Origin of the sequence: Lactobacillus xylocopicola (assembly GCF_033096005.1) — a bacterium.
GTDB lineage: Bacteria > Bacillota > Bacilli > Lactobacillales > Lactobacillaceae > Lactobacillus > Lactobacillus xylocopicola.
Map to the genome: position 1 here is coordinate 982842 of NZ_AP026803.1, position 57671 is coordinate 1040512.

Genomic DNA, 57671 nt, shown 5'->3' on the forward strand with positions numbered 1-57671 from the left:
AACCTCGCCGTCGATGTCCACCCAAAGAGCGAAATAATCCAAACTAAAGTTAATGGACTGAACTTAGGAACAACAGTTACTAAGACAATTTCAATTGGTAGTGCAGGTAGAACTTGAACGAAGTCAACAATTCGCATAATAACTGCATCTACATAACCGCCGTAGTATCCGGAAACTAATCCGATAAGGACACCAACAGTCTCACAGATTAAGGTTACACACAGTCCAATTAAGATTGAGTTACGTCCACCCATCATTAAGAGCTTGACAATATCACGACCACCATCGTCAGTACCTAGGAGGTGCCCATTCATGCCCCAACCAAAGTAAGCATCGACAATGTTAGTTTCAGTAACTTGTTCCTTATTAAGGAACAGTGAGCCACCAAAGGTGAAGAGTATAACTAATATAATGACAATAAAAGCGGTTAAGGCAATTTTGTCCTTGACAATTTCTCGTACAATTACCTTAAAGCTTGAGGCAGGAGAAGAAACTTTTGCTTTTTTAACTTCTGTTTTTGCAGTGTTTTCTTTCTTTTCAGACATTTCTTTCTCCCCCCTTATTTAATCCGAATCCGTGGATCGACAATACTCATGATAATGTCAGATAACAAGTTACCCAGCAAGGTCAAAATACCAAAGATCAAAATCAACGCGGTTAAGGTCGTATAGTCACGTTGGCCGATTGAGTCTAGGAATAGTTTACCCATTCCAGGGTAACTAAAGACTGTTTCAACAATCATTGACCCACTCAACAAGCCGGTAATTACCGTACCAAGCGACGAGGCGATTGGCAGCAAAGAATTCCGCAGAATATGTTTGCGAAAGACCACGTTGTCTGGAACGCCCTTACTATGGGCTGTCCGTACATAATCTTCAACCTTATTGTCAACAATTCCAGTTCGCAGATATTGAACGATACTTGTAGTCGTAATCAAAGCCACGAGGATTGCTGGCAAGATAATGTGATAGAGCTGACTGCCAATCGTCCCCCAGAAACCTGAGGCACTTGGCGAGACCGATCCAGAGATGGGGAACCAACCCAGCGTAAAGCCGAACAGCCAAATCCCTAAGATATAGAAGACAAATGGTGGCACTGCAAAGGTAATATAGTTGAAAATCTGCACGGCTTGATCCTGCCACTCATCCTGGTGACGACCAGCAATAACGCCGAGCGGAACTGAGATTGAGTAGCTGATAACAGTTGTCAAAATTGATAACCAGAAGGTATTAACTGCGCGATCGGCAATCAGTGAGGTTACCGGAACATGTTGAATGTAACTTGTTCCTAGGTCACCCTTGAGGAGGTTACCAACCCAGCGTGCGTATTGCACCGGTGCTGGGTCATACAGACCCGCTGCCCGCTTTAAAGCTTCTAATTGTTTGGGATCCGTATTCGGATTAATCTGACCACTAAACGGGTCACCGGGCATCATTTTAGCCAAAAAGAAGACCAAGATACTCAGAATGATCAATTGCGGGATCATAATTAATATACGTCTTAAGACTGTTTTCCACATTATTAATCGCTCCCCTTTTCATTTAATTCTGCGCGCTTAACTTCATCTTCAGGAAGTGCGACCAAGTGCTTACCAGATACCTCTTGCAATGGAAAGACGCGTCCGTCTTTGTCATACCACTTGCTCTGATCATTCTGAAATTCTTGCTCAACCTTCTCGCGGTTCTGCTTATGCTCTTCCCGGTGTTCCACGTCGACCAGCGGAATGGCTGATAGCAAGCGCTTGGTATAGATGTGCATGGGGTGCTTATAGATATCTTCCCGGCTGCCAATTTCAACCAAACGGCCACGGTGCATGATTGCGAGATTCTCGGACATGTGCTTAACCACACCCAAATCATGGGAGATGAACAAGTAGGCAATGTTGTACTGTTGCTGAATGTGTTTCATGAAGTTGAGTACCTGCGCCTGCACAGAAAGGTCAAGCGCACTGGTCGGTTCATCGGCCACAATTAGCCTTGGATTAGTCGCAACTGCACGAGCAACCCCAATTCGCTGTCGTTGACCACCCGAAAACTCATGCGGATACTTATAGATAGAATCGCTCGGCATGCCAACAATATCAAGTAGCTCTTGTACGCGATCGCGCTCTTGATCAGTTGTTAACTTCTCAAAGTTGCGGATCGGCTCAGCAATAATATCTTCAATTCGCTTCCTGGGGTTCAAACTTGACAGGGAATCCTGGAAGATCATCTGGACATCCTTATTGTAGTCAAGCTTACGCCGATTCGAAGACTTGGTAATATCAACATCTTGATAGATGATCTGGCCACTAGTTACTGGCTCCACGCCAACAATCGCCTTACCTGTGGTTGACTTACCTGACCCGGACTCACCGATTAAGCCATAAGTCTCACCCTCATTAATAGTGATACTAACATCGTCAACGGCCCGAACATAGTCCGTAATTCGATTCCAAAAGCCTGATCTGATTGGGTAGTGAACCTTTAAATTTTTTACTTGAATAATTTCTTTAGCCATAAAACTACTCCCCACTCGCTTCATCTTGGAAGTGGAACGTCTTCCAGCAGGTACATCTTACCCAGTGACCGGGATCAACTTCGTGCATGGTTGGTTCCGCTTCGTGCGCACTGGCAGGAATCCACGGAATTCTCGCTGCAAAGCGGTCACCTTCACGTGGCATGTTCTGCAAAGACGGAACTGTTCCCTGGATAACGTGCAAGTCATCTTCTTCATCCTCAGTCTGAGGCATCGAATTGAGCAGTGATCTGGTGTAGGGGTGTAGCGGATGTTCAAAGATGGTCTTCACGTCCGCCTTCTCCACTATCTGCCCCGCATACATAACTGCTACTTGGTCAGCTGTCTCAGCCACCACGCCCAAGTCATGGGTAATCAAGATAATACCAGAATGTGATTGCCGCTGAATGTCTTCTAGCAAGTCCAAAATTTGGGCTTGAATGGTCACATCGAGTGCAGTAGTTGGCTCGTCAGCAATAATTACTTCTGGCTTGCAGGCAATTGCCATCGCAATCACAATCCGTTGCCGCAATCCACCCGAAAGTTCGAACGGATACATTGCGTATGTCTCTTCCGGCTTTGGCATGCCAACCTGATTGAATAACTCGATAACCCGTGCATGACGCTGCTTTTCGTTCATATCAGTGTGATAATAAAGCGTTTCTGCTACTTGGTCACCAACCCGCATTAACGGATTCAGACTGGCTAACGGATCTTGGAAAATCATCCCAATCTTATTTCCCCGAATCTTATCAAATAGCGACTCATTAAGCCCTACCAAATTCAATTCATTGTACAAAATATCGCCAGTTACCTTAGTATTTTTGTGGTCGTATAAGCCAATAATACTTGAAGCAATTGTACTCTTGCCACAGCCAGACTCACCTACGACCGATAGAATTTCATCACGTTTCAGCGTTATGTTGATATCATCAGCAGCATCATAAAACTTGCCTTGTAATCGGTAAGCCGTATGCAGGTGCTGGATATCTAACAAGAGATCACTTGGTCTTTCCAAAGGACATTCCCCTCTCAAATCTTTTAGCTGATTTATTAAAGATACTTAATAAATTTATTTAATTTCTAATTATAACCATCAAACCGGCTATATGCAATGCCAAGTTGATAAACTAGAAATTAATTTCTGTGAGCGGCTATATAAGTAACCGCATCACCAACTGTCTTAATCTTTTCTGCGTCTTCATCAGAAATCTCGGCGCCAAATTCATCTTCTAGTTGCAAAATAAACTCAACCAAATCAATGGAATCAGCGTCCAAATCACTAGTGAAATTGGTTTCTTTGGTGATCTTCTCCTTATCAACTTCAAGATTGTCAGCGAGAATGTCGCGAATCTTAGTAAAAATTTCTTCTTCAGTCATCATTTCTCTCCCTTGTCATAGATATAATTATTTAGCTTGGCCAAATTCCGCCTTAAACTCTTCAATAATCTCTTCACGTAAAATCTTGTCGACTTGTTTAATCGTGTAGTAGACGGCCCGCTGATCAGAGCGACCATGGGTCTTAACCACTGGCGCATTAACACCAAGCAAGACGGCACCGCCATATTTGTCAATATCGAATTTCGCCGCAAGATTTTTCAGAGCTTTTTTGCTTAATAAAGCACCAATTTTAACCCAAAAACCGTTATTTAACAATCCGGCTTTTAGCAAATGAATCAAAACGCTGGCCGTGCCTTCGAGATTTTTGAGCACAGCATTACCGGTAAAGCCATCAGTGACCACAACGTCTGCCTTACCATCAAGCAATTCGTTACCTTCAATATTGCCGATAAAGTTAAGTCTACTGCTTTTTAGCAGTTCATAGGCCTGCTGGTGTACATCATCTCCCTTATCGCTTTCGGCGCCATTGTTGAGCAGTGCTACTCGCGGTTGACTAACGCCGCGCACTTTTTCTGCGTAATATGCAGCCATTTTGGCCCAATTAAGGAGGTATTCCGGCTTACTTTTAGCATTTGCGCCGACATCAATCATCTCAAAGCCATCATCAGAATTCTTCACGGGCAAGGTTGGCATCAATCCGGGCCGTTCAATGCCCTTAATGCGACCAATAATAAATATCCCGCTGGCTAAAATGGCACCAGTGTTTCCCAGCGACAGGAGGGCATCGGCCTTACCCTGCTTAACAAATTGGGCGGCCACCACTAAAGAAGAATCTTTTTTAGTGCGAATTGCCTTAACTGGTTCATCCTCATCGTTGATTACTTCAGAGGTAGCCACAATTTCAACCCGTTCCTCGTTTTGGCCAAGCAACTCCTTCAACTTGGTCTGCTCACCAAAGAGCATAAATTTAGTCTCCGGTAATTCTGCTTTGGCTTTTAATACGGCCTGGACGATTGCTTCGGGAGCATGCTCACCGCCCATTGCATCTACTGCAATTGTTCTCATTTTCATCACAATCTCTCTAAGTTCGTTCTTGCTGTAGTTGTTTATATTCTAACACTTGTTTCAAAGTTTCATGCGTCTGGAGCTGTAATTCAGGGTCATTTTTGACCAACTTCTTAGCTTCTTGCTGGGCCACAACCAAAGTTTCATAATTATTGACCACATTGCCAACTTGAAATTCAGGCAGACCAGACTGGGCTTTTCCGAAAAGATCACCCTCCCCGCGCATCTTTAGATCTTCTTCTGCTAGTTTGAAACCATCAGTAGTCGCGGCAACAGCCTGCATCCGGGCCTTACCAGTGGCAGTTTTGGGATCAGCCAGAAAGACACAGTAACTTTGTGTTTGGCCCCGACCAATTCGGCCACGTAACTGGTGCAATTGACTCATACCAAAGCGATCAGCGTTATAAATGACCATCATATTGGCATTAGCGACATCAACACCAACTTCGATTACACTGGTTGCGACCAGAATGTCAATCTCACCCGCGGCAAAGGCTGTCATAATTTCATCTTTTTGCGGGCTCGTCATCTGACCGTGGAGTAAAGCCACTTCTTGCGTCGGAAAATCATGATTCAACTTAGCATAGAGTTCCTCAGCGTTTTTTAAGTCTAGTGCTTCAGACTCGGTTATTAGTGGCGTAACCGCATAGATCTGAAAGCCCGCAGCGAGTTGCTCCTGCATTAAGCGATAGACCTCAGCCATCTGGCTACTGGTCTTCCAGGAAGAGATAATCTGCTTACGCCCAGCCGGGAGGTGGCGAATTTCAGAAAGCGTCATATCGCCATAAACAGTTAAAGCCAACGTCCGCGGAATTGGTGTAGCAGTCATTGCTAACACATCTGGAACATTCCCCTTGTTAATCAGCGACCGCCGCTGAGTCACTCCGAAGCGGTGCTGCTCATCAATAATGACCAGACCCAGACTCTTGAAAATCACACTGGGCTGAATCAACGCATGAGTACCAATGACCACATTAATAGTGCCATCAGTTAACTCCTGGTAGATTTCCCGGCGCTCTAATGTTTTGGTCGCTCCCGTCAAAAGTGCAGTACGCACACCCAAAGGACGCAGCAGTTCATCGATTTTTTTGAAGTGCTGGCTGGCCAAAATTTCAGTCGGTACCATCAACGCCGCTTGAAAACCACCCGTAATAGCAGCATAGATGGCATAAATGGCTACAATCGTCTTACCTGATCCGACATCTCCTTGGAGCAAACGTTCCATCTGCCTGCTCGAGTGGATATCAGCAAAAATCTCATTGATGACATGCTTTTGATCAGCCGACAAGTCAAAAGGTAGCATTGCGGTTAAGCGAGCTATTTCTTTCAGATCATAGTGCTTGGCGATGCCCCGGTTATGCTCATTATGGGCAGTCAACCTGGTCAATTCCATTTCAAAGATAAAGAATTCACGAAAGATGGCGCTACGCCGAGCTCTTTCTGCCTCATGACCATTTTTGGGGTGATGCATTTGTTGGACTAGATCTTGTTCAGACAACAAACGATATTTTTGCTGCAAGTCAGCTGGCACTACATCATCAACTTCTGGTAAAAAATCCGTCAGGGCCAGATTAATCAATTCAAGTAACTTTTTTTGCCGTAGGTGCCGGTTAACTGAATAGATCGGAGCCATTCCGCTATCGTTTTCTTTGGTAGCAACAAACTTAAAGCCTGAAAGGCTCTGCTTGGCCAGATTATACTTGCCGTAGATGGCAACTTCCTGGCCAACCTCCACTTTATCCTTGAGCCAAGGTTGATTAAAAAAATTGACCATGACAACATCATGGTCAATTCTGATTTTAAAGCTAAGTCGGCTCTTCTTATAACCGAAACGGCTAACAAATGCAGCTGTCGCTACTATTCCTTTTAACATTACCTTTTGACCATCCATGATCTGGTCAAGCGGGATTGTCTGAAGCTCATCATAGCGAAAGGGAAAGTAAAACAACAAATCATAAATACTATAAATGCCTAGGCTTCCCAGTGCTGCTGCAGTCTTTGTTCCCACCCCTTTAAGGTTTGTTACGGGAGCAAATACTTTTTTTGCATCCATTGTTATTCTACAGAAACCAGGAAGTTGTATACTGGCTGACCGCCGTCATGAATTTCAAACTCAAGTTCATCATGCTTTTCTTCAAGAGCACTAACAATTTTTTGGGCTTCGCGTTCATTCGAATCACGACCAAACATGATGGTAATAATTTCTGAATCTTCATCTAGCATTTTTTCAACCATGTCGAAAGCAGCCGTCACCACATCAGTCTCAGCAATCTTAATATCACCATCAATAATGCCAAGATAGTCGTTCTGGTGGATTTCTACGTCATTGATAGTCGTATCACGGTTGGCCTGGGTAACTTCGCCAGAAACAACATCAGCAAGAGCTTGAGTCATATTGTCAACATTCTCCTCAACCGACAAGTCTGGGTCGAAGGACAACATTGCCGTTAATCCTTGCGAAATAGTCTTGGATGGAACAATACCAACAGGCAAGTCGCTAACTTCAGCAGCTTGTTTAGCCGCCATGACAATATTGCCATTATTAGGCAACACGATTGCCTTCTTAGCGCCAGACTTCTTAATTGCATCAATAATATCCTGAGTTGACGGATTCATCGTTTGACCACCTGAAATAATCCGGTTCACGCCTTCGCTTTCAAACAAAGTACGAATACCATTACCAGAAGCCACAGCGATAACCGCAAATTCAACACTCTGCTGGTCCTCATCACTGTTGTTAACGATTGTCTCATGCTGGATACGCATATTATCAATTTTAATCTTACCTAGTTGACCAAATTGACTACCATAAGTGAAGACGGCACCTGGATGTTCAGTATGAACATGCACCTTGGCAACTTCATCATCAGAAACGGCCAACAGGGAATCACCAAGACCAGAAAGATGTTCTCTGAATTCTTCCAGCTTAAACGGTTTTTTGTGGGGAACATCTGCGGTTAAATCAACCATGATCTCCGTACAGTAGCCGTTCTCAATGTCCTGCGTGGCCAGTTGCGATTGGACGGACTGGTGGTGCATCGCATTGATCATTTCATCCATTTCACCTTCATCCGGCTGATAGCGGTCAGTAAATTTCTCACCGAGTAAACCTTCTAAAAAGCCTTCATAGATAAACAATAAGCCTTGACCACCAGAATCAACTACACCAACCTGCTTCAGCACGGGCAGTAAGTCAGGCGTGGTCTTTAGAGCAGCCTTAGCTCCTTCAACGATGGCGGTCAGTACCTCTTCAACGTCGTCGGTTTCATTAGCCTTGTTAGCACCTTCTTGAGCCGCAACACGAGCAACTGTCAAGATTGTCCCTTCAACCGGCTTCATGACGGCCTTATATGCCGTTGCAACACCATTTGAGAAGGCATTGGCCAGTTCTTGGGCATTCATTGTCTTCAGGCCCACCGTAGCCTTGTAGAAGCCCCTAAAAAGTTGCGAAGAAATAACCCCACTATTACCGCGGGCACCCATCAGCATACCCTTAGCTAAACTTTCCGTCAGTTCGCCAACCATTGAACTAGTATTTTCAGCTACAGCCTTGGCGCCACTTTCAATGGTCAAATTCATATTAGTCCCAGTATCACCGTCAGGAACTGGGAAGACGTTCAAAGAGTCGATAAATTCGGCATTACGTCCCAGTCGGTGGGTAGCCACACGAACCATATCTCTAAATTTTTTACTATCTATTTCCTTTAAAACCAAAATCCATAACCTCCGCTTGAGTTATTCGTCAAGCACTTTTACACTTTGAACGATGACATTAACAGCTTTTGTATCAATCCCAAGTTGATTCTTCAAGTTGAACTTAACACTGCCCTGCACATTACGGCTTACTTCCGAAATTTTTAGACCGTAGCCAACAATGATGTAAACATCCACTGTAATCCGATTATCTTCAGACTTAACAACGACGCCCCGCTTATAATTGGCCCGGTTAAGAATGCCGTCGAAACCATCGCGAAAAGCGTTCTTCGAGGCCATTCCTACGACACCGTAATTCGATGTAGCTGCACAACCAACGACAATTGCAACTACTCCGTTTGAAATATCAATCAAACCATTATTCGTTTTGATTTTAACAGCCATGTTTATCCTCCGTATCATTGTTCTCAATATTATGTATCTATTTTATCATAGTCGGCAAGTAGAAATACAACATTCCTTCTTTAAAAAATCTTGTGGTTGCAATGATTAAAAAGATATGCTATCTTAATTGAGTATGAAAACATAGATAAAAGGAGGTTTAGCAAATGGCAAAAGATTATATCACTGGTAAAAAGACCACTTTTGGTAACACACGTTCGCACTCACTGAATTCATCACGGCGGACCTGGAAGCCAAACCTTCAAAAAGTTCGTATTCTTGTTGATGGTAAACCAAAGCGCGTATGGGTTTCAACCAAGACCTTGAAGTCTGGTAAAGTAACTCGCGTTTAATTACGATGAAACTAGTAGAAGTATACTTCTACTAGTTTTTTATTCAGTTCAAACAAAAGCCATTTTCACAGTATGAAAATGGTTTTTTTGTTTCTTGCTTTTTAGTTTCTTATTGATTAGAGCGATGCTTGCGACTGACCCAGGCGCCGCAAAGGGCAATAATTACCAGCACTCCACCTAGAGTTAATGTAGCTATACTCAGTTTTTGGTTATTACCCGTTTTAGGCAAGGTTTTGCTGCTTTGATCGCTTTTAGCACTAACTTTATTTGTCATTGGGTCATTCGCTTTTAAAAAAATATTTCTAGGATCTTTGGCTGATTTAGTTGTACTGCCATGTTTACCAGTACTTGGTTCTTTACCTGGATCATCCTGACTGCTATTACTCGGTAATGCTGGCACACTTGGATTCACGGCGCTTACTATATCATTCGGCGATACAGGATTTCCTGGTCCACTGGGAGTTACAGGGTTAACTGGAAATGTTGGGCTAATCGGAGAATTAAGCTGATCCTTTCTATACACCCAGCTGACTGTTTGCGGGTTAGCGGCAAAGTAACCTTTGGCATCCCCGCGCACCTCCTTAAAGGTGTAGCCCGGAATCACTTTCTGCGTACTCTGATATGCAGCACCAATTGGGCCATTCAAGACTTCATCTGGTGCAACTGTCTGTCCGCCCTCATCTTGATAATGAACGGTAACCGTAGCGGTTGGGGTTGGCATTAGTAGCTTGGTATAGACAAACGTAATTTCCTTGTCATTACCCTCTTCAAACTTTCGGGCTGGATCTCCCTGCACTTCCTTGAGTGTGTAGCCCGGAATCGTTGCCTGATAGTCCGCCGTGTCATAATTTTTATCAATTAAGCCGCGGATTGTGCGCGTGGGTACCAGCGTCTGCCCACTTTCATCCTGGTAGTGGGCTATCAGCTGACCAGAACGGATATAGGTGTCCGCGTCTGTGCCTAGGCGATACTCATTCACTAATTCCTCTGGGGTCCAGACATTGGGTCCCTTGGCATCAGTCAACTTACCTCCAGCCAGACCAACCCACTTACTATTAGGATTGAGCATAACAGGTGCATCCTCTAGATAGTACCAACTATAAAGTTCTGCATTTTTAACATCACATTTGGGACTTAACTTCAAGATTTTTAGCTTGGGCATAGCAGAAAGCATCCCAACTGTTGTCTGGTCTTTGTAACCCATAGCCGGTTTGCCATAACTGCTAATACTTGTCATGTCGAACTTGCTCAGATCAAGTTCCTCCAAGCTGGCACAGCCACTAAACATAGCGCCGACGTTAGTCACTTTAGACGTGTCAAAGCCGGTCACATCCAGTTCAGTTAGATCATGACAATCCCCAAACATGTCATGCATGTTAGTCACTTTAGACGTGTCAAAATGGCTAACATCCAGCTTCTTAAGCTCCGTACAACCAGCAAACATCTGGCTCATGTCTGTAACCTGAGAAGTATCAAAGTGACTGACATCTAATTCCGTCAGTTTCGTGCGGTGAATAGTGCCATCACTGATATAATTGAGATCAAACATGAAACTCATGTTAGTCACTTTAGACGTGTCCCAATGACTAACATCTGCCTTCTTTAGGTTGTGACAGGCAAAAAACATTTGTCCCATATTAGTAACTTTACTGGTATCAAAATGACTGACATCAATATCTTCTAAACTGTTGCAGTTAGCAAACATATTAAACATATCAGTAACATCAGAAGTATCAACGTTAGCTAACCCAGTAATACTGGTTGCGCTATTTAAGGCAGCAAACAAACGATCCACTGAACCAATCAGCTTAAACTGTCCTATTAACTTAACTTGCTTAATATCTGGTGTATAGATACCCGGAACATAGCCACCCATCGGATCTGGATTAGTAAGCACAACTGGGTTACTAGCAGTGCCGCCCGGAATTGTTAATATACCACTAACATCATCGTAGGCAACTTGGAGTCCGTTCCAACTGGTATTCACTACTGACCTGGTCAGTTTATTACTTTTAGCTGGCGCCACGGCAGCCGCACTGTCCGTCGCTGTGCTCTTAGCTGCGCCAGTATTAGTAGCGGTATCATTAGAAGCTTCATTTGTGCTTGCATTTAGCTCTGGTGCAGTGCTTGTTCCTCCTTTATTGGGAGATTTCTGCGCCATTTCTTCTAAAACTACATCGTCTGCCTTCACGATCTTAGCATTAAGCATAAACAATCCTATGGCAGTGACGCCCCCAAATAAGAGCTTTTCGCCTTGGTGCTGGATACTAGATTTTTTCATATTAAGTGTTCCCTTCAATAACCATAATAATGTTTTTGTTATTATCTGATTAACTAGTGTTTGCTTTCCCATATTATCCACTTTGCTAATAATATCATTGCTATTATCTATACTCAAGGTAATTTTCATATATAAAAACAAAAACCCATGATTAATGAGTTTTTGTTACATAAGTATTTAAGTGTTGAGTGATTTTTTATAAAACCCAGTATGTGCTTTAGACAGAGTATTTTTTAAACAGCTCAATTTGTTAGAGCGATTATTTTAATATAATAATTTAGTTATATTTAACTACTTTTATTTAAAGATAGCAAGGTATCAATCGACTTATATGCGCGAGCTCAATTGGAGGCCAGTTACCCGAATCTCAGCATCAAATACTCTGGTACCGGTCAATATCCTTAGTTTGAATGACTGCCACAATGCCTTTAGCAAAAGACAAGTCAAATGCATCCTGGCCCGGTAGAAACTCGTTTGAGGCAAAAGAAAGTGGAACTGCACTAGTATAGTTATTCAGCTCGTACTTAGCACCGGTAATGCTCAGGCCAGTAACTGCTGTTAAGGGGGCAACACCAAAATAGGTATACCCTGGCAGGCGGTTAACCAGGTGCTGACCCGGCCAGTAAAAACGTAGCTCATTTTGCTGGTCGACCAACTCGATATTCTCGGCATATTGACTAAAATCTGACTTAACTACCATCAGAAGATTAGTTAAAAAATGATCGAGCCGGCCTCCCGTTGCCCCATATAAGGTTAAGGCATCAACCTGATAGTCGACAAAAGCATATTTAGTTGCTAGCTCGGCATCGGTAAAATCTTTTTCTGGAATCGAGTAGCGTAGATCGGGAACATTCTCTTCTATTTGGGCTAATTCGGTCTTCTTAAGTGAGTCAAAGTCTCCAACTGCCAAGTCGGGAACCAGATTCAATTCTTCCAGCAAAAGACTGCCGCGATCAACACCAATGAGTAAGTCTCCAGCTGCTTGCCTTGCGGCTAAAAATGCTTGGAGGTCGGTAGGCCATTGCGTCTTGGGGCCCCCTAAAAGTGCACAGGCCCTCATTGTAATGCCTCAGTTAATTCAGCAAGTTGTGCCTCAATCGTGTTTTGGCAGAACAAGTATGAACCTGCCACAAAAATATTGGCCCCAGCTTCCTTTGCCAGTTTGGCCGTTTGGGCGTTAATTCCGCCATCAACTTCAAGCGGAACTTTTGTTCCTAATACTTGCTTAGCCTGCTGAATTCGATCAGCCGACTCAGGAAGATATTTTTGCCCGCCAAAACCTGGATAAACGGTCATTATCAACACCTGATCAAGTTTAGCAGCAAACTGGGACAAAACGGCAACCGGCGTGTCCGGGTTCAACACCAGTCCCGCCTGCACCTGGTGTTCATGCAAGTAATCTAGCCATCCATTGACTTCCGCTTCGTTCATGGCCTCATAATGCAGCAGCACTAGGTCGGCCCCAGCCTTCACAAAGGCTGGCACTAAAACTCCGGGATTATTGCTCATCAAGTGAATCTCGGCCTCAAGGTTGGGAAAGGCATGTTTAAAATCACTGACTAGTTGGGGACCAAAGGACAGGTTCGGCACAAAGTGACCGTCCATGATATCAATATGGAAACGGGTGATGCCAGCTTTAGCCGCTTTTTTAAGATCTGCTTCTAAGTTCAAATTATTAATGTTTAGAATTGAAGGTGCAATCAAGCTTTTTCTCCTTATTTTAAATACTCCGGCAACTGGCCATTAGCAATTGCCGTCCGCATTAGCAAGTAGTCATCGTATCGACTCCGCTTAATCAGGCCCAGTTCAACCAGTCGCTTGACCTCACACTTGGGTTCCTTGAGGTGCTGGCAGGTGCGAAACTTGCACTGGCTACTAGCTCGTTTGAACTCGACAAAGTAATTACCAAGTTCATTGACCTTAATGGGAGTTAGGTCAATTGCAGAGAAGCCTGGGGTGTCAGCCAGAAAACCCTTGCCCAGGTTGAACAATTGTACGGTCCGCGTCGTGTGCTTACCCCGGTTGAGACTAGTCGATATTGCCGCGGTTTCCTGGCTTAGGTCCTTTTTAAGGTGGTTAATCAGTGTCGACTTACCTGCCCCAGATTGACCCGCTAGTGTCCAAATTTGCTCTGGGCCAATTGCTTCCGGTAGCTTGACTGCTAGACCCGACCAGTCATCAAAAACGGGATAACCAATTGCTTGGTAGTAATCAAGGTCGCTTTTAAGGTGCGTCAGCGCTTTTTCACCGGTCAGGTCTCCCTTAGATAGGTAAATACTAACTGCAACCTGCTGCCAAGCAAAAAAGGTTAAAAATCGATCAAGCAATTGCAGCGAAAAATCCGGTTCAACGGCTGACATTACTAGCAAAACGTGATCGACGTTAGCCAATGCTGGTCGACCAATCAAGTTGCTACGGGGGAAAACTTCAAGCAAGTAATTTGTTCCCTGATCGTCAATTTGAATTTTGACCCGATCACCAACTGTAGGTTTCAATTTATTTTTGCGAAAAACGCCCCGCGCCCTAGTTCGAACTACCTGCTGGCTTGTCAAAACATCGTAAAAGCCAGCTATTAAGCCGACTACAATACCTTCTGCTGTCATCGTTATTTGCTTACCTTCTGGTTCAAAATCGTTTGACCATCACGGACAACCCGCAAGGAGCCCGCACCTTCCTTTAGGTGGAACGGAATAGAAAAGTTCATGTCTCGCTTAATATAAAGGTCACGGTAAACATTGCTGGCCGAGTGGTTGTCGTCGGCAATATAGATTTGCACATGATTGCCTTGGTGGTCTTCATCATTATTTTCATCTTTTTCGTAAGTGACTGAGAACGTCCTAATCGTCGTATCATCACTCTTTTTCTTTGCACCTTCAGAGACACTAATGGTAATGGTGCTGCCACGTGGTACCCTGGTACCTGGGTTAGGACTCATCTCCACGATCATCCCCTTCTTGACCTTATCAGAATAAGTCTGACTGACTTGCAAGGTTAGGCCATGCTGACGTGCATATTCTTTAGCCTCTTTAAGTGAGCGATTTTTTAGATTAGGCAGTTTAATGGTGTCTCTCAGGTGGTCATTTTGTCCTTTGGACACACTCAGCGTAATTGTGGTCTGGTTCGGTTTAACCTCAACCCCAGCAGCGATACTCTGGCTAATGACATGATTGGCGGGAACGCTAGCAGAAAAGCGACTCTCCTTAATAACTTCAAAGCCCATCTTTTCCAGCTTATCGACCGCTTCTTGGTAATCATCACCGGTAACGTCGGGTACACGGGCCATGCCGGCACCAGCGGAAATATAAAGGTCAATTATCCGGCCGCGCTTAATTTGTTCACCTGCAGTTGGCCTAGTCTCAATTACTCGGCCTTGATCAATACTGTTAGACTCACGATGCTTGATACGGCCAACCTTTAACCCCACGCTTTCTAGTTTAGCCCGCGCACTTCTTTCAGTTAAGTTGGTCACATCAGGAATGCGTACCTCACCGCCATTACGGTTAGACAGCACAAATACCATCAACCCAACAACCAGTATTGCAGCCAAACCGATAAACAGCCACCACCACTTATGGTTACGTAAATTTTGAAATTTACCGGCCTGGAGCGCCTGCTTGGTAGTTTCCTGGTCTTTTTCTTGGTCTGCCTGCTTGGCCTCGTCTCGGTCTGGACCAGCATCATTATTAAGCTTGAAATTAGGCAAAATAATCGTTTCGTCATTATTCAGCCCATCATTAGCAGAAAAGATTGGTTCATTAGCCCGTGCCGGATCAAGACTTGTGTCTAAATCTGCCTTCATTTCACTGGCTGAATAATAACGGTCACGGGGATTTTTGGCTGTTGCTTTAAGCACAACATTTTCAAGAGCCTGGGGAACCTTAGTGTCCTTTTGCTTAATTGCTGGAATTGGTTCCTGGGCGTGCTTTAGTGCCACTGAGACTGCAGAGTCACCACTAAAGGGTACTGAACCCGTAATTAACTCATACAGGATTATGCCCAAGGAATAGATATCAGATTGCTTAGTTACCATGCCTCCGCGAGTCTGTTCGGGTGACATATAGTGAACCGAACCTACTACAGAATTTGTTTGCGTGACAGAATTTTGGTTCAATGCTACGGCAATACCAAAGTCGGCAATTTTGATATTGCCGCGCTTATCCATCAGAATATTTTGCGGCTTAAGGTCACGATGAATTACGTTATGCTTGTGGGCTAAGGTCATTGCGCTCAATATTTGATTCATAATGCGGATAACATTATGCAAATCCAGTGGCGAATTTTGCCTGATATACTCTTTAAGGTCTGGACCATCAACATATTCCATGACCATATATGGAATACCGTGATCGGTCGACACATCTAAGACCATCACAATATTAGGATGACTTAATTCACTAGTCGCCAAAGCCTCCCGCTGAAAACGGGCCAGGGTCTGGGGTTCCTTTTGTAAATCCAAACGCAAGATTTTGACGGCAACTTTACGTTCTAAAATAATGTCTTCAGCCAAATAGACATTGGCCATGCCGCCCTCACCCAGTGTATCAACGATACGATAGCGGTCTCCTAGTAAGTAACCCTTGGTGATCATTGCTGCTCACCGCCTTCATGCAGCACTAGACAGACAGTGATATTATCTCCACCACCTAAGCGGTTAGCCTCGTTAATTAGCTTATGACAACGGTCTTTGAGCGATAACTCCTTGGTCGCCAAAATCTGCTGAATTTGAGGATCACTAAGCGAATTATTGAGTCCATCCGTGCATAATAAGATTAAATCATGATCGTTCAGCTCGATCTGCCGATATTCCGGATTGATTGTACTAGAAACACCAAGTGACTGGGTAATGATATTTTTTTGCGGATGATTGCGCGCCTGTTGCTTGGTAATCTGCCCCATCTTCACTAATTCATTAACTAGCGAATGGTCTTCAACCAACTGCATAAACTCACCATTGGTGTAGCCATAGGCCCGCGAATCACCTAAATGAGCAATCAATGCTTCGCCTTTAAAAGCGATGGCCAACACAATCGTCGTTCCCATCCCATTAAGGTCAGGAAAGCGGTCAGCAGTCTTCAAGATAGTTTCATTTTCAGCACTCAGCTGGACATCTAACCATTGGCGCGCACTTTGACAATCAAAAAAGTCAGTCGTACTAAAGCTATGCCCTAGGTGGCGGACCGCCATCGTTGAAGCAACATCACCACCCTGGTGACCGCCCATTCCATCACAGACCACCGCCATGGTGGCTCCCTTTTTATTCTTAAAAACCTGGACAAAGTCCTGATTGCTCTTCCGTATCCGTCCGATACTTGAAGCAAATGCTGTTTCGATCAAAACTTAACCTCGCACTACAAATTTAGCAATGAAAAAACCGTCGCTGCCATATTCATCCGGCAGGATTTTAACCATACCGTTAGGAGCAGCAATTTTCCCGGTCTCAAACGGTTGCAACTTAAATTGGGGATTATCGCTTAAAAAGGCTTGGACCACATACTCATCCTCTTCAACCGTAAAAGTGCAAGTAGAATAAACTAACTCGCCTTTATCATTCAAAAGTGAACTTACCTGATTTAGAATTGCCAGCTGCACTTTTTGCAACTTAGTCAAATCAGCAAGACTCTTGTTATACCTGATTTCCGGTTTGCGCCGCAACAGACCTAATCCTGAACATGGCGCATCAACCAATATTTTGTCAAATTGCCCCGGTTGAAAGACCTCTTTTGCGAATCTGGCATCCATTTTCTGAGTTTTTACTTTACTTGCAACATTCATTCTCTGACTGCTTTTTTGCACTAAACGCAGTTTGTTTTGGTGAATATCTAGGGCAGTAACTCGCCCTGCGGACAATTGTTCAGCCAGCTGAATGGTTTTGCCGCCCGGAGCGCTACATGCGTCAAGTACCTCTTCATCCCCAGTGAAATTGAATGCACTCACTGCTAAACTAGCAGCTTCGTCTTGAATTGTCAATTTTCCTTCTTTGAACAGCTCTGAATCACTGATTCCGCCATGGTCTAAAACAACTTCTTGGGCGGTCATTTGCGATTCACAGGGAGCAAAACCCAAGTCGTTCAGTGCGGTTACGACCTCTGTAGCCGAAACTAATTGGGAAATCCGTACGGTGTTTTTGGCTGGTTCATTGACACTGGCCAGAATGCTGGCCGCCCGCTCCGCGCCCCAATGGTCCACCAAATACTGGACTAGCCAAACGGGCATGCTCTCCTTAACCACCAAGTAGTCAGGTGCCGTCACCTGCGGCAGCACCCTGCCCCGTCTGAGCAAGGCACGTAGAATACCGTTGACAATCTTAAAACCAGTAGAGTGTGGTTTGCCAAATTGCTTGGCCAGTATGTTGGCCTCATTTAAGACTGCCCGGTTGGGTACCTTGTCCATAAAAAGCAACTGGTAAGCCGACATTAACAATAATGGCCACAGGTAATCTTCCTTGAGCTTGGTTTTAACCAAATCTTGCAGCTGGAACTCTAAATAGATTTTTTCTTGGATTGTACCGTAAACCAGGCGAGTCGTGAAATTACGATCTGTCTGCGACAAGTCAGAGGAGCGAAAACTATTATTTAAACTAATATTTGAATATGAGCCGTCACGCCAGACACGGATTAAAGTTGCTAAGGCGACAGCACGAGCACTTTTAGTCGTCGACAATTTTTTCTCCTACTGTAAACTTGCTACCCTGGCCGTTCAAAAAGTTTTTCACTGGCATTTGCTTTTTTCCTGCAGGCTGCACTTCAACCAGATCTAAAACTGTACCTTGGGCAAAACTGAGGGCGAAACGGCCGTCTTTTGCAACTAAACTACCAGCCGGCAGGTTAGTTTTTTGCGAATTAACCTTGGCCCGCCAAACTTTGAGCCGTTTGCCATCAATCACCAAATACGCTCCCGGGCTGGGATTCAGCGCTCTAATGAGGTTATTAGCTGCTAGAGCGGTCATCGTCACCTTGATTTGTTCTTGGTCCTTGCTAATGTTTGGCGAAAAGGTTACCTGATCCTGATTTTGCGGAGTTTTGTCCGTCGGATCTGCAATAATTCGCGGCAGGGTCTCAAGTAGCAAGTCGCGACCAAGCAGCGATAACTTATCAAAGAGCGTGCCAGTCGTGTCAGCTGCCTTAATTTTAAGCACTTTTTGCGCGTAAATAGCACCAGCATCCATTTCCTTGACCATCTCCATAATAGTTACACCGGTTTCCGCTTCACCCTTGAGCAAGGCATACTGAATTGGTGCCCCTCCGCGATACTTGGGGAGCAGCGACCCGTGAACGTTCACTGCAGCAATCTTGACCGATTTCAAAAACTTGGTAGGCAAAAACTGACCGTAAGCAGCAGTTACAATTAAGTCAGCATGCAGGTCAATAAGTTCCGCCAGCTCTGGTGAACGGGGTAATCTATCTGGTTGAAAAACGGGTAATTTCAACTCTTCCGCCGCCTGCTTAACGGGTGTTTGGGCCACTATTTGCTTACGACCCACTTTTTTGTCAGGCTGGGTAACAACGCCCTTAATTTCATAGTTATGTTCAACAAGTCCCTTTAAAATTGGTACCGCAAAGTTTGGCGTTCCCATAAAAATCACTGATGTCATTGAGCATCTCCTTTTTACATAATTCCTTCAGGCTCGTTATCAATGTAGATACTTAAGCCGTACTTCTTCACCTTCTGAGCGGAAGCCTGAATTTGATGCAATAAACTATTTAAATTATCTTCTTTTTTATATTTTACCAGTATTTGATAATAATATTGATTTTTTAAGCGTGAAATTGTACTCGGCGCCGGTCCCAAGATAATGGTTGAGCGCTGCAGGTTCTGCTGAAGTTGAGTCTTGATCTTGAAAGCTTCTTTGGCTGCATTTTCAGCCTTCTTCGCGGCCACAGAAACAAGTACGGTATAAAAGTATGGCGGATAATTCCCGGCGTGGCGCACTTTCATTTCATACGCATAAAAGCGCTCATAATCCTGCGTTTGCGCCAGTTTAATTGCATAGTGGTCGGGGTTAAAGGTCTGGATAAGCACCTCACCCGTTTTGGCTGAGCGACCAGCCCGACCAGCAACTTGAGTCAAAAGCTCAAAAGTACGCTCGGAGGCATTGTAGTCAGGAAGCCACAAACCCGTATCGGCATTAACCACTCCGACCAGTGTGACATTGGGAAAGTCTAGCCCCTTAGCAATCATCTGGGTACCTAGTAAAATATCAGCCTCGTGGTCACCAAAGGCATCAAGCATCTTTTTAAAACTGCCTTTCCGCCTGGTCGTATCAACATCCATCCGTAAAATCCGCGCCTCCGGCACCAGCTCTTGCAACTCTTCTTCTACCTTTTGCGTACCTGTTCCCAAAAAACGAATTTGAGGGCTCTGGCAATTAGGACACGTTTGCGGAATAGGAATCGTATAACCGCAATAGTGGCACTGCATTTGCCCCGTATCTTTATGCATGGTCAGTGACAGGTCACAATTGGGACATTGCATTACATAACCACATTCCCGGCACAGCATAAAGTTGGCAAAGCCTCGCCGGTTAAGCATTAAGATAATCTGTTCTTGCCGTTTTAGGCGAACTTTAATTGCGTCAACCAGTTGATTCGACAGATCAAATTGTGTTCCACTAAAATTTGTCTTTTTTAAGTCAATTACCTGAACCTCTGGCAACGCTTGTTGGTTAGCACGCTTAGGCAGTTGCAAGAGTTGATAAACGCCTTTTTGTGCCCGGGCGCGACTGCCTAATGAAGGTGTTGCACTGCCCAGCACTAACGGACAAGAATTATACTTACTCCGCCAAATAGCCACATCTCGAGCATGGTAACGCGGGTTATCCTCCTGCTTATAGGTCGCTTCATGCTCTTCATCAATGACAATCAGACCAATATTAGTTAGCGGAGCAAAAACGGCACTGCGGGCACCAACCACGACCCGCACTTCGCCGCGCCGAATGCGCCGCCATTCATCGTAGAGTTCGCCTTCAGACAAGCCACTGTGTAAAACAGCAACCTCGCTGCCGAAGCGGCTCCGAACCTGGTCAACCATCTGCGGGGTCAGCGAGATTTCTGGTACAAGCATCAGAGCATTTTGACCGGCAGACAGGGCATGACTGATTGCGTGCAGGTAAACTTCGGTTTTGCCACTACCAGTTACACCTTCAAGCAAAAAAGTTTGGGCTTGTTGGTTTTCGATTGCCGGCTTGATCTGCTGCAAAGCGGCTTCCTGTTCCTGGTTTAAGCGCAGCTTGACTGGCGACGATGTTTGCTCATTGAATTCTGCCAGTGGATCTCGATAGACTTCAGTTGCTGCTTTTTTCAGCCAACCCTTTTTAACGGCAGCAGTTAGCGTCCCAGTTTGAACGCCAGCAGCACGTTCCAGGTCATGCTGCAGCATGGGAAAATCATCACTGTGCTCAATTAGGTACATTAACAATTGTTGCTGCTTTAAGGCATTGGCGCGTAGACCTTCATAAATTTTACGGTATTGGGCTACCGCCAAAGGTGCAGCGTAGCAGCTTTGGGTCTTGACCCGTGCCCGATTTTCAACGATATATTCAACTTCTGCGTCTCCGCTGCGCAAGAGCTTGCGAATATAGGCGATTTCTTTATTATCAGTAATCTTGTTCAGATCTACTGGATCACCGCTAAAAAAAGGTAGCCGCTTAGCTGCTGCTGACACCGGTGTCAAGATTTTGCGGTAATTTGCGCGCATTACCCGTGGCAGCATTGCCTTCAAAAGCGCAATGCGATAAGCAAAAATCTCATCAGCTAGCGCTTTTGATAGGTCAACTAGCTCAGGCGTCAGCGGTGGCAGCTCATCGACCACCACCAGTAAATCCTTTAGCTTACCCTGAAAGTGACTTTCTTTGGTTAAGCCAACCACAAAGCCCTGCAATTTACGTGGACCAAAAGGTACAAAAACACGCGAACCCACTTCAAGCTCGGTTAGTTCGTCTGGCACATGATATTCAAAAATGCGGTCTGTCTGTTTAGCTGCAATGTCAACAATAATTTGCGCAATCATGCAATCACCTTCAAAAAATGACCTCCATCTTTTGGATGGGGGTCATAAATTTAACCAACTGTTGATTAACCAATCTGATTAGAATCAACAGTAACCTTGCCAGCTTCTATTTCTTCTAAGGCTTTACCAACCGGCTTTAGTGATTGGTATTCTTTTAAGGCCTCCGGAACACCGTCTTCTAACTCATGTGCCCGTTTTGCCGCTAGCACAGATAATGAATAGCGTGAATCCACGCGGTCTAATAATTTGTCAATTGATGGATATGTAACTCTCATCTTAATTCTCCCTAACCATTTTTCGATAAGTATCAATAACGCGTTTAACACTAACATGTTCCGCATCTACGATTGCCTTAATATGGTCAACCGCATTGGCCACTGTATCATTAACCACAGCATAGTCATAGTCTTGCATGACCAAAATTTCGGTACGGGCCTGGTTAATTCGACCCATAATCACGTCTTCTGGTTCCGTACCCCGGTTTTCTAGGCGCAGGTGCAAAGTGTGCAGGTCCGGTGGAGTCAAAAAGATAAAGACCCCATCTGGCATCTTTTCCCGTACCTTACGGGCACCATTCACGTCAATTTCCAGTAAGACATCTTTACCCTCAGCCAGCATCTTTTTCACTGGTACAAGTGGGGTACCATAATAATGGTTGACGTATTGGTTGTATTCTAGCAACTGCCCCTGGTCAATAGCCGCTTTAAATTGGGCTTCACTGACAAAGAAATAATCCTGACCGTCCACCTCACCTGGTCTGGGCTTTCTAGTTGTCATTGAAACCGAATATTCAAATGGAAAAACTTTATTATCAACAATCGCACTTTTAACGGTTCCTTTGCCAACTCCAGAAGGTCCCGAAAGGACAAGTAACAAACCTTTTTCTGCCATGCCATACTCCCCTATCCAAAGCAATTACCTCTAGTTTGCACTAAAAGGGAAAGTTTTTCAAGTTCTGACCATTCAGACAATCGCTGATTAGCAAGAAAAAAATCAAAATTTCTCGATCAACTAAAATAAACTTTCGTAAAAAGCTTGTTTTTTAAAACAAATGTTCTTATAATGTAATCAATCAAACAAGAGTTCGGAAATTTTGCAGGGTGAACAGATGAAAAATACACTTAAAAAAATCTATCATTACTTATTTGCCTATGATGACGAAAAATTGAGTATCTACAGCCAATATCAACATGAAATTCTCACAATGCTCGACCGGGCAATGCTCTACCGGGTAGATGTCTTGCTAAGTTATCGCGATGGCCGCTGTGAAATTGGTCAAATTACCAAACGTCTTTCAGTTGGCCGCTTCGTCTTGCGTTCAGCTAATCAAAAACTACTGCATGTGGTTGATCTCGATGATATTTTCCGCATTGATCTGGCCTAAAAACACGTTTCTATAACTTGAACAGAAGTTTGACTAATTACTAGCAAATCTTACTTAAGACCGGAACTTTTACCTGCCTTCTGCTCCAAGTAATCCGTCTCGCCATTGATCTTAAAGCCAGCATTCTGGTACGCATGAATTGCTGCAGTATTATCTGTCTCAACGTCCAAGACAAATTCCTTTGAGCCCTTTTGCTGGAGAAGCTGCGTCATTTTTTTGACAAAAAAGGTGGCAAAGCCGCGATTACGAACCGCCGAGGCAATAAACAAACCAAAGAAATAATCATAACTGCCCAACTCAACGGCGCAATAGCCCACAATTTTGTTTTGGTAGAGCAACACAAAGCTGCTCGTTTCTTCATTTTGCAAACCTTCTTCGATATACTTGGTCGATGAAGTTAGGTTATCGCCAAAGGCTTTACTGTGGAACTTAGCAACTTCAGCTACATCAGCTTGTTTTAACTCATTTACTGCTAACGTCTGGTCCAACTGATCAGTTGGACCAACCCGCAGCGGACTTTTGGTGCGCATGTTATATGTGCGGTCCTTAATTACTAAGCCCGTCTTTAGCAAGAAGTCTGAGTTCTGCTCCAAGAAGTTTTTTTCAGAAACGTAATTATAGTTGTGATAACCATAGCCACCTAAAATTTTCTCTGCCCGCACTAGCATTTCCTTAGCAATTCCGCGCCGCCGGAAATCAGGAGCCACTTCAAGATGCACATCAACCACTTCGTCTGGTTCATCATCGGCATAGAGCATAGTCAGACCTACCAACTTGCTGGCCTCATAAGCCAGCACAAAGGTTGGCATTTCAGCGAAATAATTATAGCGATTACTCAAATAGATATCTTCATAGGTGCCATCAGCTGCATGGACCTTTTGGGTTAATTCTTTAGCCTGCGCTACTTCGGTAGGATTAAGGCTAACTTTTTCAACATAATTCATTTTTTCTTTTTCCTGTTAAAATTCTTCATTAAGTCCTTGGCATTTTGCTTGGCCGCCTTAGTAACATTACTGCCGGCCATCATTTCTGCAATTGCCGTAACGGTTTCTGCTTGCGTCAAGGGGCCAATTTGGGTATAGGTAGCGCCTTCCTTAACTTCCTTGGCTACCAGGTATTTCTGATCACCAGCGGCGGCCACCTGTGGCGAGTGGGTAATTGCAATCACCTGCTTATGCTCACCGATCGAGTGCAACTTTTGCCCGATTGCAGCTGAAACACGGCCGGAGACACCAGTATCAATTTCATCAAAAATCATGGTGGCAACTGGCTCTACCCTGCTAAAAATTGCCTTGAGGGCCAAAATGAGCCGCGATTGCTCACCTCCGGAAACAATCTTAACCAGTGGCAGTAACTCTTCACCGGGGTTAGGAGCAATCAAAAAAACCAGTTCATCCGTACCTTTATTGGTAAACGATTTAGCAGCAGAAAAAGCGATGGCAAAGCGGGATTTGGCCATATACAAATCAGCTAGTTCCTGCTTAATTTGCTCCTCCAACTGATCAGCAACTTTTTTCCTGGTTTCATGTAAAGCTGCAGCTTCCGCGGTCAGTTTGTCCTCGAGTTTGGTAAGCTGCTTTTGCAACTTTTCCTCGTCCAAACCCCCCGTTTCATAGTGGCTCAGTTCATCCTGCACTTTTTCGTAGAAGGTAAAGACATCTTGCAGAGTCGGACCATACTTTTTTTTGAGTGAATTAAGCAAGTCGAGGCGGTTAGAGACATACTGGAAGCGTTCACCATCGAAGTCCATTCCATCGAGAACATTAGTTAACGCGCTACGTGCATCACTCAGCGCAAAGACACCGTCATCAATTGTCTTAGCGATGTCCTTAAACTTGTCTCCGTATTCTGCCAATTCATTAGCAGCACTTTGAGCGTTGCCCAGTAGCGCTTCAAGACCGTGTTCATCGTCGTCATATAACTGCATTAAATAATTAGCTGTCTCAACAATCTTTTGGTAATTGTTGAGCTCAGTATATTCTTGTTCAAGTTGCTCATCTTCTTCAGGATCATTCAAGTCAGCAGCAGTTAGTTCATCATTTTGAAAGGTTAAAATATCCTGTTTTTGAGCAAGTGCTTGGGCATCCTGATGTAGGTGTTCTAGCCGCGTTGACAAGTTTTGCCATTTTTTAAAGTCTACCTGGTATTGCGCCAACCGGTCTTTGAATTCTGATGGAGCATAGTTATCCACCAAGTCGATTTGCCGGTCTTGATCCATTAGGATCTGCTGGTCATTCTGGCCATGGATATCAACTAAGTAATTGCCTAGTTCGCGCAGCACGTTGGTCGTCGTTAACTGACCGTTAATGCGCACAACGCTGCGTCCCTTGGTTAATTCCCGGCTGATGACGAGTTGGCCATCGGAAGCTGGCAAGCCATATTGAGCGCAAAGCTTGGTAATCTGTTCCGCTCCCTGATTAACATCAAATAGACCCGTCACAACCGCCTTTTTTTCGCCACTACGAATCATTTCTTTTTGCCCGCGACCACCCATTAAGAGTGACACCGCATCAATAATAATTGACTTACCAGCACCGGTTTCTCCAATTAGGGCCGTCATATTTTCTTGAAAGCGAACCTTCAGTGCCTTAATAATCGCGAAGTTCTTAATATCCAGTTCAACTAGCATCTTCTTCTCCTAAAGCTCAGCTACCGCTCGTTCAACAACTTCTTCCGGTGTTCCGGTCCACCAAAGTTGACCACCCTGCTCACTACTTTTTTGCAGGTGAATTAAAAACTCAATATTACCCTTACCACCCTTAATGGGAGAATAGTCTACCCCCAACACATTGAAACCACAGGCCAGTGCCTGCTCAATCGTATGCTGAATGACGGCGCGGTGGATCGCATGATCATGAACAATACCATGTTTACCTACGTTTTCTGGTCCTGCTTCAAACTGCGGCTTAATCAAGCACACTGCATCACGGCCATCCTGTAAGATTGCAAACATTGGCGGCATAATTAAATCAAGCGAAATAAAGGAGACATCAGTCATTGCAAAGTCTGGCACGCCCTTAGTAAAGTCCGCTGGTTTACTATAACGGAAATTCTGCTTTTCCATTACTACTACGCGCGGATCATCGCGCAATTCCCAGGCCAACTGGTTGTAGCCGACATCAAGGGCATAAACCAGCTTGGCCCGATTCTGCAAGGCAACATCGGTAAAACCACCGGTTGAAGAACCGATATCCAAACAAGTACGGCCGGTCAAGTCAATATCAAAGGCCGCTAAGGCTTTTTCCAGCTTAAAACCACCACGCGAAACGTACTTTTTGTGCGAAGCTTTGATAAAGAAGTGTTCATCTGCGGGAAAACTACTGCCACTTTTATCAATGCGCTGGTGGTTATGATCGGAAACAAGTCCCGCCATAATTGCCCGCTGGGCCTGGGTCCGGGAATGGAATAGCCCTTGTTTGGCCAGTATTACATCTGCTCGTTCTTTAGCCATTTTAGAGCACCTTCTGATATAGGTCGAGAAAGCCAGCTAAAATACCGCTGTCCAAGCCAGTTAAGCTAGTCTGTGCGGCTTTGATTAGTGTTCGTAATTCTGCACGACTGCGCTCTGCCCCCAGCATGGTTAAAGTGTTGTGCTTGCCATTTTCCTGGTCCTTATGGGTGGCCTTACCAGCTGCTGTACTTGTTTCAACAATATCAACCAAATCATCATAAATTTGATAGGATCGACCAAAGGACCGACCAAAAGCAAGCAGTTTGGCTTTATTGGCTGCACTTGCGCAACCAGCGACTGCCGCCATTTCTACACTAGCAACAATTAAGCATCCTGTCTTAAGCCACTCCATCCGGTTAATTAGGTTAGCATCGGTAGCAACAGTGGCATTATTAGTCGCAGCTATGTCTAAATACTGACCGCCTACCATTCCGTTAGCACCAATTGCACGGGTCATAATCTTGACCAAGTCAGCTGATTCACTACCTTCTGCAATCCACTGCAGGCCAAGTGGCAATAGTGCATCCCCAGCCAAAATCGCCTCGGCCTCGCCCCACTTCTTGTGGCTGGTCAGCTTACCGCGACGGTAGTCATCATTATCCATTGCTGGCAAATCATCATGAATTAGGGAATACGTGTGAATCAATTCAATTCCACCCGCAATTTGGATGTCCTGGGCCGTGATGTGGTGATTTATGGCATCAAGTGTAGCCAAAAAGAGCAGCGGGCGTAATCTCTTACCCCCAGCCATGACTGAGTAGGTCATAATTTTGCTAAGCTTGACCTCATCAATCTCACTAGCCAGGTGCGCTGCCAAGTAGTCATCAACTACCGGTGTCCATTTTGCTCTAAATTCGTTAAAAGTCATCTTATTCTTCCGGTGCTGCTGCATTATTGGGGTCAATTTGGTGCTCGGTTCCGTCACTATCGATTAGTTTAGCGACAGTTTCCTCGGCGGCAGTCAATTTTTGGTTTAACTCGCGGCTAAGTTTCACTCCGGTCTGGAATTCACTTAAGGCATCTTCCAAGGGTACATTACCACTTTCAAGGTTGCTGACAATCTGCTGTAACTGATTTAATTCTGCTTCAAAACTATTTTTCTTTGTTGGCATTTTTATTTCTCCTAACTGCTGTAACTCTTGCTACTACTTGCCCATCTTTAAAATGAAGACTGAGCTCATCCGCTTGCTTGACTTGTTTAACTGAACTAACCGTCTCACGGTCTTTGGTGGCATACAAGTAACCTCGGTCAAGCGTTTTCAAGGGACTGTAGTCATCTAATTGCTGAGCTGATTGGGCTAGTCTGTGCCTGTTTTCTCGTAAAAGTTGGCGCATATTGCTTATTAATTTTTGCTGATAAAAGCCTTCCTCTTGCAAAATTTGCGCGATTCTTTTGCCGGGATTAACTGCGGTCAGTTTTTGCTGGGTCAACTGGTAAGCCTGCCGCTCACGTTCCAGTTGGTGCAGCATGGTGTTATGCAGGCGGTCACGCAACAGGTCCAAAGTCTGTGCCTGTTCGTCATAAAGTCGTGCTGGTTCACGCATAATTACTGCACTATTGATGCGCTTGAGCGCTTCCCGCCGTACCCGGATAATGTTTTGGACACTTACCAGCAGTCTACTTTGCAGCTGGTGAATACCAGCTAATTCATCCGGTAAATTGGGGGTTGCATATTCAGCTGCTGCAGTAGGAGTAGCTGCCCGAACATCCGCAACCAAGTCACACAAGGTGGTGTCCGTTTCATGGCCAACGGAAGAAATAACCGGCATCGCCATTGCATAGACTTGCCGCACCACCACTTCCTCATTAAATGGCCACAAATCCTCGAGCGAACCCCCGCCGCGGCCAATAATCATCACATCATACTTGTCACCAGCATCAGCAATCTGCTTCATTGCCCCTACCAACGAGTCGGCCGCGCGATCGCCTTGCACCTGAGCTGGGAACAGGTCAACCTGGGCATGGGGAAAGCGGCGGTTAACAGTAACCAAAATATCATGGATAACTGCTCCGGAAGCACTAGTAACCACGGCAATGTGGTCGGGAAAGTGCGGTAATTGCCGCTTATGACCCTGGTCAAACAAACCTGCCTGGGCCAACTTTTTCTGCAGTTGTTGTAACTGTTCATACAGTGCGCCTAGACCAGCAGGCTCCATCGATTCCGCATAAAACTGGTAAGAACCTTGCGGGCCGTATACATTAACATAACCGGTAATGTATACTTTCATACCCTCTTCCGGTTTAAACTTAACTTGGTCAAAGTGGGACCGAAACATCACCACATTAATCTTAGACTTTTCATCTTTGAGCGAAAAGTATTGGTGAGAGTTACGGCGAAAACGAAAGTTAGATAATTCACCTTGCAAAAAAACCTTGTGCAGGTAGGGATCATTTTTAAATTTTTGCGTAATATAATAATTTAAATCTGAAACGGTGAGATATTTGTTATCTTCCATTTTGCCTCCTTGTTAGCCCAACCACTTGTTCCATCAATGCTTCCACCGTCAACGGCCCAACTCCTCCAGGAACCGGAGTAATATAGCTAGCCCGCTGGGCCACGTCAGCAAAATCAACGTCGCCAACTGTTTGGCCGTGGACCCGGTTAATCCCCACATCGACGACCACTGCCCCTTGCTTAACCATTCCAGCCTTAACCAGGCCTGGTTGACCGGCTGCTGAAACTAAAATATCAGCATTTTTGGTATATTCACCTAAGTTCCTAGTCTTAGAATGCAAAATTGAAACAGTTGCATCACGCTCTAACAAGAGCGCAGCCAAGGGTTTACCCACAATACTACTACGCCCAATAATCACCACGTTTTTACCATGAAGATCAAGGTCATAATGGTCCAGCAGGGCCAGAATACCGTGTGCAGTAGCAGGTTCGACAAAATGGTCGCCGCGCCATAAGCGGCCAACGTTACTGGGGGACAAACAATCCACGTCTTTTTCAGGGATAATCCGCCCCAGAGCTTCATTCAAGTTAAGCTGATGCGGAACTGGTAACTGAATCATTAGCGCATTAATACTTTTATCCGCGTTAAGCTGGTCGATTAACTTTACCACATTAGCCTGATCCACTTCCGCGGGCAGCTGGTAAAGCTTCTGCGTAATCCCTAGTTCAGCTGCTCGCCTTTTTTTAGTTTTCAAGTAAATCTTACTGCCTGGATCATTGCCAATGTTAATTACACAAAGCGTGGGCTTAATCCCCTGCTGTTTTAACTTATTAACTTCTTCTTTAAGTTTAGCAGCTCGTTGACTAGCTAGCAACTTACCATTCAAGAGTTGGGCCATTGCTCTTCATCCCTTTTCTATAAAAATAGTCGGCCTAAAGCCGACTACTTGTTATTTTGCGATAAAATTCGCTAAGATTCCATTAATAAAGGGTTTGTTCTTGGGGTCGGAAAATTCATCACACAGGTTCAAAGCCTCATTTATTGCTGCTCTAGGTTCAATTTCCTTGCTGTACTCAATCTCGTACAAGGCAACTTCCAAAATAGCGAGTGAAATCTGATTAATGCGGTTGATCCGCCAATCTTTTTTTAAGTAACTGGCAAGCTGGCCCTTCAACTCATCTCGTTTTTCCACGACACCTTCAATGACTGTCTTTGAATAAGCCGAGAGTTCTCTTAAGTTGAGGACGGCGACAATTTTCGTTTCAACTTCGGCAGGAGTCAGTTTAGGATTCTGATTAGCCAAAAAAGCCCCCTGCATTGCCACTCTACGACTTTCGTGTTGATTCATTGCTACTCTTTTCATCAATGTCCGAAAATAGTTTTGAAGTACCACTGCCATCTTCTTCATCTTCAGTAAATTCAAGCCCCACGACATGAACATTAATTTCCTTAAGAGTCAGGTCAGTCATCTGCAAAACCTGCTGTTTCAAAGACTTTTGCAAGTTCATGGCAATCTTAGGTACATAACCACCTGCAACTACACTGACATAGACATCTGCAATCAAGTTGCGGTCGTCATCAAGCTTGACCGTGACCCCGCGGCCCCGATCTTCACGCCCCAAGACGCGGTTAAGCCCTGATCTAACATCACCATGTAAGGCTGCAACGCCGTCTACTTTTTCGGCAGCAATGCCCATAATAACTTCCAGAACACTTGAATCGATTTCGATCTCATCACCGTTATTTTGTCCATTTAAGACAATTTTTGAACTATCTGCCATTTTATTTAACCTCGTAAAAACTACTTATTTGCACGGGATACGTATGAACCATCGACCGTATTAACAATTAACACGTCACCTTCATTAATGAAGAAGGGTACGTTGACTACCAAGCCAGTTTCCATTGTTGCAGGCTTACCACCGCCTGAAGACGTATCGCCCTTAATATTGGGCTCTGTTTTTGTAACTGATAACTCAACCGTGTTGGGTAATTGCACACCCAAGGTTTTGCCCTCATGCATGATGACACTGACATCCATATTTTCCTTCAAGAACTTAGCTTCATCCTTTATCTGGTCATTTGGAATAGCCAATTGGTCATAAGTTGCAGTATCCATGAAAACATAGCTAGCGCCATCGTTATATAAGTACTGCATCCCCTTTGTTTCAATTTCCGCAGTCTCGACCTTGGCAGTTGACCTAAAGGTATATTCTTGAACTGCCCCGGAGTTCAAACTCTTGAGCTTAGAACGAACAAAAGCACTCCCCTTACCAGGCTTAACGTGTTGAAATTCAACTATTCGCCACAAGTCATTGTTATGCTTGATGGTTAGACCATTCTTAAATTCATTAACTGAAATCATTGTCATCTTAAGTACCTCATCTCCATAGTAATATCTTACCAATTCATACGTGATTTTACTATCAATAATATTTAACTTTTATAAAGAAATTAACTCGTCCTTGGGCAAACTTGAAAGTGTTTCGGGAGTTTGATCGTGAACCAAGATATCATCTTCAATTCTGACCCCGCCCTGGCCCGGCAAGTAAATTCCGGGCTCAACGGTATGAACCATATTGTTCACCAGTTCTTGCTTACCAAAAGGCAGTGCTGGTTGACACAATTCGTGAATCTCTAAGCCGATACCATGACCAATACCATGACCGAAGTATTGGCCGTAGCCTTGTTCGGTGATGTAATCCCGCGCGGCCTGGTCGACATCGCGACCACAGTTACCCACTACTGCAGCGGCAATTCCCCGTCGCTGCGCCTCATGCACAATATCATAAATTTGCTGCATTTTACGGTCTACTTTTCCGACCGCCACTGTCCGCGTGATGTCAGCTGCATAGCCGTGATAGAAGGCCCCAAAGTCGACAACTACCAGATCGCCGTCTGCAATCATTTTGTCACTGGCAACCCCATGGGCCCAAGCCGAGCGGACCCCAGAGGCAATAATCGTGTCAAAGCTGGGGCCATCGCCACCATTGATCTTAAACAAGTAATCCAGTTTGGCACCAATATTGCGTTCTACTGCACCCGGCTTAATTAGGGGCAAGATTTCATTGAAACTATCCATTGAAATGTCGATTGCCCGCCGTAACGTTGCTAGTTCCAGGTCATCCTTGACGTTGCGCACCTGCTCAACCAGTTCTTCAGATAATTCAAATTCAATCTGCGGATTCAGTTTTTGTAAATGCGTGAATTCCACTGCAGAGACAAATTCGCCTTCAACTAGAACCTTCTTCAAACCAGCCGCTTGTAACTGCCTGGTGATTTCGGCATCTTGATCTGATTGCTTCATAATCACGCTCAGTTCACCAGGTGCTTCAGCCTTAATCTGACCAGCAAAGCGCGAATCAGACAGTAATATCCGATCACCCCTGACCGTCAAAATCAACTGCGCTTCTTCACCAGTAAAATTAGTCAAGTACCGGTAATTCGCCTGGTTAAAAATAAGCAGGCCGTCTGCACCGCGTTCTTTGATCAATCCACTTACTTTATTAATCCGTCTATTTAAAAGTGTTAATAGCTCGTCTTGCTCTTCCATAGCGAACCCTCCTTTTATTGGGCATACATGTCTTTATTTTACCGCTAAAGCTCTTCACTCGCTTGTTTATTTAACAATTACTGGCCAAAAGTAAAAAACAAAAAAGACGAGAAGCGTATGCTTTTCGTCTTCTTAGCAGAACTAACTTACTTAGCTTCTTCGACTGGGATAACAGAAACTTGCTTTCTGTACTTGTCCTTGCGTTCAAATTTGACAACGCCGTTCACTAATGCAAACAAAGTGTCGTCACCGCCCCGGCCAACATTCTTGCCCGGGTGAATTTTAGTACCGCGTTGACGGTAGATAATCGTGCCGGCATGAATTGTTTGACCATCAGCAGCCTTGGCGCCCAGACGGCGACCAGCTGAATCACGACCATTGGCAGTAGAACCGCCCCCCTTATGGTGGGCAAATAATTTAAGATTTAAAATATTCATCATCATTTCACCTCTAGCTTAATTCAATCTTTTCAACAGCAACCTTGGTATAAGGTTGACGGTGACCATATTTTGAATGTGAGTGCTTCTTGGGCTTGTACTTGAAAGTAACAACTTTCTTTTCCTTGCCTTGTTTTTCAACCTTGGCAACAACCTTAGCACCCTTAACTAATGGTGTACCAACTTTAACGTCCTTACCATCAGAAGCCAGGATTACCTCGTCAAAGGTGACTTCCTGGCCTTCTTCAACGTCAAGCTTTTCAACAAAAACACTATCGCCTTCAGCAACCTTGTATTGCTTACCACCGGTTTTAATGATTGCGTACATTTACTACCCTCCAAAAAATACTTAGACTCGCCAAGTGGGGTGCTTTTTAGTAAAAAGACTTCTTACCCCAAACTGTGCGGTTGCAGATGTGGAGGTCTCCACAAATACAACTACTTCATAATACTACTGCTCAACCAATTTAGCAATAAAAAAAGTACCATTACAGTACTTGCGCTTTTTTTAGATTTGCCACTTACCGCCGTGAACCTTGGCGATGTTTTCGGTAACAATAAAGGCCTCTGCGTCAATTGCCCGAGCTTTGGCAACCAGCTGACCGTATTCATTAGTGTCAACTACAATAACCAATTGCTGCATGTCCTTGTCGCTATATCCACCAACCACATTATAAACAGTCAATCCATCGTAATCATTTTGGAGCATGTCCCGAATTTCATCAAGCTTGCGATTACTCATAATCCGCACCTGGTACTTCTTGTCAAAGCCGGTTTCCGTGTAGCGCATCGTAATTGTGGTAATTACTTGGGAAAAGGCTGCTAACAGAAAAGCTTCAGTACCATCTACAAAAAGGTTCAAAACAATAATTGAAAGGTCAATCACCATTAGGGACAAGGCTGGTTCGACATAAAAATATTTTTTGATAATTAGCGGCGGAATTGTGGTACCGCCGGCTGAGGCGTTAATGCGGTATAGCATAGAGACTCCGACCCCCATCAAAACACCGCCGTAAATCACGGCCAGGACGTTGTTGGAAGTCAATTTAAAGCTGGGCGTAATGGCCATTAGCGCCGGCAAAAGCATGCTGCCTAAAGCCACCTTTTTGAGTGTTTCTTTACCCAAAAATATTACGGCCAGTGCCAGAATCAGGGCATTAACCACAAAGACGGTCAAAGAGCGATTAATACCCCAAACGGCATCAACTAGAATGGAAATTCCCGTCGAACCTCCTGCCGCAATGTTGATTGGCGCGTAAAAAAAGTTGATTGCAATGGCAATTATTTCCAGGCCTGCCAGAAAAAATAGCCAATATTGCCAAGTGTGTTTTTGTGTCTTCATCTCATCTTCCTTTCATTAAAATGTTATCTTTATTGTACTAAAAAATAACAAATTTACTCAAGGAATATGCAAGGGTATAACCTTTTCTTAAGGGTTACGGCTGACCCCAATTTAATAATTAGTAACCCTTACCGCCTCCGTTTAGCATTAGTGCGCAAGCCTGCGGTAATCAATAGTCTGATTGCCCTCGTAGGCAGGCAGGCCCTTTTCAGCACGGTATAAGGCCCGTTCAAAGGCTTGATAACCTTTGCTAGAACTGACGGCAAACTTAATATTGTATTTGCTAGCATATTCGCTAATATTCCACGTACTATCGTGTGCGGCAAAGGCTGTTACCAAAATGACGATATCCAAATCCTTAAGCTGTTGTTCAATTACCTTCCGCTTGCCTTGGAAGGCATCAATTGCAAACGGAAGACCATGATACCGCCTAACCACACCCTCTAGTATCGCTTCATTTTGATTGTTGCCAACGGCAATCCCTACCCGCTGATAATGCAAATCCAGATCTAAGCGCGGCAGTTCTTCAAGTTGCCGATCCTGCTTAGCTTTTTTCTTGAGGGGGCGAGCTGCTCGCTCAGCCTGCTCAACCTGGTAAACCCAGCGTATCCGAACAGCCGCTGCGGGATTCTTTTTGATCCGAACATCACCATCGTACCAGGCCAAGTCAACAATTGAACCATCGCTAAGACCCGGTCCACCTTCTTGATACCAGCTCGCATCAACTGGTAAAAGCACTGACTTACCGCGAATTCTTAGCTTTTCGCCCTTGACATTGCGACTAATTGCCAAGTGTCCTGCGCGCCCCTGAACCACGGCATACTTAAACGTAGAAATTTGATCGACTTCCATGCTAGCAAGCTGGCGATGTCCGACCACCCGCAAAATTTCTGCTTCATAGCCGGGACTGCTGGCCGGGACTGCTTCCACAATATCGCCACTGCTTAAATTTAGGGCATGAATTTGACTCTCTGCCAAAGTATATACCCGCCGGTTGCCAGTATTAATTAGGTCACAACCAGACAAAAGCCGAATAACCGTGTACCGTTTGCCCTTGCGATAGTCACGGCGAGGCGGCTTAGTTACCTGCAAGGCCTGTTCAAAGATTTTTCGGTTAGTTGTTTCCTGGCTAGTCTTAGCCGCACGTAGTGCTTCTTCCAGTTTGGTCAGATTTTGCCGCCAAGTTGACTCGCTCTCAGGTGCCTGCATTAGTTGATGAAGTGCCCTAATAGCAACATTTTGAGCTGACGCATCAGCTGGATTTTGGACTAGCTTGGTAAGACTAGTTAATAAATGATTGAGTTGCGCCTGGTCTACCCTGATTTCTGGTGACCGGTTAGCCGCCGTTGCACCACTTTCATCGTCGGCTAGCCCTAATAACAGTTTAATAGCCGCCAGGCCGTTACGCAGACTGCGATCATCTCCTGTCGTTCGCTCTAGAATTTGCTTTAAGTGATTACGATAATCAAACATCTTGTCTCCTAGCCCCTCAACCGTTTTACTTAGTATAGCAATAAAAAAGCCTGGCACAAAGCCAGACCGTACTTTTCACTTATTTAGGTTAAAAGGCGCCTCCGCCAGAGCCACCTCCAAAACCACCGGATGAACCACCCGAAAAACCGCCAGATGATCCCCCAGCAGCAGAAGACCCGGTTGCCACCCCTGATAAAAAGCTAGTATTAAAGCTCTCCGCAAAACTCTCCTGACCAGTATTGTAATATAGCCAGCGATCATTGTAGAAAGTGCTTTGTGCTAATTCTTGATCCGTAAACTCAACCTTCATTTCCTTGATTACCTTAGTTGCTAGGCCAAAGGTCACAGCGTAGGGCATAATGTCTTCCCAGAGCATGAGGTCACCAACATCACGCATATTGAAGCGCCCAATGTCCTGTAACATGTGCTTAAAGCCGCGCACCTTGTTGGTCTCGTCTGCACCTTCTGCAGTATAGATACCAATGCGCTTGGAACCGACCACTAAGCTGATAATACCCAAGACAAGGATTAGCCCTTCACCTAAAACCACTGGCCCAACAAACCGTTTGAACAACATTATTGCCAGGAGAGTTGTGCTAAAACTGATACAAAGAGCAATGATAATTTTAGCTTTGAACTTGATAGCCAGCTCAACCTGAGTTAAAGAAAGCAGGCCGCGATCAGCGACGTCATTGTACGCGTATTTGGCCCAAATATCGAAACTTTTACCTAGTTGCTTGCCATGATAATGCTTCAACTGGTCAGTAGTAAAGGATTTACCATCTCCCAAACTATTGAAAAGAGTATCGAGGAGTGGATCTTCTTTAGTTATTTCGCCTTTTAACAAAGTAATCCGATAGAATGTCTTACGTCCTACTTGGTAATCTTCAATTTTGATTTTCTTTTGCACGGCGAGCTCCAGCAAGTAGGCGGTAAAGGCGCGACTATCAGGTTCTGCACCCCGGTCCAGGACTTGAGCAGAAACTGGATCAACTTGCGGCAATTCATAATTATGGGGAAGTAAGGCTGGATTGGTCGGTTTAAAGCCCTGTTGTTTAGCCGCAAAACCTACAAAGATGGCCCGTAGACCGCTGATTAAGCTAATTGCCAGGAGGCCAAAGTAAAAGATATTGTCACGCCACCGTTTGTGGTTGGCCTCGCGAGCAAGTTTGGCTTCTTGATCCAGGACATATTGCCGGTGATCCTCGTTAACTACCCGCTGGTTACCAGCCGTAACACTGATTGGAAAGATTGTGTGAACCTCCACCCCGGTATGTCCGTCAAGGTTGTCTACAGTCATCACAATTTGGCCTTTTTTAGGTAAGACCTTAATCTTACCGGTAAGCGGGCCATGAGCCCAAGCCTTCAGCCCCTTAACTGGCCCCGGAAAAAGCACCTTGGCTTCAACGTGCTTTATGTTTGTGTCCCAGCCATTACCAATAATCATAAAGTTCAACTCAGCCGTATCACGAAAATTAGTAACAGCGCGCTTAATCGTGTATTTATAGGTAACCGTCAAGCTGTTGCCCTTGCTTACTGCGTGGTAGACCTTAAAACGATAGCCCTCATTAGAGCGCTCAATCGTATATTTCTGGGCGGGCCTGCTTGCTTCATTATTGTCTTGGACCAGCACGCGGTCATTAGCAATGGTCTGGCCTACTCCCAGGTTTTGCTTATAGTAGACTCCGCGGGCGTTATCATTAAACTTATAAGTAATCTGCCGCTTCATCGTGAGCGAACCATCATTGTTGACTTGGGCAATTGCCACGTTGTTTTCAAGGTCATAATCAACCTCGGCTCGAACTGGCTGACTATGGACTAAAACAGCTACGAATACAGCTAGTAGCGGCAACATTTTTAGAATTTTTCGTTTCATATATTTTCCACCATCAATATAGTAATTTACTCTAATTATACAGATTATCTGCTGAAAAGACATAAAAATCTTTGTTCTACATACGCTAACATACCTAACACAATCATCCATATACATTTATATGATTAGTTGCATTTTTAAAAAAGTTACTTCCTCTAGCTGACCATTGGAGAATTGACTGACAACAAAACTTTTGATTGCAATTGGCTTGAATCTTTTCTATAATAGTTATTGTTCTAGCGCAGAACATTAAATTACGCCTGGTCTGGTAGCTCAGCTGGATAGAGCAACGGTCTTCTAAACCGTAGGTCGTGGGTTCGAATCTCACCCGGATCATTCCTAACATCTTTAAAAAGTCTTGAAGAGCTGAAAACGCTGATGTCAAGGCTTTTTGCTTATCAAGAAAATGTTAGAATCCCTAAGATTTTTAACAGTTGGCTAGCTTGTTTGATGATATTTCCTTTCGGTGTAGCTCAAAGCCGAAAATTGCGCAATAGTCTAATAGAGAATCTTTATGATTGTGGCAGTCCCCCAAAATTTTTTTGGTAAAAAATAGCTTGCATCTTTGCTGCTATTTCTGTATGATACTGAATAAATGTTGATAAGGAGTTACAAAATGACAACTAATAGTAAAAACACTCAAGTAGAAGTTAAATACTATTTTTGGTACTTCAGTATACTGAACTGAGTGCCTAGTTTGTCGTAGCCCGAGACACACAGTTCAATCTCTAGCAACTGTGTGTCAAAACCGTATTTTCTTTTCAGGAAGACCCACACAGTTGTTGTCTGTGTGGGTCTTTTTTAGGAGGAAAAAATGGAAGCTACAGAAAAAGTTACTTTGAAAGAAGTCACGTTAAATACATTAAATGGATTATCAACGGGCATTGTCGTTGCCCTAATTCCCGGTGCCTTAATTAACCAGTTAGTCAAAGCACTAGCACCGCTTTGGCCACAACTCAATTTTATGCTGGTGCTAACTGCCTTTGCAGCAGCCCTGCTACCGGCAATTAGTGGGGTTTGTGTGGGTATGACGGCCAAGTTGTCACCGATCCAAACATCATCGCTTGCGCTCGCCGCAACTGCCGGGGCCGGTAATATGAGCCTGAAGAACGGGCAGATTACCGTGAACGGTAGCGGTGATGTCATTAACATCGCGATTACGATTATGCTTGCCTATGGTTTGATTCTTTTAATGGGTAAGCGGCTCAAGGCATACACAATTTTGCTAGTACCGCTCCTAGTGCTGCTGATTGCGGGTGGCATTGGTTCGTTAACTCGTATTCCCGTTAGTCAGGTTACACGTTTAATTGGTCTCGGTGTCGAACATTTGATGAATTTACAGCCAGTATTGATGGGACTAGTAATGGGTGTTGTCTTTGCCCTGCTGATTGTTTCGCCTATTTCTTCAGTGGGGATTGCAACAGCTATCAGTATCTCTGGGGTCGCAGCTGGTTCTGCCAACCTAGGTATTACTGCCGCTGCCTTTGCCTTAGCCGTTTTTGGTTGGAAAGCAAACACCGTGGGCACTTCAATTGCTCACTTCCTCGGTTCACCCAAAATGCAGATGGCCAATTTAATGACTAAACCAAAATTGCTTATCCCAATCATGCTGAATGCTGGTATTTTAGGAGCCTTAGGGGCTATTTTTAAAATTGGCGGTAACCCAATGAGTGCCGGTTTCGGCTTTTCTGGTTTAATTGGACCCATGGCTGCCCTTGCCGACCGTCCAGCTACTGGCGCAAATATTACTCTGCTAGTAGTGCTTTTCTTTGTTTTACCAATTGGGCTTGCTTTATTGACCAACTATCTCTTCAATAATAAACTGCATTTCTTCACCAGCAAGGACTTTGAACTTGACTTTAACTAAGCACGTGACCTTGGGACTTGGATCAATTGCCTATTCCTTGCTATAATTAGCTAGATCATTGATTGCAAAAAAAGAAGGTAGGAAAATGATTAAATTTTATGGTTATAAACGATGCTCAACTTCTAGAAGCGCCCAAAAATGGTTACAAAGTCACGGGGTTGAACTGGCATTTCAAGACCTAGTTGACCAACCACCTAAGAAGACCGACCTAGTTAAGTGGATGACTGACCACCAAGATCGAGGTTTGAAATATTTTTTTAATACCAGCGGTCAAGATTATCGCAAGCTGCATTTAAAGGATAAGGTTGCTGACATGACCATTGAGGAAGCCGCCACCTTGATGGCCCAAAATGGCAAACTAATTAAGCGTCCTTTAGTGGTTGACGGACCCAAGTTGACCTGCGGTTTTAATGAAGCTATTTATCAAACTACCTGGCTATAACCAAAAACGGGCATCCGTGCCCGTTTTTGTTTTAGGCATTTTCTTTTCTATCTTAACAGAAACTAGTAAAATGAAGAAAAAAAGGAGAAAACATGAGATATAATCAATACGCATACGTCGAAACAGATTATGCAACACAGGTCAAAGAACTGTTACAAATTAACTTTTTACCGGTAGATTATCAACAATGCACTTTTGGTGAATTACTGGCCACAATGGTTGAAAACACCCTAGCTGAAGTTAACCTAACGGACAGTACTACTCGTCAGGCCAAGTTAACTGAGTTTGCCGTTTCTGAAACAGAAACACTGGCTAGCTATTTAGCAACCCAGCCGCAAGAAATGAGCCCAGCCCAGTTTTATAACGTAGCCCTGCAACTTTTGGGGTACCACGTCCACTATGACTACGAATTGAGTGATCCGCTTAGCTTTATGACCAAAAATGCCTTGCCAGTGGTCGAAAACATTAGTAATTGCACGGATTTGATTACCGCCTTTTACCGCCTATTGAACACCCGGTCTCAAAACGGCCAGTTGTTAATCGACGTGATGGCTGGTAAAGGCTATTTTGCCGACCGCAGACAGACTCTGCCAGGTAGCCAATTTGTCTTGCTAAACGGTAAGAGCCTACCCGTTTTTGACACCAGTAAGGTAATCCGTGAAGTCGTCTATGTCGAGAGTGACCTTGATACTGATGAAGATGGCCAATCCGACTTGCTGCAAGTGACAATTTTTCGACCAGTCGAAAGTCAGCAGCTAAAGGTTCCGGCTCTTTATACTGCTAGCCCCTATTTTGGTGGAATCATCGACAACGAAAAACGGAACTATTCAGTTGATGCAAATTTAGCGAACGCCTGTGCTTGGACTAATCCTCAATACGAGGCCAGCAACATTATTCCGGCTGCAAAACCGTCAACAGCTAATCACGAAAATCATCCACCCGTTGAAAAAGCAGTGGGCAAGTCTTCATACGGGCTCAACGAGTACATGTTGGCGCGCGGCTTTGCCAGTGTCTTTGCGGGCGCCATCGGTACGCGCGGCAGTGACGGCCTACGTATCACTGGTGCACCAGAGGAAACCGAGAGTGCCAAAGAAATTATTGAGTGGCTGCACGGCGACCGAATTGCCTATACTGACCGCTCACGTCAGCATGAGACCAGGGCCTCCTGGTGCAATGGCAACATCGGCATGACCGGACGGTCATACCTGGGAACACTACAGATTGCCATCGCTACGACGGGGGTGGCCGGCCTCAAGACCGTTGTCTCTGAAGCGGCCATCTCGTCCTGGTATGACTACTACCGCGAACACGGCCTGGTCATAGCACCCGAAGATTGCCAAGGCGAAGACCTGGACCTCTTAGCCGAAACTTGCCAATCCAACTTATGGGATGCGGGCGACTATCTCAAGATTAAGCCTAAATATGATGCAATGCAAAAACAGCTTCAAACTAAGGAAGACCGCCAGACCGGCCAATACTCAGACTTTTGGGAGGCCCGCAACTACCGCCACCAGGCGGCTGGCATCAAGTGTTCCTGGATCAGCGTACACGGCCTGAATGACTGGAACGTCAAGCCCAAGAACGTTTATAAGATTTGGCAGCAGGTCAAGAACTTGCCGATCGAACATCACCTATTCTTGCACCAAGGACCCCACTACAACATGAACAACCTTGTTTCCATTGACTTTACCGATCTTATGAACCTCTGGTTTGTCCATGAACTACTCGAAGTCAATAATGGAGCAGAGCAACAGTGGCCAGCGGTAATGGTTCAGGACAACCTGCAAGCCGACAAGTGGCACGAGGAAGAAGACTGGAGCGATGAAGTTGGACACTCCACCAGCTATTACCCCACCGATGAGGGAGAACTGCAAAAAGACGGAAACGGTCAGGCCAAAGCAGCATTCATCGACCAAGGCGGCGTGGAATTTAACAAGGCCCACCTCACTGAAAGCGAATGGCAGTACAAGTTTATTTGCGGTGATGATAAATGGGCCAAGGCAAGCCTGCGCTTTATTACGGATGAGTTTATCCACCCAGTGACCATTGTGGGTCGGCCTGAAGTCACGGTACGAGTTTCATCCAGCTTGAACAAAGGCCAACTATCGGTTGCGCTAGTTGAACTGGGCGACCGCAGACGGCTAACTGCTACACCTAAGTTTTTAATGCGCGGCGGTCAGGAACTGGGCTTCCGCTTTGGCACCGATACCCTGCAGGAGTTCATGCCAGACAAGTTGACTCATGCCAAACTGATTACCAAAGGACACATGAACTTACAAAACTATGCCGACATGAAGAAGCCAGTAGCAATTGAACCGGGGCAGTTTTATGACCTGACCTTCAAGCTGCAGCCAACCTACTACCAACTTCCGGCTGGTAGCAAGTTGTGCCTGATTATCTACTCAACTGACCAGGCAATGACGAAACGGCCGCTTGAAGAGACGACCTACACGGTCGACCTGAGCGCTACTGCGATTAAGTTTAAGCAAAAATAATTATGATCTATTTAAAAAGCCAGAGGCGAGCGTTACTGCCTCTGACTTTTTTTCTATTAACATTAATAGCCCATGTACCTGTTTCTCTCCCAATCGGAGACGGTTTGGGTATATTGGTTCCATTCAAGTTCCTTAGAACCAATGAAACTCTGCGTTAAGTGATTACCAAGCGCTGACTTAATTAGTTCATCCTTCTTAAAAGCCTTAAGTGCGTTGTGTAAAGTTGATGGGAGCGGCTTAATCCCAGCTGCTTCTCGCTCCTTTTCACTTAGCTTAAAAATGTTGCCGTTGATCGGCTCCATTGGCATCTTTTCTTCTTTGATACCATTCAATCCGGCTGCTAAACAAGCTGCCAGCAGGAGGTAGGGGTTGGCCGTTGGGTCAGCTGAGCGCATTTCCAGGCGGGTATTAACCTCTTCTGCTGAGGGTACTCTGACCATCGGCGAGCGGTTCTTGGAAGCCCAGGAGATGTAAACAGGAGCTTCATAACCAGGAATCAACCGTTTGTATGAGTTGACGGTTGGATTACCGACAGCAGTGATTGCCCGGGCATGTTCCAATATTCCATTCAGGAAAAACAGGGCGTTGTTTGAAAGGTGAAATTCATTATCTTGGTCATAAAAGGCATTTTTCTTCCCCTTAAACAAGGACATGTTCGTGTGCATTCCATTGCCAGCCTGACCTTGGAGCGGTTTGGCCATGAAAGTTGCATACAAACCATGCTTTTTAGCGATTTCGCGGACAATCATCTTGAACATCTGCACCCGGTCAGCCGTCGTTAGTGCATCATCAAACTTGAAGTCAATTTCCTGCTGTCCATCGCCCACTTCGTGGTGGGCTGCCTCAACTTCAAAGCCAATGCTTTCTAGCGTTTCCACGATGTCACGCCGGCAACTTGCACTTTCATCTTGTGAAGTTAAGTCAAAGTACGAGGCGTGATCAGGAACCTCAGTGGTCCACTTGCCATTTTCATCAAGTTTAAGCAGGTGAAATTCTGCTTCGAAGCCAATATCAAAAGCTGAAAAGCTCATGTCATTCATCTGCCTGATAATTCGCTGCAAGTTATTCCGCGGATCCCCGTCAAATTCGGTCCCGTCTGTCATGTGCACAGAACAAATTAAACAGCCAATCTTACCACCTTGGTTATCAGTCCATGGTAGGACCGCCCAGGTTGAAAAATCAGGATACAAAACCATATCACTTTCTTCCAGGCGGACAAAGCCATCAATCGACGAACCGTCAAAGCGAATGTCATTACTTAAAACTTTTTCTAGTTGACTATTAGGAACTTCAACCGCCTTCAACGTCCCATTAATGTCGGTGAAGGTCAACCGTAAAAAACGCACGTCATTTTCTGCGACGCTCTTTCTAATATCATCTGCTGTAATTTTTTTTGTCATGTTTTCTCCACCTAGAAATATGAATAATTATAATTGGTATAACCCATTAAAGAGTTTGCTTTTCTTACCAAAACTTGATTAATACCTTAGCATTTGCGTCATAAAAAGTAAAGCGGTCTAACTATTTTTCCAGAAACTTTACCAAAGCTTTATTTAAGTTAAACTGTCTGCTACTTATAAAACAACTCATTGACCGCATTAGTAATCGCAATCTTCACGTGGGCAAAAGTTAGCCCCCCCTGCAAATACAGTGCATAGGGCGGGCGAATTGGGCCATCCCCCGAAAGCTCGATACTAGCCCCCTCGATAAAGGAACCAGCGGCCATAATTACCTGATCTTCATATCCTGTATCATGGCTTGGCACCGGCTCCACAAAGGAATTGATAGGCGAATTAGCCTGCAGGATTTGGGCAAAGCGAACCATCTTTTCCTGGTCATGAAAAATCACCGTTTGAATAAGATCTGTACGGTCTTCATCCCACTTAGGCGTAACTTCCAAACCCATCCGCTCCAATAGTGCAGCAGTATATATTGCACCCTTGATCGCATTGCCAGTGATACTTGGTGCAATAAACAAACCTTCAAAGTAGTCAAGATTGTTCGCTAAACTAGCCCCTTCAGCACGACCAATTCCAGCGGCGGTTAGGCGTGCTGCGGTATTCTCGACTAGTTCATGCCGACCTACAACGTACCCGCCAACCTTTGCCAGACCGCCGCCAGCATTCTTAATCAGTGAACCGGCCATCAGATCAGCGCCATATTCGGTTGGTTCATGCTGTTCAGAAAATTCGCCGTAACAATTATCAATAAAGATAATCGTCTTTGGACTGACTGCCCGCACCAACTCAATCAGCGGTTTAATTTGGTCAACCGTCAAACTGGGCCGTGTGTCATAGCCCCGTGAACGCTGAATGACCGCCATTTTCGGTTGATGGTCGGCCAGCAACTGACGCGCTGCCTTAGTGTCAACCTGACCATCCTCGAGGTCGACATGAGAAAACTTAACGCCATACTGCTTTAGACTCCCACGTCCATCGCCGGCCAGCCCAATTACCTGCTGAAGCGTATCATATGGCATACCAGTCAAGTACATCAGTTCATCACCGGGCAACAAGTTACCTGCCATTGCAGTTGCCAGTGTATGGGTGCCAGACACAAATTGTGAACGCACCAGTGCGTCTTCGGTCTGAAAAATTTGTGCATACATGCGATCAAGCTTGTCGCGACCACTATCGTCGCTGCCATAGCCCGTACTACCAATTAAGTCTGCTTCAGCCACAGCCTGGTCCTTAAAAGCAGTTAAAACTTTATTTTGATTAACTAAAATATTTTCGTCTATTTTTGCTAATTGTGCCGCCACCTGGACATCAATCTCGCTCACAATTTTTTGCAATTCTGCCGGCCAGTTATTCATTTATCCATTCCTCTACTTTTTCTGTTATTTTAGTCAGATATGCGGGATCATTCAGCGGATCAACCCAGGTTACCGGTAATTGATGCCGCAGGTAGGTCAGTTGCCGTTTGGCATACCGGCGCGAGGCCGTTTTAAGGTCGGCAACGCAGGCCGCCAGGGTTTTTTCGCCGGTAAAATACGGAAAAAATTCCTTATAGCCAATCGCCTGCAAGATTTGCTGCTCGCGGTCCCTATTCTGGTAAACAAAGTTCGCTTCCTTGACTAAGCCCTGCTCCATCATTTGATCTACCCGTAAGTTGATCCGGTTATATATTTCCTGGCGCTCTGCATTGAGCCCGATAATCAAGTAGTCATAACGCGGCTTAATCTCCTTTTGTTGCTCAGAAAATTTTTTACCTGTCCGGTCAATCACCGTTAAGGCCCTTAAGACCCGCCGGGAGTTAGCAGCTGGAAGATGAGCTGCGGTTTTGGCATCTCGTTTATTTAACTCTTGCCATAGCTTTTGGGGACCGGCTTGGTCAAGTAAGCTTTGCCACTTGGGCTCAACCGCAGTTAGCTGCTCCTCTTTTTCCCCCAACTGCAACTGGTTGAGTAAGGCGTTCACATAAAAGCCGGTCCCGCCAACCAGTAGTGGTAGCTTTCCTTTATTGGCTATTTCAGCAATCGCTTCGCGAGCCTGTCTTACAAAATCAGTCACTGCATAAGGTTCAAAAACCGATTGCGTGTCAACCAAATAATGCTTTACCACTTGCTGTTCTGCTGGCGTCGCCTTGGCCGTTCCAATTGCCACTTCGCGGTAAACTTGCATTGAGTCACCTGAAATAATTTCGGCCTTTAATTGGCGCGCCAGCTCAATTGCCAAACTAGTCTTGCCAACTGCTGTGGGACCCACAATTGCTAATACTTTTTGCATCTTTTTATCCTTTAATTATATCGAAAAAACATGTTTGAAAGAGTCGCCAAACATGTTTTTAGTTAATATTTAGATGTTTTTGTCCGACCATCCCAATCTTCAAAACCATTCTTCAGCCACTTAATCGAAGAAAAATGCTTTTTTTGCAAAAATCTCGCCGCACGCAGTGTTACTGACAGCGAATCAGCGTACAGATATACTGGCAGGTCGGTCCTTAATTCCGTATATTGGTACTTCAACATGGTATAAGGAAGGTTGCGCGCACCATCAATGTGCTTCCTCTTAAAGGGGGCCTTTTCTCGTAAATCGACAATTTGCGCCCTTCTCATGCCCTGCTTAAATTCATCATTAGTTAAATCACCGTTGCCTAACCGTTTGGTTTGAATTTTGTTCCACAGCCAAACTGAGACAAAGGCTAAAATCACGGCTACTAAGATAGCATCGACAATAATTAAAAAAGTTGACATTAGTTTATTTCTCCCCGAACTGCTTACCTGAATAATATACTACTAATTTATGCTAAGAGCTATGCTGGTCTTTAGCAAGCCGCTCTTCATATTCGTGTTCACGACGCAAAATTAACTTGGCAACCAAGTAGTCATGCTTAGCAAGCAAATGCGCCCGGTTAAGGTTGTCAAGTTCCAATGCCATTAGCTCAATGTCCCAAATGCGCTTCCCAACATGAACAAAGATACCATATTTTTTTAGAAGCTGTTGTACATCGTATAACGTTTTCATGATAAATCAATAATCATTCCCAATCTAACCGTAAATACACTATAAACAACTAGAAGACACGCCGCCACAAACCGGGTTTTATTGCGATACCGGCCCATGGCCAAATTGCCCATCACGATTGCCAATAAAAAGCCAGCAATAAAGCCGCCCAGGTGTCCCTGAATGTCAATATTGGGATCAAATAGGTCAAAACCGATGTTTATCAAGGCTAGCCAGAACGACTGCCGGCCCAGATAGGTAATCAACTGATTACTTCGATTATTCAAGGCAATGGCAGTCATTGCACCAAAAAGTCCAAACAGGGCAGTAGAGGCGCCTGCACTAATTGCCTGATCACTTCCCCAAGCTAAACTAAGCAGGTTGCCCCCAACTCCAGATAACAAATAGAGCAGCAAAAAGCGCCAATGTCCCAGAATTTCTTCCATGTAAATACCTAAATAATAGATGATGACCGCATTAGAAACTAGGTGCAGAATGCCCATATGCAAGAATTGCGCAGTGAACAACCGCCACCACTGGTGACCAACTACCACCGCCAAGTTATTCATCGCCCCCATTTTAATTAAAACAGCGGTGTTTTGAGAGCCACCAAGTGCGATCTCGACGATGAAAACGATAAGTAGCACGATTAAAATACTCATCGTCATATAACAATTTTTGAGATTATCTCGTTGATTCATCTTAGCCTCACTTATTTATGCAAGATTGACTGCGTAGTTACAATTGTCTGAACTGGGATATCCGTTGCTTCCGGTTGCCAGCTGGCTGTTGCCAAAATCATTTGGGAATTGACCAAAGCCACGGTCTCCGTATTAGGATGCTTAGCTAAAAAGCGATCATAATAACCGCCGCCAAAGCCCAAACGCTGATGCGTATCAACCGCAAAAGCTAGACCGGGTACCAGCACTAAATCAAGACAATTATTGATTTCCGCATTAGGATCAGCCACTTCTGTGACCCCGAATGGGGACTGTTTAATTTTGGTCATGTAGCTATAATAAAGGAAATCCTGTGAATGCTCAAGGTTATTATTGGCTCGGGCTAAATAAACCTCCTTACCCTGATCCCATAAATAGGCAATAAGACCTGCCGTATCGACTTCATATGAAAGTGAAGAAGTTACCCCAACGGTCCTCTTACCCTCAAGCAATCCTGAATTTAGTAACTGCTTGAGCAATTTTTGGTCCTCGGTCTTTTTTGCTGCACTGTGTGCAAAGGCGGTTAAGTGGGTAATTTGTGCTTGCCGTATTTTTTTCTTATCCATGCTTCTCCATACAAAAATAGCAGGAACATCGGCTCCTGCTATATTAGTTTACTACTTAGTTTCACGATGAAGAGTTGCGTGTCTTTCAACTGGACAATACTTCTTCAAACTTAAACGTTCCGGATGCTTACGCTTGTTTTTCTTAGATAAGTAACTTCTGTCGCCACATTCGGTGCATTCTAAAATGATGTTATCTGCCATCTCATTCACCACCTACAAATTTATTTCTGACTGTATCATTCTAGCATTTTTCTGAAATCTTTGCCAGACTTATTCACTAATTTCTCTTTTTATGTAACTTAAAGTAGTTTTGGACCATCGCCCTGGTCATTTGCAACGTGTAGGATCCTTCCAAATCGGGATCGAGTCCGGGGAAAACCACCGCAGTGGCAATTTCTGCATTATTGGACGGTGCATAACCGACAAAAGTTGCATTGACTAGTTCAGGTGGGTTCTTCCGGTTGGGGTGGTTGGGATCAAAGTAAAAAGTTTGCGCAGTTCCCGATTTACCAGAAATCGCTGGTTTAACATCCTTCAACTTATGCGCGGTTCCCCAAGAATTGGTACCGTGAACCACCCGCCAAAAACCTTGCCGGACAATATTTAACTCATCCTTAGTCCAAGGCACCCGCAGCTGCACATTAGGTTTTTTATTATAGTCAATGTAGATTTTCTTGCCATTGCTGGCAGTTCGACCCACCGACTGTACTACATAGGGTTGCATCCGGTAACCACCATTGGCAATCGTCGACACGTACTGCGCCATCTGAATGGGCGTGTATGCATCATAGTTACCATAGGATAAGTCCAAAACTGATCCAGACAAGATATGGCCTTGTTCGTTAAAGGAGCGTCCTTGGATTCCTGAAATTTCACCGGGCAAGTCTACCCCCGTCTTTTGTCCCAACCCAAACATGTTAAAGTTGTGCCGAATAGTGTCAAAAGCAGTGTCGGGCATCCGGATATCTTGCTTAGGCACGTATTTGGCATTCACCCACTTCATAGCCAGGTGCATCATGTAGATATTGCTAGAAACCTCAAGGGCAGATTCAGCGTCTAGCGAGCCGAAGGTGCCAACTGGGTACACTGACTTCTTAATTGGCGTACCTGGCAGATAAACTGGTGTATCCGGAAAAACATTACTGGATGGAGAGATAACCTTGTTAATCAGGCCACCAGCAACCATTGCCCCTTTAACAGCAGAACCCATAACAAAAGATTGGTTAATTACCCCTAGGGCATTTCTAGTGGTTTTATTTTTACTTGGGTCGCGACTAATCCCGGCAACTGCCAGTATTGCTCCGGTCTTAGGGTTCATCGCCACCGCGTAGGCCCCGTTAGAATAATGGGCTGCGCCAGAGGCAATGGCGGCCGCATAGATTGACTCTAGTGATTTCTGAACCGACTTTTGGTACTTGGCATCAAGCGTTAAGACTAGACTCGCACCAGCCTGACCTGAATAGACAGACTTAGACTGTTCAATATTACCAGCAGTCTTGGCCCATACCTTGCTAGTCGCCTTAGTCCCTTTCAATAGCGGTTCGTATTCTTTTTCCAAGTAGGACGTACCCACCCGATCATTACGTGAATAGCCATTAGTCAGGTAATACTGCAAGTCATCACTGGGCAGGCCCGTCTTTTCCGTTGAAACCGAGCCAATAATACTCTTGATTGACGAGCCATTGGGATAGGATCTGCGCCAGTCAGTCCCGATACCTACACCCGGAAGATCTGCCAAATGTTCACCCACCTCGGCAATTTCTTTGTCCGTTAGGCCGTTGTTTTTTAAATAAATCGTTGAAAGTGTGTACGCCCCAGAAATTTTGTTAAAAATTAAAGCAGCCGTTTTTTGGCGGTCCGTGAGTTGAATATTCCTCTGCCGCACCTGGTCTTGAACAGCTTGATTGATCTTTTCCTCATCCTGTGTTTTCTGAATCGCTTTAGGAACTAAGGCCAACTCTCGATCACTATTGGCCTTATTGCCCAAATAATAATCAACTACCTGCTGATCAGTGGGCTTTTCACTCTTGATACGAATGTAGCGACTAAGACTATTGGAAATTTGATAACTATCTGCAGTCGTGGTCGACACGCTCTTGGTGTAAGTGATCGCATTGCTGGCCTTACTTCCAACCAAGGTGCGGCCCTTGCTATCATACATTACGCCCCGGGGGACCTGACTGGAAACTACTGCCGAATTTGCTTTTTGAACCTCCGCCTTGAAGCGTGAACCATAGCCAATCTGGAGATAGGCCAGCTGACCAATTAAAGCCGCAAACAGAACAAAAATAATCCCCAGTATGAGTTTCATTCTGATTGGCGTTGAAGACTGCTTGGGGGACTTATCATCCGCGCTTTTTTGCTTAAAAAATTTCACTAAAATCAAACCTCACTAAACTAGGGCTATTTTAACAAAAAGTAGGCAATATTTCTATTGCTGGCGGAGAGCTTTGCGAAAATTTTACCAGATTATTGATTAGCGCCAGAGCTTCTTTAAAGAAAGTTCCTTAAAAGGCAGAAAGAAAATATCCTGGCCAATCACCTAACAAGCAGAAAAAAACTTCTGTATTAGCGGCTTTTGTTATAAAATGAAGTTTAAACAATCATATTTACTAGAAAGAAGAACTAACTATGACACTCAAATACCAAATTGGGGTTGATGCTGGCGGAACTCACACGGTTGCGGTCGCATACGACATGAAGGGCGCCGAACTTAATCGAACTGAAACCGGTCCCGGCCAGGTCAACACGAATTACAACTCTGCCCTGACCAATATCACAAGTGCGATTAATTATTTGATTGATCAAATCGACGGTGACTGCCAAAGAATTATGTGTGGGATTGCAGGCTTATCGGTGATTGGTCACGCCTCTGAAGTAGCAGCGGAAATTTCAGCCAAGGCTTATAACTTACCGACCAGAGCCGTCACCGATTCCTTGCTAGCCCTGTATAACGGACTGGAAGGTGAAGACGGTGGCCTAGTAATCGCCGGCACTGGGTCTGTCTTCAATGGTCTACAAAAGGGCAAAATCATTACTACTGGTGGGTATGGTTCAATCTTAGGTGATGAAGGTTCTGGCTACGCCATTACTCTGGCCGCACTCAAAGTGGCTTTGCTCAGCTGGGACAAACGCGAAGCTAACCAATTGATTCCTCTTTTCAACCGGCTCTTTCAGGTCGATGATATTGTTGCCGCTACAGCCAAGTTTTACAAGCTAGCTAACTCCGATATCGCCGCAATGGCGGTTGAGGTAGCTCGGCTGGCAGATGACGGCGATCCGGATGCTACGGCCGTCATTAAGGAACAAGGCGAGTTACTGGCGCGCGATATTGTCATTGGGATGGACCGGTATGAAGAACCAAAACCACTGAAAATCGCACTGACTGGCTCAGTCCTGGCCAATAACAGCATGTTACGTAATCGTTTAGAAGAAAAAGTCCGCGAAAAATACCCTAAAGCAGAATTCACTATTTCTAACGGTGAAAATGCCCGCGGCGTAGTCTTTGATAAGAGTAAGGACTACCGCTACTTTACTAGTCACTAAAAGCTACCATAAAAAGACCAGCATGGTTTTGCAGGCCTGTCCTAAATTAGGACTTGACCTCAATCATGCTGGTCTTTTTTGTTTAGAAAGCTTTAACCTTAAGCTCACTTATTTGCTAACGATGAGCAAACATGGCCTTACGAACTATTCCTCGACTTTATTAATTACCACGTCAAACTTGCCACTAGGTGTTGCAATAGTTGCTGTATCACCCTTTTTTTTGCCTAAAATAGCTTGCGCGATCGGCGAATCATTGGAAATTTTGCCACTCAGTGGGTCTGATTCATCACTGCCGACAATTGTATAAGTCTCAGGGTCAGTTTCACCGACTTCGGTATATGTGACCGTTTTGCCTACCGCTACTTCATCCGGATCAGTCGATTGGGCATCAACCACTTGAGCGTACTTGAGCATTTCTTCCACTACATTAATCCGGTCTTCAAGGTGGCTTTGTTCATCTTTGGCTGCATCGTACTCGGAGTTTTCGGACAGGTCGCCAAATGAACGTGCAACCTTGATCCGCTCGATTACCTCTGGCCGTTTAACTACTTTTAAATTCTTCAACTCAGCTTCAAGTTTTTCTTTTCCCTCAGCAGTCATTGGATATGATTTTTCAGGCATAAAATTTTCTGCTCCTTAAAGTTAAAATTTTCTTTTTGCACAGGTTATCTTATTGATTTCTAACTCTAAAGTCAACCTTTTGTCAAATTTACCTAATTTCTGCCTGTAGTTCTTCTTCTAAACTACTGGTAATTGCATCCATCGCCTCGGCTACGACACCTTCAGTCAAGGTGTCCTGCTCATTCAAAAAAGTCAGCCGGTAAGCGATACTTTTCTTGTCATCAGCAATATGCGGACCTTGGTAAACATCAATTACCCGCAAATCATAAAGATACTTACCACCACTTGCATTAATCACCGACTCAATCTTTTGGTTAACTATTTCCTGGTCAACTAAAATGGACAAATCACGCTCAACCGCTGGGAATTTCGGGGCTGTATGGGCCACTGTCTTGGGGTTAAGAATCATTGGGATAATTGTATCCAAATCCAACTCATAGCCGTAAAGCTCACTACCACTTAGCGCTTTATTGGAACGCGTCACCATGTGGCTAAGCATGCCGACCATCCCAGCGTACTGCTCTTTTAGATAAATAGCAGCAGTTCTAGTGGGATGCATTCCCGGAATAACGGCAGCCCGGTAACTAACCTCCTTTAGGTTGATCCCCAGAGCACGGAATAGGTTAGTAAGCTGTCCTTTGACATAATAAAAATCAATTTTTTCATTATCGTGTTGCCAGTTTTCAAAATAGGCATTTCCGGAATAAAGTCCAGCTAAATGTTCGTGTTCATTGTAAGTGCCCCCATCCAAGTCATATACCCGGCCTTGTTCAAACAGGGCTAACTGATTCTGCTTGCGCGCCATGTTGTAACTCGCAGCATCAACCAACCCCGTTAAGAGGTTTTGGCGCAAGGTAGATCGACTAGAATTCAGCGGCAACTGTATCTGGACTGGCTGCTTTGGTAACTTGGTGTAAGAAACAGCCTTCTCCGGTGAAGTCAGCGAATATGAAATTGCTTCAAGCATGCCCTGGCCCTCTACCAGATTTTTGATGTGTCTGAGGACTTCTTCACTAGCAGAATAACCACCGTGGCTTTCAGCTAGAGCTGGCTGAGTCGATACAATATTGTCATAGCCGTACAGCCGTCCAACTTCTTCTACCAAGTCAGCAGCAATGGCAATGTCCCAGCGCCGGGCAGGTACATTGACAGTCAGCTCATCAGCTGCAGACTGCGCCTTGAAACCTAACCGGGCAAAAATTCGCATCATTTCACTAGCAGCCAGTTCAGTTCCTAAGACCTTGTTAATATATGATACGGTAGTTTTGATTTGAACTGGCTGCCGTTTTTCAGCACTAGCAGTAATTACGCCTGCGGCCACTTGACCACTAGCCTCATTGCGCAGCAGCATCGCAGCCATATCTAGTGCCCGCTCCGTAGCATCCCAATTAACGCCCTTTTCGTAGCGGCTGGAAGCTTCTGTCCGGTTAGCATGACGTAGAGCTGCCTTTCTGATTAGCGTCGGATCGAAAATCGCTGATTCTAAGATGATATCGGTGGTATCGTCCTTAATCTCAGAATTAAGTCCGCCCATCACCCCAGCTAACATCACTACCTGATCACCATTGGTAATCACAATGTCATTAGGATCAAGATCAACTTCCTTGTCATTAAGGAGCGTCAACTTTTCACCGGAAGCGGCTTGGCGCACTACCAACTTGTTACTAGCGAACGCCCGTGCATCATAAGTGTGCATTGGCTGACCGGTTAACAACATCACGTAGTTAGTCACGTCGACTACATTGTTAATCGGTCTAATGCCAGCGTTCCACAAGCGCCTTTGCATCCAAAGTGGACTATCGCCAATTTTGAGGCCACTGATCTTCCTCAAATAGAATTTAGGGGCAAGTTGCGGATCAACTTGCGCCGAAAAATCTTCCGTCCAATCGGGGCCGTCTGCCTTTAACAGCACATCTTCAACTTTGACTGCTTCATCGACGATTGCCCCTACTTCATAGGCCGCACCCTCCATCGAAAGCGTGTCAGCTCGATTGGGAGTAATGTCAAAATCGAAAATATAGTCATCCATCCCAAGCGGAGTAAATACCGCTTGACCTGGTTTAAGTCCAGCAGCTTGCGGGAAAACGTAAATCCCATCATGATATTTTTCTGGGACTAAGTTATCAGCAAAGCCGATTTCCTGTAAGCCGCAAATCATCCCATTCGACTCAATGCCACGCAACTTGCCCTTTTTGATCTTAACGTTACCGGCAATTCGAGCACCAGGCAAAGCAACTACCACATCTTCACCCGCCGCCACATTTGGAGCACCACAGACAATTTGGTAAAGGTCCCTTTCCCCAACATCAACTTGCGTAACGTTCAGGTGGGTGCCTTCGACTGGTTGGCAGTCAGTGATATGGCCGACAACTAGTTTTTTTAAGCCGGCTTCAGGGTGCTTCACTTCGGCAATTTCGACACCGGTCCGCGTGATTTCTTCGCCCAAGTCTTGGGGATCCTGCTCTAACTTTAAAAAATCTTGCAGCCACTGGTATGATACTAGCATTATCTTTCCTCCTGACAGAATTGTTCTAAGAAGCGAACATCATTGGTATAGAAATCGCGAATGTCATCAATGCCGTACTTAAGGATGGCAAACCGATCTAAGCCGACACCAAAGGCAAAACCGCCATAAACACTCGAATCAACTCCAGCATTTTCCAAAACATTTGGATGAACCATACCGGCACCTAGAACTTCAATCCAACCGGTATGCTTACAAATAGCACAACCCTTACCATCGCAGTTGAAGCACGAAACATCCATTTCAACTGACGGTTCAGTAAAAGGAAAATAACTGGGCCGCAACCGTGTTTGGCGATCCTGACCAAAGACATGCTTGGCCATCATTTCCAGCGTACCTTTCAAATCACCCATCGTAATATTTTCGTCGATCAGCATACCTTCCATTTGCATGAACTGGTGAGAGTGCGTCGCATCATCGTCATCTCGGCGGTATACTTTACCTGGTCCGACCATCTTCAAGGGCCCCTTAGAAAAATCAAACTTTTCTAAAGCCCGGGCCTGATCCCCCGAAGTCTGTGATCGCAGTAATCTTTCTGGATCAATATAAAAAGTTTCCTGCATATCGCGGGCAGGGTGATCCTTAGGCAGGTTCATCATTTCAAACACATAATGGTCTGTTTCGATTTCTGGTCCTTGGACTACTTCGTAACCCATTCCAATAAAATACTTTTCCAAATCGTCCAAAATAATGTTGATTGGGTGTTTGCTGCCGAGGTGGGCTACCCGGCCCGGCAAAGTTACATCAACCTTTTCCTGCTCAAGCTGTTTTTCAATCAAAGCCTTAACTAGCTCGCTCTTAGCATGATCAAGCCGTGTATTGAACAAATCACGTAGCTTGTTTACCTGCTGACCGATTTCACGGCGACGACCAGGCTCAATATCTTTCATCGAATGCAAAATTTTAGTTAATTCGCCTTTACGTCCCACTAGCTTGACGCGCACGTCATTCAGCATTTCTTCACTTTTAGCCTGGTCAATTTCGCCCAGCCCTTGATCACGCAACTCTTTCAGTCGCTCAAATAAATCCATTGTTTTGCCCTTTCACATAAAAAAACTCCGTCCTCAAAGGGACGAAGTTTCGCGGTACCACCCTAGTTTGAACTCACTAGGAGTCCACACTTAAGTTTTCGTTAACGGTGAATACCGGAATTAATTAAATCCTACTAGTAAGGTGAAATTCACAGCTTCAGTTAAACTCTTCTCTCAGCCCGCGAAAAAGTCTCTCTGTGTAACCAAGTACTGCTACTAGTCCTACGTTGTCGTAATTACTTAATAGAATAATGCTTTTTTATTCAACATGCAAGCAGATATTTTCAAACCCACTTGTCCGCCCAATCATGAATTTGGTCAAAGACCGGCTTGAGCTCTGCACCCTTTTTGGTTAAGCCATATGAAATAATATTAGTCTCACGATCAACCGACCGTTTGACAATATCTGCTTTTTCGAGTTCTTTAAGTCGTTCGACTAGCACCCGGTCGGAGCAATCCAAAACGCAACTGGTCAACTCTTTAAAACGCATATAGTCACCGGCACAGAGCGAACTGATAATCAGGCCATTCCATTTTTTGCCAATAATTTTAAACGCATTGATAAAATGGTTGCATGATTCATAGTCAACAGCGCTACAATCGCCAATTTCCTGTTTTTTTACATCCTGAGCCATAATATCTTCCTCCCACAGTATGTCATACCTTGACCTTTATTATAGGAAAATCACTTACTAAAAACAAGTGCAAAAGCTCAGGCAAAATGATAAATCATAATACCCGCAGCTACTGCCGCATTTAATGATTCTGCCTGTCCTTTAATGGGAATATATAATTTTTCATCACAATTACGGGCAATTGCTGGTGTTACACCGCGGGCTTCATTCCCAATTACTAAGCCAAGCTGCGGGACGGGCCTAAAATCTGGTAATTCCTGGGCTGCTGTGTCTAACATACTAGCATAAACAGGGATGCCATTGCCTTTAAGGGCCGCGATTGTCTCACCCAAATCTTGAACAAGCAACTCGATGTGAAACTGACTACCTTGCATTGCACGCTGGGTTTTAGGATTATAAAGATCAACACTTAGCGGTGACAAAACGACCCCATCAAAACCTGCTGCATCTACTGTCCGAATGATGGTACCGACATTACCCGGATCAGCCAAGTCATCAAGCAAGACCCACTTGCCAAAATCAAACGGATAATGCTTAGGCTGCCCCACTTTCAACACCATAAAAATATTTTGGGGATTTTTAGTGCTAGTTAAATGGTGAACAATTGCCTCGTTAATTTGAATTACCTTTTTACTAGTTAAATCGGCTTGATAAGCAGTTTCTGCTTGACTCAGGGCTGCTGACGTTCCTAAGAGATAAACGTAAGTCCGATTGGCCTTCAAGGCCTCCTCAATTAAGTGAAAACCCTCAATTAAGTAAAGCCCCGTCTCTTCCCGATATTTTTTCTGCTTTAATTTTACTAAGTCTTTAATCAGTTTATTGTTAACTGAACTAATTTTTTCCATCAATCAAACCTCTTCTTTCTCGTTCTATTATAGTGTAATATTTATTAGGCAAAATGGTAAAATCAGGATAATGGAAGTGAAAGGAGCAATCATGAGTTTTTTTAAGCCATCACGGCCAGCGCAAAAGTCCAACGGAATTCCGGTAGAAAGCTGGCAATTGACTGTTGCTGGTATTGTCCAGGGGGTAGGCTTTCGCTGGAGCGTATTGACCTTGGCTAAACAACTGGGTTTAGCCGGCAATGTCCGCAATAACGCTGATTCAACCGTAACCATCACTTTACAGACAAGCCTGGACCGCGTCAACCAATTTTGTAGTGAGTTACCTCGAAATGTTTCACCAATGGCACGGATTTCTAGCATTAAAAAAGAAAAATTAACAAATGTCA

The 57671-nt window shown here is 44.7% G+C and carries 57 protein-coding genes, 1 tRNA gene and 2 other annotated features (2 of these 60 cut by a window edge); of the genes, 8 read left to right on the plus strand and 50 right to left on the minus strand.

Going from position 1 to position 57671, the window contains the following annotated elements; all coding sequences use genetic code 11:
- The 9 genes from R8389_RS04885 to R8389_RS04925 all read right to left on the minus strand — a co-directional run.
- Positions 1-545, minus strand: the 5' portion of a protein-coding gene (locus R8389_RS04885) for an ABC transporter permease (protein ID WP_317636925.1). The gene continues 376 nt to the left of window position 1, outside the view; 545 of the gene's 921 nt are visible here — the first part of the coding sequence; its start codon is at positions 543-545; its stop codon lies off the left edge, out of view.
- A gap of 14 nt (positions 546-559) precedes the next feature.
- On the minus strand, positions 560-1519 hold the full coding sequence (opp4B, locus tag R8389_RS04890) for an oligopeptide ABC transporter permease (protein ID WP_317636926.1): 960 nt from the start codon (positions 1517-1519) through the stop codon (positions 560-562).
- Between the two features lie 2 nt (positions 1520-1521).
- A complete protein-coding gene (locus R8389_RS04895; RefSeq protein WP_317636927.1) occupies positions 1522-2499 on the minus strand; it encodes an ATP-binding cassette domain-containing protein in 978 nt (325 codons plus the stop codon).
- A gap of 4 nt (positions 2500-2503) precedes the next feature.
- Complete coding sequence (locus R8389_RS04900) at positions 2504-3514, minus strand: ABC transporter ATP-binding protein (RefSeq protein ID WP_317636928.1); 1011 nt, start codon at positions 3512-3514, stop codon at positions 2504-2506.
- 119 nt (positions 3515-3633) lie between these two features.
- Positions 3634-3876: an acyl carrier protein gene (gene acpP, locus R8389_RS04905; protein ID WP_317636929.1), complete on the minus strand. Its 243-nt coding sequence runs from the start codon at positions 3874-3876 to the stop codon at positions 3634-3636.
- A 27-nt stretch (positions 3877-3903) separates the two neighbouring features.
- Positions 3904-4902, minus strand: coding sequence for a phosphate acyltransferase PlsX (gene plsX, locus R8389_RS04910; RefSeq protein WP_317638254.1), 999 nt, complete (start codon positions 4900-4902; stop codon positions 3904-3906).
- A gap of 16 nt (positions 4903-4918) precedes the next feature.
- Positions 4919-6955: an ATP-dependent DNA helicase RecG gene (gene recG, locus R8389_RS04915; RefSeq protein ID WP_317636930.1), complete on the minus strand. Its 2037-nt coding sequence runs from the start codon at positions 6953-6955 to the stop codon at positions 4919-4921.
- Positions 6956-6957: 2 nt separating this feature from the next.
- Entirely contained in the window at positions 6958-8616 is a 1659-nt protein-coding gene (locus R8389_RS04920; protein WP_317636931.1) for a DAK2 domain-containing protein, read from the minus strand.
- Positions 8617-8637: 21 nt separating this feature from the next.
- Positions 8638-9000 (minus strand): Asp23/Gls24 family envelope stress response protein, encoded by a 363-nt coding sequence (locus R8389_RS04925; protein ID WP_317636932.1) that lies wholly within the window; start codon positions 8998-9000, stop codon positions 8638-8640.
- Positions 9001-9164: 164 nt separating this feature from the next.
- Here R8389_RS04925 and rpmB point away from each other — a divergent pair, with 164 nt between their 5' ends.
- Complete coding sequence (rpmB, locus tag R8389_RS04930) at positions 9165-9350, plus strand: 50S ribosomal protein L28 (protein ID WP_317636933.1); 186 nt, start codon at positions 9165-9167, stop codon at positions 9348-9350.
- 109 nt (positions 9351-9459) lie between these two features.
- Here rpmB and R8389_RS04935 read toward each other — a convergent pair whose 3' ends face one another.
- The 11 genes from R8389_RS04935 to gmk all read right to left on the minus strand — a co-directional run bounded on the left by R8389_RS04935 (position 9460) and on the right by gmk (position 22527).
- Positions 9460-11631 (minus strand): BspA family leucine-rich repeat surface protein, encoded by a 2172-nt coding sequence (locus tag R8389_RS04935; RefSeq protein WP_317636934.1) that lies wholly within the window; start codon positions 11629-11631, stop codon positions 9460-9462.
- Between the two features lie 373 nt (positions 11632-12004).
- Positions 12005-12691 (minus strand): thiamine diphosphokinase, encoded by a 687-nt coding sequence (locus R8389_RS04940; RefSeq protein ID WP_317636935.1) that lies wholly within the window; start codon positions 12689-12691, stop codon positions 12005-12007.
- Positions 12688-13335, minus strand: a complete 648-nt coding sequence (rpe, locus tag R8389_RS04945; RefSeq protein ID WP_317636936.1) for a ribulose-phosphate 3-epimerase — start codon at positions 13333-13335, stop codon at positions 12688-12690. The genes R8389_RS04940 and rpe overlap by 4 nt, the downstream gene beginning before the upstream one ends.
- 11 nt (positions 13336-13346) lie before the next feature.
- Positions 13347-14234 carry a ribosome small subunit-dependent GTPase A gene (gene rsgA, locus R8389_RS04950; RefSeq protein WP_317636937.1) on the minus strand — a complete coding sequence of 296 codons (888 nt, stop codon included), beginning with the start codon at positions 14232-14234 and terminating at the stop codon, positions 13347-13349.
- Positions 14235-14236: 2 nt separating this feature from the next.
- Positions 14237-16219, minus strand: coding sequence for a Stk1 family PASTA domain-containing Ser/Thr kinase (pknB, locus tag R8389_RS04955; RefSeq protein ID WP_317636938.1), 1983 nt, complete (start codon positions 16217-16219; stop codon positions 14237-14239).
- Positions 16216-16965: a Stp1/IreP family PP2C-type Ser/Thr phosphatase gene (locus R8389_RS04960; protein WP_317636939.1), complete on the minus strand. Its 750-nt coding sequence runs from the start codon at positions 16963-16965 to the stop codon at positions 16216-16218. The genes pknB and R8389_RS04960 overlap by 4 nt, the downstream gene beginning before the upstream one ends.
- 3 nt (positions 16966-16968) lie before the next feature.
- Positions 16969-18291 (minus strand): 16S rRNA (cytosine(967)-C(5))-methyltransferase RsmB, encoded by a 1323-nt coding sequence (rsmB, locus tag R8389_RS04965; protein ID WP_317636940.1) that lies wholly within the window; start codon positions 18289-18291, stop codon positions 16969-16971.
- A complete protein-coding gene (fmt, locus tag R8389_RS04970; protein ID WP_317636941.1) occupies positions 18278-19222 on the minus strand; it encodes a methionyl-tRNA formyltransferase in 945 nt (314 codons plus the stop codon). The genes rsmB and fmt overlap by 14 nt, the downstream gene beginning before the upstream one ends.
- A 14-nt stretch (positions 19223-19236) precedes the next feature.
- Positions 19237-21636 carry a primosomal protein N' gene (gene priA, locus R8389_RS04975; RefSeq protein WP_317636942.1) on the minus strand — a complete coding sequence of 800 codons (2400 nt, stop codon included), beginning with the start codon at positions 21634-21636 and terminating at the stop codon, positions 19237-19239.
- A gap of 65 nt (positions 21637-21701) precedes the next feature.
- Complete coding sequence (gene rpoZ / locus R8389_RS04980; RefSeq protein ID WP_317636943.1) at positions 21702-21911, minus strand: DNA-directed RNA polymerase subunit omega; 210 nt, start codon at positions 21909-21911, stop codon at positions 21702-21704.
- 1 nt (position 21912) lies between these two features.
- Entirely contained in the window at positions 21913-22527 is a 615-nt protein-coding gene (gmk, locus tag R8389_RS04985) for a guanylate kinase (protein ID WP_317636944.1), read from the minus strand.
- A 217-nt stretch (positions 22528-22744) separates the two neighbouring features.
- Here gmk and R8389_RS04990 point away from each other — a divergent pair, with 217 nt between their 5' ends.
- On the plus strand, positions 22745-23020 hold the full coding sequence (locus R8389_RS04990) for a hypothetical protein (RefSeq protein ID WP_317636945.1): 276 nt from the start codon (positions 22745-22747) through the stop codon (positions 23018-23020).
- Positions 23021-23070: 50 nt separating this feature from the next.
- Here the strand turns inward: R8389_RS04990 and R8389_RS04995 are convergent, their stop codons facing one another.
- The 16 genes from R8389_RS04995 to R8389_RS05070 all read right to left on the minus strand — a co-directional run bounded on the left by R8389_RS04995 (position 23071) and on the right by R8389_RS05070 (position 37549).
- Positions 23071-23964 (minus strand): GNAT family N-acetyltransferase, encoded by an 894-nt coding sequence (locus R8389_RS04995; RefSeq protein WP_317636946.1) that lies wholly within the window; start codon positions 23962-23964, stop codon positions 23071-23073.
- Positions 23961-25649, minus strand: a complete 1689-nt coding sequence (gene recN, locus R8389_RS05000) for a DNA repair protein RecN (protein WP_317636947.1) — start codon at positions 25647-25649, stop codon at positions 23961-23963. The genes R8389_RS04995 and recN overlap by 4 nt, the downstream gene beginning before the upstream one ends.
- 9 nt (positions 25650-25658) lie before the next feature.
- On the minus strand, positions 25659-26471 hold the full coding sequence (locus tag R8389_RS05005; protein ID WP_317636948.1) for a TlyA family RNA methyltransferase: 813 nt from the start codon (positions 26469-26471) through the stop codon (positions 25659-25661).
- A gap of 1 nt (position 26472) precedes the next feature.
- A complete protein-coding gene (locus R8389_RS05010; RefSeq protein ID WP_317636949.1) occupies positions 26473-27339 on the minus strand; it encodes a polyprenyl synthetase family protein in 867 nt (288 codons plus the stop codon).
- A 1-nt stretch (position 27340) separates the two neighbouring features.
- Positions 27341-27583 carry an exodeoxyribonuclease VII small subunit gene (locus R8389_RS05015; protein ID WP_317636950.1) on the minus strand — a complete coding sequence of 81 codons (243 nt, stop codon included), beginning with the start codon at positions 27581-27583 and terminating at the stop codon, positions 27341-27343.
- Entirely contained in the window at positions 27564-28928 is a 1365-nt protein-coding gene (gene xseA / locus R8389_RS05020) for an exodeoxyribonuclease VII large subunit (protein WP_317636951.1), read from the minus strand. The genes R8389_RS05015 and xseA overlap by 20 nt, the downstream gene beginning before the upstream one ends.
- Positions 28918-29766, minus strand: a complete 849-nt coding sequence (locus tag R8389_RS05025; protein ID WP_317636952.1) for a tetrahydrofolate dehydrogenase/cyclohydrolase catalytic domain-containing protein — start codon at positions 29764-29766, stop codon at positions 28918-28920. The genes xseA and R8389_RS05025 overlap by 11 nt, the downstream gene beginning before the upstream one ends.
- A 51-nt stretch (positions 29767-29817) precedes the next feature.
- On the minus strand, positions 29818-30216 hold the full coding sequence (gene nusB / locus R8389_RS05030; RefSeq protein WP_317636953.1) for a transcription antitermination factor NusB: 399 nt from the start codon (positions 30214-30216) through the stop codon (positions 29818-29820).
- Positions 30194-30649, minus strand: coding sequence for an Asp23/Gls24 family envelope stress response protein (locus tag R8389_RS05035; RefSeq protein ID WP_317636954.1), 456 nt, complete (start codon positions 30647-30649; stop codon positions 30194-30196). The genes nusB and R8389_RS05035 overlap by 23 nt, the downstream gene beginning before the upstream one ends.
- A 20-nt stretch (positions 30650-30669) precedes the next feature.
- Positions 30670-31239, minus strand: a complete 570-nt coding sequence (gene efp / locus R8389_RS05040; RefSeq protein WP_317636955.1) for an elongation factor P — start codon at positions 31237-31239, stop codon at positions 30670-30672.
- A 72-nt stretch (positions 31240-31311) separates the two neighbouring features.
- A complete protein-coding gene (locus R8389_RS05045; protein ID WP_317636956.1) occupies positions 31312-32421 on the minus strand; it encodes a M24 family metallopeptidase in 1110 nt (369 codons plus the stop codon).
- Between the two features lie 146 nt (positions 32422-32567).
- Positions 32568-32864 (minus strand): 50S ribosomal protein L27, encoded by a 297-nt coding sequence (rpmA, locus tag R8389_RS05050; protein ID WP_317636957.1) that lies wholly within the window; start codon positions 32862-32864, stop codon positions 32568-32570.
- A gap of 7 nt (positions 32865-32871) precedes the next feature.
- Positions 32872-33186: a 50S ribosomal protein L21 gene (gene rplU / locus R8389_RS05055; RefSeq protein WP_317636958.1), complete on the minus strand. Its 315-nt coding sequence runs from the start codon at positions 33184-33186 to the stop codon at positions 32872-32874.
- Between the two features lie 13 nt (positions 33187-33199).
- Positions 33200-33278: a sequence feature (ribosomal protein L21 leader region), on the minus strand.
- An 88-nt stretch (positions 33279-33366) separates the two neighbouring features.
- A complete protein-coding gene (locus tag R8389_RS05060; RefSeq protein ID WP_317636959.1) occupies positions 33367-34200 on the minus strand; it encodes a YitT family protein in 834 nt (277 codons plus the stop codon).
- A 147-nt stretch (positions 34201-34347) separates the two neighbouring features.
- Positions 34348-35673, minus strand: coding sequence for a DUF2325 domain-containing protein (locus R8389_RS05065; protein ID WP_317636960.1), 1326 nt, complete (start codon positions 35671-35673; stop codon positions 34348-34350).
- Positions 35674-35761: 88 nt separating this feature from the next.
- Entirely contained in the window at positions 35762-37549 is a 1788-nt protein-coding gene (locus R8389_RS05070) for a DUF2207 domain-containing protein (RefSeq protein ID WP_317636961.1), read from the minus strand.
- Positions 37550-37811: 262 nt separating this feature from the next.
- Between R8389_RS05070 and R8389_RS05075 the strand changes: the two genes are divergently transcribed.
- The 4 genes from R8389_RS05075 to R8389_RS05090 all read left to right on the plus strand — a co-directional run bounded on the left by R8389_RS05075 (position 37812) and on the right by R8389_RS05090 (position 42353).
- Positions 37812-37885: transfer RNA gene (locus tag R8389_RS05075), tRNA-Arg, on the plus strand.
- 478 nt (positions 37886-38363) lie between these two features.
- Entirely contained in the window at positions 38364-39416 is a 1053-nt protein-coding gene (locus R8389_RS05080; RefSeq protein WP_317636962.1) for a PTS sugar transporter subunit IIC, read from the plus strand.
- An 85-nt stretch (positions 39417-39501) separates the two neighbouring features.
- Positions 39502-39858 (plus strand): arsenate reductase family protein, encoded by a 357-nt coding sequence (locus R8389_RS05085; protein WP_317636963.1) that lies wholly within the window; start codon positions 39502-39504, stop codon positions 39856-39858.
- Between the two features lie 92 nt (positions 39859-39950).
- A complete protein-coding gene (locus R8389_RS05090; RefSeq protein ID WP_317636964.1) occupies positions 39951-42353 on the plus strand; it encodes a Xaa-Pro dipeptidyl-peptidase in 2403 nt (800 codons plus the stop codon).
- Positions 42354-42415: 62 nt separating this feature from the next.
- Here the strand turns inward: R8389_RS05090 and glnA are convergent, their stop codons facing one another.
- The 9 genes from glnA to R8389_RS05135 all read right to left on the minus strand — a co-directional run bounded on the left by glnA (position 42416) and on the right by R8389_RS05135 (position 50394).
- Positions 42416-43753: a type I glutamate--ammonia ligase gene (gene glnA, locus R8389_RS05095; RefSeq protein ID WP_317636965.1), complete on the minus strand. Its 1338-nt coding sequence runs from the start codon at positions 43751-43753 to the stop codon at positions 42416-42418.
- 170 nt (positions 43754-43923) lie between these two features.
- The gene (locus R8389_RS05100; protein ID WP_317636966.1) at positions 43924-45168 is read right to left on the minus strand and encodes a methionine gamma-lyase family protein; all 1245 of its coding nucleotides are present in this window, start codon (positions 45166-45168) and stop codon (positions 43924-43926) included.
- Positions 45161-46081 (minus strand): tRNA (adenosine(37)-N6)-dimethylallyltransferase MiaA, encoded by a 921-nt coding sequence (gene miaA, locus R8389_RS05105; protein ID WP_317636967.1) that lies wholly within the window; start codon positions 46079-46081, stop codon positions 45161-45163. Before miaA ends, R8389_RS05100 begins: the two co-directional genes overlap by 8 nt.
- A 62-nt stretch (positions 46082-46143) precedes the next feature.
- Entirely contained in the window at positions 46144-46548 is a 405-nt protein-coding gene (locus tag R8389_RS05110) for a rhodanese-like domain-containing protein (RefSeq protein ID WP_317636968.1), read from the minus strand.
- 52 nt (positions 46549-46600) lie between these two features.
- Positions 46601-46819, minus strand: a complete 219-nt coding sequence (locus tag R8389_RS05115) for a YqgQ family protein (RefSeq protein WP_317636969.1) — start codon at positions 46817-46819, stop codon at positions 46601-46603.
- On the minus strand, positions 46816-47499 hold the full coding sequence (locus tag R8389_RS05120; RefSeq protein ID WP_317636970.1) for a rhomboid family intramembrane serine protease: 684 nt from the start codon (positions 47497-47499) through the stop codon (positions 46816-46818). Before R8389_RS05120 ends, R8389_RS05115 begins: the two co-directional genes overlap by 4 nt.
- Before the next feature lie 11 nt (positions 47500-47510).
- Positions 47511-48083, minus strand: a complete 573-nt coding sequence (locus R8389_RS05125) for a 5-formyltetrahydrofolate cyclo-ligase (RefSeq protein WP_317636971.1) — start codon at positions 48081-48083, stop codon at positions 47511-47513.
- 51 nt (positions 48084-48134) lie between these two features.
- Positions 48135-48284, minus strand: a complete 150-nt coding sequence (gene rpmG / locus R8389_RS05130; RefSeq protein WP_172999151.1) for a 50S ribosomal protein L33 — start codon at positions 48282-48284, stop codon at positions 48135-48137.
- Between the two features lie 76 nt (positions 48285-48360).
- Positions 48361-50394, minus strand: a complete 2034-nt coding sequence (locus R8389_RS05135; RefSeq protein ID WP_425604669.1) for a peptidoglycan D,D-transpeptidase FtsI family protein — start codon at positions 50392-50394, stop codon at positions 48361-48363.
- 320 nt (positions 50395-50714) lie between these two features.
- On the opposite strand from R8389_RS05135, the gene R8389_RS05140 reads away from it, so the two are divergent.
- A complete protein-coding gene (locus tag R8389_RS05140) occupies positions 50715-51629 on the plus strand; it encodes an N-acetylglucosamine kinase (protein ID WP_317636973.1) in 915 nt (304 codons plus the stop codon).
- A 144-nt stretch (positions 51630-51773) separates the two neighbouring features.
- Here R8389_RS05140 and greA read toward each other — a convergent pair whose 3' ends face one another.
- The 5 genes from greA to R8389_RS05165 form a co-directional block, all read right to left on the minus strand.
- The gene (gene greA, locus R8389_RS05145; protein ID WP_317636974.1) at positions 51774-52250 is read right to left on the minus strand and encodes a transcription elongation factor GreA; all 477 of its coding nucleotides are present in this window, start codon (positions 52248-52250) and stop codon (positions 51774-51776) included.
- An 88-nt stretch (positions 52251-52338) separates the two neighbouring features.
- Positions 52339-54756 (minus strand): phenylalanine--tRNA ligase subunit beta, encoded by a 2418-nt coding sequence (gene pheT, locus R8389_RS05150; protein WP_317636975.1) that lies wholly within the window; start codon positions 54754-54756, stop codon positions 52339-52341.
- Positions 54756-55805 carry a phenylalanine--tRNA ligase subunit alpha gene (gene pheS / locus R8389_RS05155; protein WP_317636976.1) on the minus strand — a complete coding sequence of 350 codons (1050 nt, stop codon included), beginning with the start codon at positions 55803-55805 and terminating at the stop codon, positions 54756-54758. The genes pheT and pheS overlap by 1 nt, the downstream gene beginning before the upstream one ends.
- A 34-nt stretch (positions 55806-55839) precedes the next feature.
- Positions 55840-56045 (minus strand) — a binding site (T-box leader).
- A gap of 44 nt (positions 56046-56089) precedes the next feature.
- On the minus strand, positions 56090-56440 hold the full coding sequence (locus R8389_RS05160) for a winged helix-turn-helix transcriptional regulator (RefSeq protein ID WP_317636977.1): 351 nt from the start codon (positions 56438-56440) through the stop codon (positions 56090-56092).
- Positions 56441-56517: 77 nt separating this feature from the next.
- Complete coding sequence (locus R8389_RS05165; protein ID WP_317636978.1) at positions 56518-57285, minus strand: TrmH family RNA methyltransferase; 768 nt, start codon at positions 57283-57285, stop codon at positions 56518-56520.
- Positions 57286-57376: 91 nt separating this feature from the next.
- Here R8389_RS05165 and R8389_RS05170 point away from each other — a divergent pair, with 91 nt between their 5' ends.
- Positions 57377-57671: the 5' portion of an acylphosphatase gene (locus tag R8389_RS05170; RefSeq protein ID WP_317636979.1), read on the plus strand. It continues 32 nt past the right edge of the window; only the first 295 of its 327 coding nucleotides appear in the window; the start codon lies at positions 57377-57379; its stop codon lies beyond the right edge, outside the window.

What these genes read in the sequence shown, in the direction of transcription:
- pheS (WP_317636976.1), bottom strand. Translation starts at nt 55,805, where the DNA reads ATGGATTTATTTGAGCGACTGAAAGAGTTGCGTGATCAAGGGCTGGGC.
- rpmB (WP_317636933.1), top strand. Translation starts at nt 9,165, where the DNA reads ATGGCAAAAGATTATATCACTGGTAAAAAGACCACTTTTGGTAACACA.
- recN (WP_317636947.1), bottom strand. Translation starts at nt 25,649, where the DNA reads ATGCTAGTTGAACTGGATATTAAGAACTTCGCGATTATTAAGGCACTG.
- R8389_RS05160 (WP_317636977.1), bottom strand. Translation starts at nt 56,440, where the DNA reads ATGGCTCAGGATGTAAAAAAACAGGAAATTGGCGATTGTAGCGCTGTT.
- R8389_RS05085 (WP_317636963.1), top strand. Translation starts at nt 39,502, where the DNA reads ATGATTAAATTTTATGGTTATAAACGATGCTCAACTTCTAGAAGCGCC.
- miaA (WP_317636967.1), bottom strand. Translation starts at nt 46,081, where the DNA reads ATGCAAAAAGTATTAGCAATTGTGGGTCCCACAGCAGTTGGCAAGACT.
- greA (WP_317636974.1), bottom strand. Translation starts at nt 52,250, where the DNA reads ATGCCTGAAAAATCATATCCAATGACTGCTGAGGGAAAAGAAAAACTT.
- recG (WP_317636930.1), bottom strand. Translation starts at nt 6,955, where the DNA reads ATGGATGCAAAAAAAGTATTTGCTCCCGTAACAAACCTTAAAGGGGTG.
- pheT (WP_317636975.1), bottom strand. Translation starts at nt 54,756, where the DNA reads ATGCTAGTATCATACCAGTGGCTGCAAGATTTTTTAAAGTTAGAGCAG.
- R8389_RS05140 (WP_317636973.1), top strand. Translation starts at nt 50,715, where the DNA reads ATGACACTCAAATACCAAATTGGGGTTGATGCTGGCGGAACTCACACG.
- R8389_RS05115 (WP_317636969.1), bottom strand. Translation starts at nt 46,819, where the DNA reads ATGAAAACGTTATACGATGTACAACAGCTTCTAAAAAAATATGGTATC.
- R8389_RS05010 (WP_317636949.1), bottom strand. Translation starts at nt 27,339, where the DNA reads ATGACTTTTAACGAATTTAGAGCAAAATGGACACCGGTAGTTGATGAC.
- R8389_RS05165 (WP_317636978.1), bottom strand. Translation starts at nt 57,285, where the DNA reads ATGGAAAAAATTAGTTCAGTTAACAATAAACTGATTAAAGACTTAGTA.
- R8389_RS04895 (WP_317636927.1), bottom strand. Translation starts at nt 2,499, where the DNA reads ATGGCTAAAGAAATTATTCAAGTAAAAAATTTAAAGGTTCACTACCCA.
- R8389_RS05120 (WP_317636970.1), bottom strand. Translation starts at nt 47,499, where the DNA reads ATGAATCAACGAGATAATCTCAAAAATTGTTATATGACGATGAGTATT.
- efp (WP_317636955.1), bottom strand. Translation starts at nt 31,239, where the DNA reads ATGACAATGATTTCAGTTAATGAATTTAAGAATGGTCTAACCATCAAG.
- R8389_RS05045 (WP_317636956.1), bottom strand. Translation starts at nt 32,421, where the DNA reads ATGGAAGAGCAAGACGAGCTATTAACACTTTTAAATAGACGGATTAAT.
- R8389_RS04935 (WP_317636934.1), bottom strand. Translation starts at nt 11,631, where the DNA reads ATGAAAAAATCTAGTATCCAGCACCAAGGCGAAAAGCTCTTATTTGGG.
- R8389_RS04940 (WP_317636935.1), bottom strand. Translation starts at nt 12,691, where the DNA reads ATGAGGGCCTGTGCACTTTTAGGGGGCCCCAAGACGCAATGGCCTACC.
- gmk (WP_317636944.1), bottom strand. Translation starts at nt 22,527, where the DNA reads ATGGCAGAAAAAGGTTTGTTACTTGTCCTTTCGGGACCTTCTGGAGTT.
- plsX (WP_317638254.1), bottom strand. Translation starts at nt 4,902, where the DNA reads ATGAGAACAATTGCAGTAGATGCAATGGGCGGTGAGCATGCTCCCGAA.
- R8389_RS05035 (WP_317636954.1), bottom strand. Translation starts at nt 30,649, where the DNA reads ATGGCAGATAGTTCAAAAATTGTCTTAAATGGACAAAATAACGGTGAT.
- glnA (WP_317636965.1), bottom strand. Translation starts at nt 43,753, where the DNA reads ATGACAAAAAAAATTACAGCAGATGATATTAGAAAGAGCGTCGCAGAA.
- rpmA (WP_317636957.1), bottom strand. Translation starts at nt 32,864, where the DNA reads ATGATGATGAATATTTTAAATCTTAAATTATTTGCCCACCATAAGGGG.
- R8389_RS04995 (WP_317636946.1), bottom strand. Translation starts at nt 23,964, where the DNA reads ATGAATTATGTTGAAAAAGTTAGCCTTAATCCTACCGAAGTAGCGCAG.
- R8389_RS05100 (WP_317636966.1), bottom strand. Translation starts at nt 45,168, where the DNA reads ATGAATAACTGGCCGGCAGAATTGCAAAAAATTGTGAGCGAGATTGAT.
- R8389_RS05090 (WP_317636964.1), top strand. Translation starts at nt 39,951, where the DNA reads ATGAGATATAATCAATACGCATACGTCGAAACAGATTATGCAACACAG.
- R8389_RS05110 (WP_317636968.1), bottom strand. Translation starts at nt 46,548, where the DNA reads ATGTCAACTTTTTTAATTATTGTCGATGCTATCTTAGTAGCCGTGATT.
- R8389_RS05125 (WP_317636971.1), bottom strand. Translation starts at nt 48,083, where the DNA reads ATGGATAAGAAAAAAATACGGCAAGCACAAATTACCCACTTAACCGCC.
- R8389_RS05060 (WP_317636959.1), bottom strand. Translation starts at nt 34,200, where the DNA reads ATGAAGACACAAAAACACACTTGGCAATATTGGCTATTTTTTCTGGCA.
- rpmG (WP_172999151.1), bottom strand. Translation starts at nt 48,284, where the DNA reads ATGGCAGATAACATCATTTTAGAATGCACCGAATGTGGCGACAGAAGT.
- R8389_RS05065 (WP_317636960.1), bottom strand. Translation starts at nt 35,673, where the DNA reads ATGTTTGATTATCGTAATCACTTAAAGCAAATTCTAGAGCGAACGACA.
- R8389_RS05070 (WP_317636961.1), bottom strand. Translation starts at nt 37,549, where the DNA reads ATGAAACGAAAAATTCTAAAAATGTTGCCGCTACTAGCTGTATTCGTA.
- rpoZ (WP_317636943.1), bottom strand. Translation starts at nt 21,911, where the DNA reads ATGAGAGTTACATATCCATCAATTGACAAATTATTAGACCGCGTGGAT.
- R8389_RS05135 (WP_425604669.1), bottom strand. Translation starts at nt 50,394, where the DNA reads ATGAAACTCATACTGGGGATTATTTTTGTTCTGTTTGCGGCTTTAATT.
- acpP (WP_317636929.1), bottom strand. Translation starts at nt 3,876, where the DNA reads ATGACTGAAGAAGAAATTTTTACTAAGATTCGCGACATTCTCGCTGAC.
- R8389_RS05005 (WP_317636948.1), bottom strand. Translation starts at nt 26,471, where the DNA reads ATGGCTAAAGAACGAGCAGATGTAATACTGGCCAAACAAGGGCTATTC.
- R8389_RS05025 (WP_317636952.1), bottom strand. Translation starts at nt 29,766, where the DNA reads ATGGCCCAACTCTTGAATGGTAAGTTGCTAGCTAGTCAACGAGCTGCT.
- R8389_RS05015 (WP_317636950.1), bottom strand. Translation starts at nt 27,583, where the DNA reads ATGCCAACAAAGAAAAATAGTTTTGAAGCAGAATTAAATCAGTTACAG.
- R8389_RS04925 (WP_317636932.1), bottom strand. Translation starts at nt 9,000, where the DNA reads ATGGCTGTTAAAATCAAAACGAATAATGGTTTGATTGATATTTCAAAC.
- fmt (WP_317636941.1), bottom strand. Translation starts at nt 19,222, where the DNA reads ATGACATCAGTGATTTTTATGGGAACGCCAAACTTTGCGGTACCAATT.
- nusB (WP_317636953.1), bottom strand. Translation starts at nt 30,216, where the DNA reads ATGAATCAACACGAAAGTCGTAGAGTGGCAATGCAGGGGGCTTTTTTG.
- rsgA (WP_317636937.1), bottom strand. Translation starts at nt 14,234, where the DNA reads ATGACAGCAGAAGGTATTGTAGTCGGCTTAATAGCTGGCTTTTACGAT.
- R8389_RS05080 (WP_317636962.1), top strand. Translation starts at nt 38,364, where the DNA reads ATGGAAGCTACAGAAAAAGTTACTTTGAAAGAAGTCACGTTAAATACA.
- opp4B (WP_317636926.1), bottom strand. Translation starts at nt 1,519, where the DNA reads ATGTGGAAAACAGTCTTAAGACGTATATTAATTATGATCCCGCAATTG.
- pknB (WP_317636938.1), bottom strand. Translation starts at nt 16,219, where the DNA reads ATGATCACCAAGGGTTACTTACTAGGAGACCGCTATCGTATCGTTGAT.
- rplU (WP_317636958.1), bottom strand. Translation starts at nt 33,186, where the DNA reads ATGTACGCAATCATTAAAACCGGTGGTAAGCAATACAAGGTTGCTGAA.
- priA (WP_317636942.1), bottom strand. Translation starts at nt 21,636, where the DNA reads ATGATTGCGCAAATTATTGTTGACATTGCAGCTAAACAGACAGACCGC.
- R8389_RS04990 (WP_317636945.1), top strand. Translation starts at nt 22,745, where the DNA reads ATGAAAAATACACTTAAAAAAATCTATCATTACTTATTTGCCTATGAT.
- xseA (WP_317636951.1), bottom strand. Translation starts at nt 28,928, where the DNA reads ATGGAAGATAACAAATATCTCACCGTTTCAGATTTAAATTATTATATT.